We start from the raw sequence: 57,671 nt of genomic DNA, 5'->3' as shown, positions 1-57,671 counted from the left end.
CGATTCAAAGCTCTGTCGCACGGGAAGAAAGTGTGCGAGAAGTTAAAATTGCTTTCCATGATATCGAAGAAGATTTAAAACTGCTCTCTCGACGTTCAGAATAGTAACCCTAATTTCCAATAAAGCTGTAGGTCGTGCTTCAGCGCGACTTTTTAGCTCGAATTTTTATCGAGATTCTCTCGACCTATTTTGCCGTAGTTCGTGCTTTAGCGCGACTTTTTTAGCACGAAAACCCTTTAAAACACCTCACGACAAGCCCGCTAAGCATCTCGTGGCAAGCCCTTTTCAATAATGCGGATCAGCCTTGCTTTTTTGCGCTCATGCTGGTCGGACTTTTGTTTTTGTCGCTCCAACGCCCAGTCGATATGCTCGATAACAAGTGGGGTTGCACTTTGACGCTTGTCTTCCAGTGCTGTAACGATAGCTTCGTCGTAGTGGGCATTGCCAAGGCCAACGGCTAAGTTTCGTAGCCAACGTTCATGTCCAATCCGGCGAATTGGGCTACCTTCGGTATTTTTCAAAAATGTGGCTTCATCCCAAGCGAATAAGGTTAATAATTGCTGATCTTTAAGTTGAGTTCGCGGCAAAAAGTCGGCTTCTTCCGTTATTTGACCATAGCGATTCCATGGACAAACCAACTGGCAATCATCACAACCATATATTCGATTGCCCATTTTTGCCCTAAACTCCTCTGGAATGGCGCCTTGAAGCTCTATGGTGAGATAAGAAATACAACGTCTTGCATCGACGACATAAGGTTCCACGATGGCGCCGGTGGGGCATAAAGTTAGGCAGGCGGTACAACGGCCGCAACCTTCTTCTTGGTTTGGTTTATCAACGGGAAGTGGAATATCAACAAACAGCTCACCCAAGAAAAACCAAGAACCCGCCTGCTTATTAATCACTAGACTGTTTTTTCCACGCCAGCCAAGTCCGGCTTTTTCAGCAATTTGTCGCTCCAGTACAGGGGCTGAGTCGACAAAAGGGCGAAACCCTAACGTGCCGACTTCTTGCTCAATCTTTTGTCCGAGCTGCTTTAGCTTATTGCGCATCACCTTATGATAGTCTCGACCTAATGCATAACGAGAGAGATAAGCTGTGGTTTTGTTACCAAGCGCTCTGGCAAAGCTGGCATCTGGTGGCAGGTAATTCATTTTGACCGAAATAATACGCTGAGTGCCTGGAACCAGTTCGGCGGGGCGGGCACGCTTCATTCCATGCGCCGCCATATAAGCCATTTCACCATGGTAACCTGCGTCTAACCAGCGCTGAAGTTGTGCTTCATGCTCACTTAAATCAATGTCGGTTATACCGACTTCTGCAAAGCCAAGTTCTTGGCCCCATTGCTTAATTTGTGCTGCAAGTTCACTATAATTGATATTATCGGTCGTCACGGGAAGAAATAATGGCTAATGAATACACGGACAATTTACCACAATTTGCTTATTCAGCCCAGCAAGTGCAGCAATATGAAGCAAAAGCGGCAAAGTTATCAGGCACTGATCTGAGTACTTTAATGCAGCGAGCTGGGGCCGCTGCATTTCGCTTTATTGAAAACAGCCAGCCCAAATCCAGTCATATCTTAATTATCACAGGTAAAGGCAATAACGCGGGAGACGGTTTTGTCGTCGCTCAATTATGTCAGCAGGCCGGATTTTCCGTAACAGTATTCGCGCTATTTGAACCCGAAAATTTGACGGGCGATGCGCAGCAGGCATTTTCTCAATATCAAGGCGCATTGGTTTTTTCATTAGGCGATGTAGAGTTAAGTCAGTTTACGGTTGTAGTTGATGGCGTGTTTGGTACAGGCTTTAGAGGTGAACTACCTGAGCACATTTGTCATTGTTTTGACAAAATAAATAAGCTGCCGATCACTAGGTTGGCCCTTGACGTACCAAGCGGGATAAATGCCACAACTGGAGAAATTGCACCTAGCGCATTTTTAGCCACCGAAACCATGACCTTTATCGCGTTAAAACAGGGTTTACTTAGCGGCTCTGCAAGACGCTTTGTGGGGACATTATGGTTAGCCGACTTGGATGTTGGTGACGCATTTAAAACTCTAGTAACGCCAACATCTAATTACTTAAATCATGACACGTTAATGGCAGCAAGGCCCGAGCGAGCGCTAGATAGCTACAAAAATGCACATGGGCATGTGTTACTTATTGGCGGTAATCGTGGCATGGCGGGGGCAATTCGATTGGCGGCAGAAGCAGCCCTGCGTGCTGGTGCGGGCCTAGTGTCGGTAGCCACTCATCCAGATAATATTGCGAGCGTCTTACAAGGGCGTTTTGAATTAATGGTGCACGGTGTTGAAAGTGCAGATGAGTTATCGCCACTGATGAAAAAAGCCAGTGTGATAGTGCTTGGTCCCGGGCTTGGTCAAGACGCTTGGGCCAAAGCACTCTTTAAGTGTGCGATGGCAACTGAATTGCCGATGGTTGTGGATGCTGATGGACTCAATTGTTTAGCGGATTCACCGAGGCAAAAATCAAACTGGGTGTTAACGCCTCACTTAGGTGAAGCAAAGCGGTTATTGAGTCACTCAAAGACACCGCTAAATGAACACGACCGCTTCGCGGTGGCTAAAAAAATTAGCCATGAATATGGCGCTGTTACGGTATTGAAAGGGCCGGGAAGTTTGATATCTGAAGATGAGCGGATAAATATTAATCGTTCAGGCTGTGCTGGAATGGCGAGTGCTGGGATGGGCGATGTTTTATCTGGTATCATAGGCGGTTTAATTGCCCAAGGGATGGAAGCATTTGCTGCAACAAACCTAGCCGTGTATATTCATGGTTTAGCTGCCGAGCAGGCCGCCCATGATGGCGAAAAAGGTATGTTGGCTGGGGATTTATTCGAACATATTCGAGGTATTTTAGGGTGACGACAGGTCATATGAAATTCGATTTGGCTGATGAGCCAGCAACAGTTGCCATGGGTAATAAAATTGCCAATGTTATTCGTCAAGGTGCGGTACTATTTTTACACGGTGATTTAGGCGCAGGTAAAACCACGCTCACTCGCGGTATTGTGCAAAGCCTTGGTCATTCAGGTAAGGTAAAAAGTCCAACTTATACCTTAGTTGAACCTTATGAACTGGATGATGTCTCAATATATCATTTTGATTTATATCGATTAGGTTCGCCTGAAGAGCTCGAATACATGGGGATCCGGGATTACTTTGCAAGTAATGCTATCTGTGTTGTTGAGTGGCCTGAAAAAGGTGAAGGCTTTATTCCAAACCCAGATATAGACGTCACAATGCAGTATGCTGGTGATGGCCGTCAAATTACACTTGAGGCCAAGTCTAGCCGCGGCGAGGCACTATTAAAACAATTACAAGATTATGCGTAATCAGCCGACTATTAGTTATATTTTCATTTTTATCTGCATGCTCTTAACGAGCATGCACACCATTGCCCAAAACGCCATCGAAAGTGTGCGTGTTTGGCCCTCTCCAGAAAGCACTCGTATTGTTTTTGATATGAGCGATAAGCCGGATTACAGCTATTTTGTGCTGAAAAATCCGCTGCGCTTAGTGATCGACCTTGAAAACACTAAGCAACAAAAAGACTTTCCGAGTATTCCTGACGAACATCGCGTTGTAAACAAAGTGCGTCACAGCAAACCGAAGAATAGCAATTCTGCACGGATTGTTGTGGAGTTAAGTCGTAGCGCTACGCCAAAAATCTTTGCGTTAGCACCAACTGGTCCTTATAAAAACCGACTAGTCGTTGATTTGTATGGTAAGCAGATGAGCGCTTATGACGATACAAAAGCTACCGCACCACGAAAAACACTCGCGCAAGACAGAGATATTGTCATCGCCATCGATGCCGGTCATGGCGGTGAAGATCCAGGTTCTATTGGGCCTTCAGGCACCTATGAAAAGCTCGTAACCATTCAGATTGCGAAGCGTTTAGCACGCTTAGTAGATAGCCAGCCGGGGATGAGCGCAAAACTTATCCGTACCGGCGATTATTACCTCAAGTTGAATACGAGAACCGCAAGAGCGCGAGAGAGAAAAGCGGATTTCTTTGTGTCCATTCACGCGGATGCTTTCACCAGCCCTCAACCACGCGGTGCGTCGGTCTGGGTTTTGTCACTGCGCAGAGCAAATTCTGAAATAGGTAAGTGGCTGGAAGACAAAGAAAAGCACTCACAACTGTTAGGTGGAGCAGCCGATTTAATTAAAGACACGGCCAACGAAAAATATTTAGCCAAAGCGCTACTTGATATGTCGATGGAACATTCGATGAAAACTGGGTTTCAGGTCGCAGAAGAAGTCGTCAAAGAGCTGAAAAAAGTGGCAAAAATGCACAAAAGCCGACCGCAAGCTGCAAACTTTGGGGTACTAAAATCACCAGACATACCTTCGATTCTGGTGGAAACTGGCTTTATTTCAAACCCCAAAGAAGAAAAGCTATTAATGTCTCCACATTATCAAGAGCGTTTAGCTCGGGCTATTTTTAGTTCGATAAAAGGCTATTATGAGAAAAATCCACCGGATAATTCGCTCTTTGCGCGTATGCAATCCAACAAGCCGGTTACACATAAAGTAAAAAGTGGCGAATCACTGAGTGTGCTGGCTAGCCGTTATGGCATTACGGTCAGTGAATTGAAAAAAGCAAATGACCTGAAAAACAATACCTTGTTTATTGGGCAAGTCTTAACTATTCCGAAAGCGTAAATGATGACGATAGAAATTCTTCCAGCTCGGTTAGCCAACCAAATTGCTGCCGGTGAGGTGGTGGAGCGTCCAGCCTCTGTGGTGAAAGAGCTGGTGGAAAACAGTATAGATGCTGGTGCAACGCGCATTCAAATAGATATTGAGCGCGGAGGACATAAGCTTATTCGTATCCGTGATAACGGCATCGGTATTGTTAAAGACGAACTGACGTTGGCGTTGTCTCGCCATGCGACAAGTAAACTTAAAAGTTTGGATGACCTAGAATGTATTGCTTCGCTTGGCTTTCGAGGTGAGGCGCTTGCATCTATCAGCTCAGTATCGCGACTGACTCTGAGCTCTAAGCCTCAAGCGCAAGAAACTGCTTGGCAGGCTTTCGCCGAAGGGCGAGAGATGGCTGTACAGGTTCAACCTACCGCACACCCAGACGGTACCACTATCGAAGTCAAAGATCTGTTTTTCAACACGCCTGCACGCAGAAAGTTTTTACGCACGGAAAAAACCGAGTTTAGCCATATAGATGAACTGGTTAAGCGCATTGCATTGAGTCGCTTTGATATTGCCATTACGCTCACTCATAACCAAAAGGTGGTTCGCCAATATCGCCCGCGCACTATTGAAAAAGGTGTTGAGCGAGTTGCGCAAGTTGGTGGTAAAGCATTCTTACAGCAAGCAAGCTTTATTGACTCAGGTCATGAGGGACTGAGGCTATTCGGTTGGGTGTTACCTGCGGGGGTTAACAACGGCACGCAATATACTTACGTAAATGGTCGTATGATGCGAGATAAGCTCATCTTGCATGCGATTCGCCAAGCATTTGATGAGTCACTCGGGCATGAAGAGCTTCCCGGTTTTGTCATATATCTTGAGTTAGATCCGAGGCAAGTTGACGTTAATGTTCATCCCGCGAAACACGAAGTTCGCTTTCATCAAGCGCGCTTGGTTCACGACTTTATTGTACAAGCAATAAAGCAGGTCGCGACGGAACAAATTGATTTATCTTGTGCAAGTGAGACCAAAACTCAAGCACCTGATACCACATCGCCATTATTTACGCCCCAAGAACAGGTAGATGAAACCTATCATCAAAGTTATCGCTCAACCTTACAACCTGAAGCGCAAGCGCACGCCAGTTCGGTCCCGAGTGCCTTTAGCGAACGCTCCGAAGCGCCAAGTGCAGCTTCAAGTCGTGGTCAAAGTAATTATGGCGGTGCAACGGGCAGTGGCAAAAAGCAGGTAAATGTGAATCAACTCTATCAAGGGCTTTCACATCAACAAATGCAACACTTCGACAAAGTTGAAGAAGGTACATTACCGTTAAGCGAAACAAGTAGCGTCCCGGTATCCGCCCGTAAATCCAGCTGGATGTTGCTACCACAAGGTAAAGTCATGCTTGAGCAAGATAAACAGCTGTTGTTTGGTGATTGTCGGCAGGGGCTGTTGCCATATTGGCAAATGCAAATTGAGCAAGATGGCACACTGCAAGGCAAAGCTTTGCTGTTACCTGTTCGAATCAAACTAGAGAAACCCGCACTGGAAGCATTGCAGCAGCGTGAAACATGGTTAGCAATTTTAGGGTTTGCGATAGAAATTTTTGATGGCCATATTTTAGTTAAAAAGTTACCTGTGTCGCTCTATAGTATAGATGTTGGTGAAATTTCCAAGAAGATGATGGAACCAAGCTCAGATGCCGAACTCCAAGATTGGTTACAGTGGCTAGAAGTATCAACACCCAGTAGCTATTTTGATAGCCAGCATTTTGATTTAGTTAAAGAAAAATTACTTTCAAAAGCCCCATGTTTGGCTCGTATTCATAAAAGCGCGGTTACAATTGATACCCAGAAGTTGGTCAGTTTTTTAAGTTTGCTGTAATTCGTGCCTAAGTAGGTATTAATTACCATGTACTATCAGCTATAATACGAGATTAGTGCAGTTTATTAGTAGGTTAGATGTGAACAAGTTACCTGTCATTACCCTTATGGGACCGACAGCTGCGGGCAAAACCGCATTGGCCATAGAGTTATGCCAAGCGTTAAATACCGAAATCATCAGTGTAGACTCGGCGTTAGTGTACAAAGGGATGGATATTGGTACGGCAAAGCCGAGCGCACAAGAGCAAGCAATGGCACCACATCACCTTATTGATATTATTGACCCTGCACAAAGTTATTCGGTTGCAGAGTTTCGTGCTGATGCTATTAAACTAATTGATGATTTCCATCAGCGGGGAAAAGTGCCAATTTTAGTTGGTGGCACGATGATGTATTTTAAAGGCTTAATTGAAGGCCTGTCGCCATTACCTGAGGCTGATACCGAAGTTAGGGCGATATTAGAGCGTGAGGCTGATCAAATGGGTTGGCCTGCGCTGCATCAGCAATTAAAAAATATCGACCCAGAAGCAGCGGCAAAAATCAGCGAAAACGATTCGCAACGTATAAACCGTGCTCTGGAAGTTTATCGCATTAGTGGCAAAACGATGACTCAATTGCAGCAAAGCAAACAAGATGCTTTGCCGTATCAATTTCATCAATTTGCGATTGCACCAAGTGACCGAAAAGCCTTACATGAACGTATAGAGAAAAGATTTAAAATAATGTTGGATGAAGGCTTTAAAAATGAAGTTTTGGCCTTATATCAACGGAAAGATTTACACCCTGATTTGCCTTCTATTCGCTGTGTCGGATATCGGCAAATGTGGGAGTATTTAGCTGGCGAGTGCGATTATAACGAAATGGTTTTCAAAGGCGTCGCAGCGACCAGACAACTGGCGAAGCGGCAATTAACTTGGCTGAGGGGGTGGCAAGATGTGACTTGGCTTGACACCGATGGTCAAGAAAACTTGCAACGTGTTCTAACTTCGCTAAGCTAATAGTAGTTGTTAAATCAGCGTGTTCTGATTAAATCAACGACCTGACATAATAACACCTAAAACGAAGGATAAGAAAATGGCAAAAGGCCAATCTTTACAAGACCCATTTTTGAATGTCTTGCGTCGTGAGCGCATTCCCGTCTCAATTTTTTTAGTGAACGGTATTAAATTACAGGGCAAGATCCAGTCATTTGACCAGTTTGTGATTTTGCTTGAAAACACAGTAAACCAAATGGTTTACAAACACGCCATCTCCACAGTGGTTCCAGCTCGTGCGGTTAACTTCCAAAATGCAACCGGAAGCGAAGCGGGTGACCAAGGTGATGAAGGTAATTATTAATTCTTATTAGTAGGAGCTTAATGCTTGTTTGACCGTTATGAAGCCGGCGAACAGGCAGTCTTGGTTCATATAGAATTTCCTCACGAAGGAGATCGCGAAGATCTACGTGAATTGGAAATGCTAGTTTCTTCTGCTGGTGTTAGTAGTGTGGCGGTTGTGCAAGGCAGCCGTCAAGCACCACATGCAAAGTTGTTTGTCGGAACGGGTAAAGCTGAAGAAATTGCCGAGATTGTCAACATCCACAACGCAGATGTCATCATATTTAACCACCAACTCAGTCCCTCACAAGAGCGCAATTTAGAACGCGTTTGTAAGTGTCGAGTGTTAGATAGGACAACGCTGATCTTAGATATTTTCGCGCAAAGAGCCCGTACCCACGAAGGTAAATTGCAGGTTGAGCTTGCTCAGCTAAGGCATATCTCTACGCGCTTAATTCGAGGATGGACGCACTTAGAAAGGCAAAAAGGGGGGATCGGTTTACGTGGTCCTGGTGAAACCCAATTAGAAACCGATAGACGGTTGCTTCGAGAGCGAATTAAGAGTATTCGCAAACGATTGGACAAGGTTGCCATTGTGCGTGAGCAAGGGCGTCGAGCACGAAGTCGTAACGAGATCCCAACCGTTTCTCTGGTAGGTTACACCAATGCGGGTAAATCGACACTGTTTAACAAAATTACAGATGCGGATGTTTATGCTGCTGACCAATTGTTCGCAACGCTTGACCCTACGCTAAGAAAGATAGAAATCGATGATGTTGGCCCCGTTATCTTAGCAGATACAGTAGGTTTTATTCGTCATTTACCTCATGACTTGGTAGCAGCATTTAAAGCGACTTTAACAGAAACCCGTGAAGCGGATTTACAGCTTCATGTCATCGATGTTGCAGATCCGAGAAGAAAAGAAAATATAGAACAGGTACAATTGGTTCTAGAGGAAATTGAAGCCAATGACATTCCTCAACTTTTGGTCTACAACAAAATTGATCTAATGGACGAAGTTGCGCCTAGAATAGATAGGGACGATGAAGGAAAACCGATCCGAGTTTGGTTAAGTGCCCACTCGGGAGAAGGGATTTCGCTGTTATTCGATGCAGTTAAAGAGTTGTTGGCAAAAACCGTTTTCACAGCTGAGCTTGCGGTACCTCCAGCCCTTGGGCGCTTACGAGGTGCACTATTTGAGCTTAATGCCGTGGATGAAAAAGGCTACGACGAGCAAGGCAATTGGCTTGTTTCGGTAAGAATGCCAAAAATCGAATGGGAAAAGCTCAATAAGGAATTCGGGCGAAATCTCAATGATTTAGTCGTTGGTAGTTAAAAATCGTCAAATTCGAGCGTATTTTTATATGAGAGTCGCTCGAATTTTGTTAGATTTAACCTAATTCATTTAAATAACAATGGAGTATAGCTATGGCCTGGAACGAACCGGGTAATAATGGCAATGATAACGATCCGTGGAAAAACCGCGGGGGCGGGATCAAGGCCCACCTGATCTAGATGAAGTATTCCGTAAATTTGGTAATAAATTCGGCGGTATTTTCGGTGGTAAGCCGGGGAAAGGTGGTAATGGCGGATTAGGCGGTGCTGGTTTCGTCTTTATACTTATTATCGCAGCCATTGTATGGGCACTAAGCGGTATCTACACAGTAAAAGAGGCTGAACGCGGCATCGTGTTGCAATTTGGTAAGTTTGACCGTATTGCTGAGCCAGGTCTGCGTTGGAAAGCCACGTTCATCGAACGTGTTATTCCTGTTGATATTGAAGCGGTACGTTCATTGTCGGCTTCTGGCTTTATGCTGACGGAAGACGAAAACGTAGTAAGCGTTGAGTTTGAAGTGCAATATCGTGTTGTAGATCCAACGCTTTATCGTTTCAGTGTGACCGATGCTGACCACAGCTTACAACAAGCGCTGGACAGTGCTCTACGTTACGTCGTGGGTCACTCTCGTATGGATCAAGTGCTAACGACTGGTCGTGAAGTGGTTCGTCAGCGCACTTGGGAAGAGCTAAACAGTATTATTGAACCTTACAATCTCGGTTTGATTGTAACTGACGTCAACTTTAAAGACTCGCGTCCCCCTTCAGAAGTAAAAGATGCATTTGATGATGCGATTGCTGCACAGGAAGATGAAGAGCGTTTCATTCGTGAAGCAGAAGCTTATGCGAAAGAAATTGAACCACGTGCCCGTGGTCAAGTGACTCGTATGACGCAAGAAGCAGAAGCGTATCGTGAACGTATTATTCTTGAATCTCGAGGTGAAGTGGAGCGCTTTGAAAAGTTACTGCCAGAGTACCAAGCTGCGAAAGAAGTAACGCGTAAACGTTTATATATTGATGCGATGGAGCAAGTTTTAGGTCGAAGCTCAAAAGTATTAGTAGATGTTGAAGGTGGTAATAACATGCTGTATCTACCGCTTGATAAGATTATGCAATCACATAACAATGCTTCGTCACCAGTACGTTTACCAAATCAGAGTGAAATAGAGCAACTTCGTAAAAGGATTGAAGGTAATCAGCAGCAAAATAGTTCTGTCAATTCAGGCGGTGATAGATTTAATCGCGACAGATTTGGTAACGGGAGATAATCAATATGAAGAATTTTAGTCTACTTCTATTAGTCACTGCCGTGATCATGTCGTTCTCTGGTATCTTTGTAGTAAACGAAGGTCAAAGAGCGATTGTACTGCTATTTAGTAAGGTACAAAAAGACGCGAATGGCGATGCTTTGGTGTATGAACCTGGCCTTCACTTGAAAGTGCCTTTCTTTAGCCAAGTACGAAAATTAGACGCACGGATCCAAACACTTGATGGTCAACCTGATCGCTTTGTAACGAGCGAGAAAAAAGACTTAATTGTGGATTCGTATGTAAAGTGGCGCGTAAACGATTTTAGCTCTTATTACCTACGTGCGCGTGGCGATAAGCAATATGCTGAAACGCTACTAAAACAAAAGGTCAATAACGGTCTAAGAACAAACTTCGGTTCGCGTACTATTAAAGAAATAGTATCTGGTGAACGTAGCGAGCTAATGGAAGAAGCGTTAGTTCAAGCGTCAGAAAGTGCAACTGAGCTTGGGATTGAAGTACTTGATGTCCGTGTTAAGCAAATTAACCTACCTAACGAAGTAAGTAACTCAATCTACCAGCGTATGCGTGCGGAGCGTCAAGCAGTGGCTAAAGAGCACCGTTCTGAGGGCCAAGAGAAGGCGGAGACCATCCGTGCTAATGTTGACCGTCGTGTTACCGTTATGCTTGCAGATGCTGAGCGAAATGCTCGCGCGGTTCGTGGTCAAGGTGACGCAACAGCTGCAAACATTTACGCTGAAGCATATAACAAAGACCCTGAGTTTTTTAGTTTCGTTCGTTCGCTTGAAGCATATAAAAATACCTTCAAAGATAAGAATGACGTCATGGTGCTATCACCAAACAGCGAGTTCTTTAACTATATGAAGGATGCAAAAGCACAATAAGATCATGCTTTTGAGACGATAATAAAACCCCGCCAGCCAGCGGGGTTTTTTATTGGCGCGATATGGTCATGACGTTAGATGATGACCCCCACCAGTAGCAGCCGACTTTAGTCGCGAAAAGTACATCGTAGCAGCGACCTCATGTCGCCACCAATAATAAAAAAGCGGCCATTAAGCCGCAGTTAGGAAGTGAATTGGTACTAGCCTATTAAAATAACAAACCCTTAAAACACGTACTTCACTGAAAGTTGTAGTCTGTCCAAATCACCTTCAAGGCCACTTTCAGTTTCACGAGTGCCCATCTTATATTCAGCACCAAAGGTGAGCTTTTTCACGGGGGAATAAAGTAGGTTTGCGCTGTAACTCATACTTGATTTTGTCGGGTCACCAGTTATCGCCAGTAAATCGTTTTCGTTATTAGCATTAAAGAAAGAGTATAAGAATGTTGATCGGAACTGATCGTTCCAGCTATGTTGATAAGCGATAAAGCCCGACGTCGAGTCAATTGCATGTAACGAGTTACCGTCGTATACCGCGCCATTAGCAACATTTAGGCCTATGTAACGACCAAGCCCTTGACCTTGGGTAAGCATAAATTTCAAGTTATTGTTGCCAAAATTAACACGACCAGATGCACTGATCCCAAATGAGCTTTCCGACTCATCAGCTCCACCGACTTTATAGGTAATTTGGCGCGCAAGTGCCGCTACCGCAATATGACCCCAATCTGCATTGTGTGTGTAACGTGCTGTGAAATCAGGCATGCTAGCGTCATCGGTGACTACACGGCCACTATCTGCAGTGGTCACTGTGCTTTCTGGGTTTTCAATAGAGAAAGACCAGTTTCCCGTGGTGTATTTAGCCATGGCTTGACGCACGAAAACGGTGCCTTCAGCTGGGCCGACGAAGTCTAAAGTCTCTGGTAATGCACTAACATTTTGAAAGTTTGACCAAGCTTGACCAAACAAGAAGCCCTTGTAGGCCACAAAGGCTTGGCGAATACGAGGTGAGTAGGAGTTACTAACGCGCTCATTACCACCGGTTGACGCAATAAAATCTAGCTCGATTTTAGTCTTGATGCTGCTGCCATCATCGAGTTTAGTATCGGTGGCAAAATTGAAGCGAGATTGACGAGCATGCATATCAAATACAGCATCGCTATCAGAGTTAACTCCGACAGGAGTCGTACCTGGAACGTAAAAATCTCGACCTATATTTTGCGCACCTAACGCGCCGTCGGAAAAGTCACTCCAAATGGCATCAAGCTTGATATAACCACCGTAATTGACCTTAGTATCGCCAATCTCAGCCGCAGTGGCAGGGAGAGCGCAGAGACTACTGATAGCAACTGCGAGCAGTTTTTTATTAATGTTATTCGTTGTCATAATCCAGTTCCTCAATAGCTGTGCTTTGCAGTTGGCAGCAGCTGACATTCATTTTTAATCATCACTAACTGTTGTTTAAGGTTGGTTTTTACTCAATTACCTATTGGTCTATTAGACTAAGGTGGTATGCGGCAAATAAATGGGGGGAGGCGAGTATATTGCTTGTATGAAACTTTTACGTTTGCAGGTGTTCTACAACTAAGGTCTAATACTTAAACACCCAAGGCTGGGTGATCCTTAGGAAAAGCGTGTCTAGCAGACCTAGACCTCTAAATATAATGGAGATGACTATGTCACAGAGCATTTATCCAGTTCCTGAAAAAATCAAGAACGCAGCATTAATCAACGACGAGCAATATCAAGAACTATATCAAAAGTCGGTTGATGACCCCGCAGAGTTTTGGAAAGAGCACGGTCAACGTTTAGATTGGTTCAAACCTTATAGTAAAGTTAAAAATACCTCATTCGACAAAGGCCATATCAATATTAAATGGTATGAAGACGGCGTACTAAATGCCTCTTATAACTGTATCGATAGACACCTCGAAAAGCGCGCCGATAAAATCGCATTGATTTGGGAAGGCGATAACCCAGAACAAACGGAAAATATAACCTACCAGCAACTCCACGATGAAGTCGCAAAGCTTGCCAATGGCCTTAAGAGCCTAGGAGTTGCAAAGGGTGACCGCGTCGCTATCTACATGCCGATGACTCCACAAGCGATTTACGCCATGCAGGCCTGTGCAAGAATTGGTGCTATCCATTCTGTAGTGTTTGGTGGTTTTTCACCTTCAGCGATTGCAGATCGTATTAAAGATTCTGGCGCCAAAGTTGTGATCACTTCAGATGAAGGTCGTCGCGGTGGTAATTGTGTGCCGCTGAAGGCAAATGTCGATGAAGCGGTGGCGCAAGCTGGCGTCACCACTATCGAGCATGTGGTTGTACATCAATTAACAGGTGGCGATGTTGAATGGAATGCTCACGATGTATGGTGGCATGAATTAGTTGCTGATAAGCCAGCCGAATGTGAACCTGAAATGATGAATGCGGAAGATCCGCTCTTTATTCTTTACACCTCGGGCTCTACTGGTCAGCCGAAAGGGGTTGTTCATACGACAGGTGGGTACTTGGTGTATGCATCGATGACGCATGAGTATGTATTCGATCTCCAAGAAGATGATATTTACTGGTGTAGTGCAGATGTGGGTTGGATCACAGGTCATAGTTATATTGCTTATGGCCCACTTGTGAATGGTTGTACTCAAGTTGTATTCGAAGGCGTACCAACTTATCCAACGTCTGGTCGCATGGGTGAAATCGTTGATAAACATGGCGTTACTATCCTTTATACTGCGCCTACCGCGATCCGTGCTTTGATGGCGAAAGGTGACGAGCCGACTGCAAGTTCTAAGCGTGATAGTTTACGTATTTTGGGTTCGGTCGGTGAGCCAATTAACCCAGAGGCTTGGTCTTGGTATTACGAACAAATTGGTAATAGCGATTGTCCTATCGTCGATACTTGGTGGCAAACCGAAACGGGCGGCATCATGATCACGCCACTACCTGGCGCTACCGCACTTAAGCCGGGTTCTGCGACCCGTCCATTCTTTGGTATTGCTCCTGCACTATTTGACGCTGAAGGCAATACGCTGACAGGCGCGACCGAGGGTAATCTGGTGATTTTGGATAGCTGGCCTTCACAAGCTCGCACAGTTTATGGTGACCATGAGCGCTTCGAGCAAACGTACTTCTCGGCTTATCCGGGCGTTTATTTTACGGGCGATGGTTGTCGCCGTGATGAAGACGGTTACTACTGGATCACAGGTCGCGTGGATGACGTACTTAACGTTTCAGGTCACCGCCTCGGTACTGCTGAAATCGAAAGTGCGTTAGTGGCCCACGAAGCGGTTGCTGAAGCGGCTGTGGTAGGCTATCCACACGATATTAAAGGCCAAGGGATCTATGTCTATATCACGCCAAATGAAGGAGTGACGGTATCAGATGAGTTAACTAAAGAGGTGAGAAATTGGGTGCGTAAAGAGCTAAGCCCAATTGCAACCCCTGACATGATCCAATGGTCTCCAGGTTTACCTAAAACCCGTTCTGGTAAAATCATGCGCCGTATTTTGCGTAAGATTGCAGCCAATGAGTATCAACAGTTAGGAGATACTTCTACACTTGCCGATCCAAGTGTGGTTGATGAATTAATCGAGAATAGATTGAATCGTTAACTGAATAACTTGAATTGCGACCTAATATAAACATACTATAACGGCTGTTATCTTTACGATAACAGCCGATTTTTTAGGAGCATAGCATGTATCAGTTTTTAATCGCGGATGATCACCCTCTATTTCGAGAGGCGCTTAAGGGGGCTCTAAAAGCGCAGTTTGAAGGACTAGAGGTATTCGAATCTGAAAACTTTGACACTACGCTCTCGGTCTTACAACAACAAGAAGAACTAGACCTACTCCTGCTCGATTTACATATGCCGGGCAATGGTGATTTATATGGACTAATTCGGATCCGTGAGGATCACCCAAGTCTTCCAGTTGTTGTGGTTTCGGGAAGCGAAGACCTTTCTATCATCTCTAAAGTGATGGGATACGGCGCGATGGGTTTTATCCCAAAAGCGGCGTCAGTAGAACAAATTACCGAAGCCATAGATCAAGTGCTCGAAGGTGACACGTGGTTGCCTGAAGGCATGAAAGACAAAGTGGCTGAACTTGAAGGAGAAGACAAAGAGCTTGCCCAACAAGTGGCCTCGCTTACGCCGCAGCAATATAAAGTGCTGCAATATTTACACGAAGGCTTGCTGAATAAGCAAATTGCCTATGAGCTAAATATTTCAGAGGCAACGGTGAAAGCACATATCACCGCTATCTTCAGAAAGTTGGGCGTCTATAACCGTACTCAAGCCGTATTGATTGCTTCAAAATTACAATTAGAACCCATCGAAGTGAGTGACTAATTTCGCATCATTGCTTGCAAGGTGTTTACCTTGCAAGCAGCACTGCTTTAGCTTAATTCTTTAAACGCCTGACTTAGACCTTCAATTGTTAGCGGATACATTCGATTTTGCATTAATTGATTTATTAGCTCGATCGAATGGTAATAAGACCAATAGCTTTGCGGCTGAGGATTAAGCCAAGCCACCTTACTAAAGTGATTGGTTAAACGATTCAACCAAGTAGCTCCTGCTTCTTGATTCCAATGCTCTACGCTACCGCCGGGATAGGTGATTTCATAGGGGCCCATTGTCGCGTCACCAACAAATATTAGTCGATAGTCTGAGCCGTAACGGTTAATTAGCTGATAAGTATCAAGCAATTCGCTGTCACGACGGTCATTATCGTGCCAAACATGTTCGTACACACAATTATGAAAGTAAAAAAACTCAAGGTGCTTAAATTCACTGTGTGCGGCGCTAAATAGTTGTTCACAAAGTTGGATATGGTCATCCATAGAGCCGCCAATATCAAACAGCATCAGTACTTTCACTGAGTTATGCCGCTCAGGCGCCATTTTCACATCCAGCATGCCGCCCTGTCTTGCGGTAGCGCGGATGGTTTCATTAAGGTCGAGCTGATCGCTGGCTCCGCTGCGTGCAAATTTACGCAATTGCTTGAGTGCGAGCTTAATATTGCGGCTGCTGATGTCAGTATTACTATCGAGATTACGGTATTGCCTTTTATCCCAGACCTTGACTGCCCTGCGATGACGGTTTCCGTCTTGGCCAATGCGGATCCCTTCAGGATTATAGCCATAAGCGCCAAAAGGTGAGGTGCCGCCTGTACCAACCCATTTATTACCGCCTGCGTGGCGTTTTCGTTGCTCTGCCAAGCGTGCTTTTAACGTTTCAAGGAGCTTGTCGAGTCCACCCATCGCGTTAAGTTTGGCTTTTTCTTCCTCCGACAGCAATTTCTCAAATTCTTTACGCAGCCAGTCCTCAGGCAATTGCTGTTGTTGAAGTTGTGAAAAGAGGTCTATTGACTCTATCCCCTCAAAATAATCAGCAAACGCGCGGTCGAATTTATCAAACAAGGTTTCATCTTTCACGAAGATAGTTTTTGCCAAAAAGTAAAAGCTGTCCAGATCGGCAAAGCAAACTTCTTTATCTAGCGCCTCTAAACAGTCTAGTAATTCGCGCAGGCTCGCTTTAATACCGTAACGCCTAAGGGTGAGTACAAAATCGATGAGCATGATCAGCGGCGGCTCATAAAGGCGAGCTTTTCAACCAAAGAAACATCTTGCTCGTTTTTAAGTAGCGCACCAAATAACGGCATTAGGCCACCTTGGTTGGATTTATCATGTAACGCGTCAGGGGAAATATCTTCCGCTAATAATAGTTTTAACCAGTCGAGTAGTTCACTCGTACTTGGCTTTTTCTTTAGGTTTGGTGTGTCGCGTAATTGGAAAAAGCTTTCGAGTGCTCGTTGCACTAAATTCGCTTTAATATGTGGAAAATGCACGTCTACAATTTGCTGCATCTCTTCTTTGCTCGGAAAGTCGATGTAGTGGAAAAAGCAGCGGCGTAAAAAGGCATCTGGTAGCTCTTTCTCATTGTTTGAGGTGATAATGACGATAGGGCGTACTTTGGCCTTTATTTGCTCGTTGGTTTCGTAGACATGAAACTCCATTTTATCGAGCTCTAACAGCAGGTCATTGGGGAACTCAATATCGGCTTTGTCGATTTCATCAATCAGCAGAACGGGGCGCTTTGTGGCGGTAAATGCCTGCCACAGCTTACCTTTGATAATGTAATTGCCAACATCATTAACGCGAGGATCGCCAAGTTGACTGTCGCGTAAACGCGAGACCGCATCGTATTCGTATAGGCCTTGCTGTGCTTTGGTTGTTGACTTTATATGCCATTGGATGAGTTCGGTATCTAAACTTTTTGCCAGTTCTTCGGCGAGTAAGGTTTTGCCTGTGCCAGGTTCACCTTTAATCAGGAGTGGTTTTTCTAAAACGATGGCCGCGTTCACGGCCTGTTGTAGAGCAGAGGTAGCAATATATTGATCAGTACCTTTAAACATAATTCAGCTTCTTGTGGTCAGATGAGATAGACTCATCTTGCCACAATCAGCTTTTCGCTGCCAACCCTGCTTCGGTTTCGATTAAAGTGAAGCGAGGCACCGCTTCGCCTTCGACCATAACGTCTTCTAAAAACATTTCAAGTGGTCGAACCCAAAAGCTCATATCTCCATATAGGGTTTGATAAACCACTTGCTTCTCTTGCGTTTCACTGTGCGTTGCCAAGGCGTGCACTCGATATAATTTTCCTTTGTAGTGGCGGTAAATTCCAGGTGTGATATCCACTAATTCAAGCTCCAAAAAATAAAAGCCGTACGTGACGGACTGAAATGTTATAATCCGTGCCATTAAGACTGAAGGTGTTTAAAGATGAATTATATTGCGCTGGACGATTATAAGAAAGCTTGGGTTTTCAAACATAAAGATCTTCCAATCGAAGAATCCGACCTGGCATTGATAAAACCAATGTCAGCGGCGCGCGCTGCGGTGCTTTGGAGCACTATGGTAAGCAACGAAAAAGATCACCCTGATTTCTTTGATAAAACAGACTGGGTTGGTAAAGCGGACTCATGGCAAGAAACCCTCAATTGGGAGCAGCCGTGGGAAGCAGGAGAAGCGTTTCCTGAGACTATCGAGCAATTTCTTGATTGGCAAGCTAATACCACCGTGTATTTTTGTCTCTCTCGAGATGATGTGATCGAGACCCGTTTTGACGTGTTTAAGCGATGTTGGCAGAACTTTATGTTTTTGACTGACGGCAGTTTCTTAATAGGAAAAAAACGCAGTTCGGTAGTACAATTTATGGCTGAGGGGCAAGCAAAACTAGGAACCAAGCCGTAAGCAAGTACAACAAAACTAGGAACCAAGCCGTAAGCAAGTACAACAGAGCAGTTTGCTTTGATTTGAAACATGGCTAGTGTATAAAGGATGTACACCAGTCTACTAAAGTAGATTGCATTGACGGGAGGCGTTTTGGAGCAGCAGCAAAATACAATCTGGTATGACGAAGCATCTCGCCTTGTATTTGCCGAGCTTGTAAATGTATTTTATGCCAGAGAGTTGCCAAAACTTGCTGAGCTCTCCGATCATACTCGCCTTCAGCGTTTGTTAAACAGCTTGCCGTATTATGTTGAGCGCGCGGCCACACATATTATTCATGGCGATGTTCCGCTTGAGCTAGATAGTTTCAATGGATGTTGGTTAGCAAAGCAAAAATCACAGCCTAAATGTGATGACGCTGCCAACGCTGCATTTTTTACCACTAAGGTGAAAGTGGGGCTGGTAGTTCCTGTGCTATACGCAGACTCGACGGGGACAAACGTTAGGCTCGACAGTGTCGACCAAGTGGGTGAGGCTGACAAATTGCACTGTAATCAATTTGGCTGGTTTAGTGTTAATGGCAATAGCTTACAAGCAAGTGATGAAGCGTGTGTACAACTGCTAAAACCAACGAAAGCGTTAATGACAGCGGCTTGTTGTGGCCATACTTGGCATTTTGGCAAAGCGGCAATACCACGAAGGCTGACGCTAAGAGAAATGTTACTTGCCAGCGCGATTAATTGGCCACAAGTACAAAAAACAAAAATGAGTCAGTGATCCTAATCGACTCAAAAAACAGAAGTTTGGATTAAGCAATGCGATTTTTTCAGTTAGCGCTGTTGGTTTTAGCGCTATTTATTCAGTACAGACTTTGGTTCGGCCACAACGGCGTGGAGGACTACACTCGGATAAAATCCGTGGTTAAATCGCACCAAGAAACCAATGCCAATCTCAGTAAACGAAATAAATTATTAAAAGCGGATATTGAAGACTTAAAACTCGGCCTTGAAGGGGTTGAGGAGCGTGCTCGTCATGAGCTTGGCATGATTAAGCCTGGCGAAACTTTTATCCGTGTATTACCGAAAGTACCTCATGAAAAGAAACGATAAACTTGCAGTCGTCATCCCCGCAGCTGGGGTTGGCAGTCGTATGCAGGCGCAGATGCCTAAACAATATATCCCACTATTAGGTAAACCGATTTTAGTACACACACTGGAAAAGCTAGCCGGACTTGAGTGCGTCGATCAATTTATGGTCGCCGTTTCCAAAGAAGATGGATATTTTTCATCGGCGTTACTACCTGATAGCCGTTTTAGCTATTGTGAAGGTGGACAAGAACGGGCCGACTCCGTTTTATTGGCGCTAAAAGCGTTAGCACCAAGTCGCCCTGACTGGGTGTTAGTTCATGATGCAGCTCGACCTTTAGTTGCGCTGGACGATATTCATCAGCTGATTTCACAATGTATAAACCAACAGCAAGGTGGCATACTGGCTGCCAAGGTTAAAGATACCATCAAACGTGGTGCGGAGTTGGTACAGGAGACCGTACCTAGAGCGTCGTTATGGCAGGCTTTTACGCCTCAAATGTTTAGGTATGAAGAGTTATTGGCTGCGCTGGAGCTTGGGCTTTCTCAAGGTGCAAATATCACAGATGAAGCATCAGCGATGGAATTACAAAATCAGCCAGTCCAACTCATTGCCGCGCGTACGGATAACATTAAGATCACGACGCCGGAGGATTTACCTCTGGCGGAGTTTATAATTCAACAACAAGGTAAACAGCATGATTAGAATTGGCCACGGATTTGATGTTCATAAATTTGGTGGAGCCGGTCCATTGACGATTTGTGGGGAAAAAATTCCTTACGAACAGGGTTTTATTGCTCACTCTGATGGTGATGTGGCAATTCATGCATTGTGTGATGCCTTGTTGGGAGCGCTTGCGTTGGGAGATATTGGTAAGCACTTTCCTGATACCGCGAGTGAATTTGAAAATATCGATAGTCGTATTTTATTGCGCCGCGTGATGGAACAAGTGAAAACGCTTGGCTATCAAATAGGCAATATCGACGTCACGATTGTCGCACAAGCACCAAAGATGCGACCACATATTGATGCGATGCGCGGTAATATCGCAAACGACTGTGAAGCGCAGCTGGACCAAGTTAATGTTAAAGCAACCACTACTGAAAAGTTGGGTTTTGAGGGACGTAAGGAAGGGATCTCAAGCCATGCTGTGGTGCTATTGGTAAAAGCATGAAGACACTAAATTATCTTTACGGCAAACCGTTATCTGATGGCGATTATAAGTCACAACCAGAAGACTTTAGAGTCGAAGAAATTTTAGATATTCCTTTTACTGGCGAAGGTGAGCATGTTTGCTTGCAGATAGTTAAAAAGGGAGAAAACACTGCCTTTGTCGCTAAAAAGCTTGCAGAGTTTGCCCAAATTTCACCGCGAGATGTCAGCTATGCAGGAATTAAAGACAGACACGGCGTATGTACGCAGTGGTTTAGCGTGCCGGTGCCAATTAAAAAGTCGGTAGATTTTAGTGCATTAAATAGTGACTCTATTTTTGTGGTGCAACAAATACGGCACAATCGAAAGTTAAAAACAGGTTGTCATAAGGGCAATCGCTTTGCCATTACCCTCAGAAACGTGACTGCTCCACTTGATATTCTGTCGCGTATTAATGCCGTACGCCAAGGGGTTCCTAATTATTTTGGAGAACAACGTTTTGGTCATGATGGCCACAACTTAGCCATGGCAGATAGGTTATTTGACGGTGAAAAGATCCGCGATAAAAAGCTCAGAGGGCTTGTGCTTTCAGCCGCTCGCTCCCATCTGTTCAACGAAGTAGTCAGTCGCCGGGTGGCAGAGCATGGCTTGGCAACGACTTGGCATCGTGAAATCTTTTTACTTAGTGGCAGTAACGCATTTTTTGATTCAGAGATTGATTGCGAGCTCATTGAGCGGTTACTGAATGGCGACATTTTACTTTCGGCGCCATTGGTTGGTAAGGGTGAAAAGGGCTTATTGCCGCAAGAGCGTGAATGGTTGGCACCTTTCGCTAAATGGCACGAAGGATTAGCAGAGTTTGGGATGAAAAATGAGCGCAGAGCGCTTAGATTAATACCCGAAGCGCTTCAGGTGAGTATGGCTGACGATAGCACGCTAACCCTAGAATTCAGTTTACCAAAAGGAACTTTTGCCACGGCGCTGCTCAGAGAGCTTGTTAATCACCGTGATGCCAGCAAAAAGTTTAATAAACATGAAGAATCGATACAGCAGTGAGGTACTCATTGTCTAACAAGAAAAAGAGGTGAAAAATGAAGATCCTATTGAGTAATGACGATGGTGTTCACGCCAAAGGCATTGCTATCTTGTATCAAGCACTATCGCAAATTGCGGACGTTACCGTCATTGGTCCAGATAGAAACTGTAGCGGTGCGAGTAATTCGCTAACTTTATTGAACCCATTAAGAGCGACTACGCTAGATAATGGTTTTATCTCAGTAAATGGCACCCCAACCGACTGCGTTCACCTTGGAGTGAATAAGCTTATTGATGAATTGCCGGATTTAGTCGTTGCAGGGATCAACAATGGCGCTAATCTTGGCGATGATACGCTGTACTCCGGCACCGTTGCAGCGGCCACAGAAGGTCGTCATTTAGGCTTACCGGCTATTGCTGTTTCGCTTTGCTCAAAAAATGAAGTCCACTACGAGACTGCAGCGCATGTCACCGTAGAGATCATTAAAAAGCTTGCAAATCACCCACTACCAAAAGATCAAATCATTAATATCAATGTGCCGGATATTCCATTAAGTGACTTAAAAGGGATAAAAGTAACCCGATTAGGCTCGCGTCATAAAGCGGATACTATGACCGAACAAATCGATCCTTGGGGCAGAAGTGTGTATTGGTATGGCACGTTAGGTCATGAAAGTGACGCTGGTGAAGGCACGGATTTTCATGCTGTAAACAACGGTTATGCCGCTATTACTCCACTAAAAGTGGATATGACGGCGTACGATAGTTTAGAAGCTGTGGCGAGTTGGTTATCTTAAGAGGCGCATGTGCTGAGTAATTATCAGGGCAGTGCCAAAACGCTGGTGGAACTGCTAAAACAGCAAGGCGTACAAGATGAAGTGGTACTCAACGCTATCGCTAACACGCCTAGGCATATGTTTGTCGATGAAGTGCTTAAACACAAGTCGTATGAAAATACTGCACTTCCTATCGGTCAAGGGCAAACGATATCACAACCTTTTATCGTCGCAAAAATGACTGAAGTGTTAAAACAGGTTGGTGTTAAAGGTCGCATTTTGGAAGTGGGTACAGGCTCTGGTTATCAGACCTCCATACTAGCTCAAGTGTTTGAACAGGTCTTTAGCATTGAACGGATCAAGTCGTTGCAGTGGCAAGCGCGCAGAAGGCTGCATTTGCTGGATTTATACAATGTTACGATGAAGCATGGAGACGGTTGGAAAGGCTGGGCTTCAAAAGCGCCTTTTGCAGGGATCATTGTCACTGCCGCTGCACAATCAGTTCCGGATGATTTGTTGGCACAACTAGAAGATGGCGGTGCTATGGTCATTCCTATTGGGGTTGAAGAGCAAACGCTCACGTTATTTGTTAAACAGGGTGAGCAGTTTATTCGTCACGCACTAGCACCTGTGCGATTTGTACCTTTAGTTGCTGGTGAAGTTGGTTGATTTGTAGGCTTTAAAAGCAACTCCATAAAATATAACTATTTTTTCTACTAAAATGTGAAAACCAAGCAAAATTAAGTTAGATTGATATGATAGTCGTTAATAGTAGCACTGGAAAATATAAGTAATGCATAAGGCTCAGGTTATCATATCGATTTGTTTGAGCGGCCTGCTTGTTGCTTGCTCGTCGAATCATACACCTGCACCTGTAACAACTTTATACTCTGGTAAGACCACTTCGACACATAAAATTAATATTAACGGAAGCAGTTACAAAGTAAAAAAAGGCGATACTTTATTTGCAATTGCATTTAGTGCTAATAAAGATGTGAGAGCACTCGCGAAAATCAATAAAATTAAGCCTCCGTACACGATCTACCCCAATCAGATCATTCGTCTAGAATATCCCAGAAATAAAAATAAAAAGAACATAAAATACACGAAAGTAAACCACAAGTCTCAGTCTTTAAAACAAAAAAGTAACAAAAGCCCTAAAAAAGAGCTTGATAAGCCAAATCAACGAGAGTATGTTCAAAGACAAGCCACACAAAAATCTAATAGTACCAAGGCTTTGTATAATAATAAGGTACTATGGAATTGGCCAGCTGAAGGTAAAGTGACTCGTCACTTCTCCGTTAAGGAGAATGGTTATAAGGGATTGGAGATCTCTAATAAACTGGGCACTTCAGTTAAGGCTGCTGCTGGCGGTGTAGTTGTATATGCAGGGAGTGCGTTGCGTGGGTATGGCAATTTAATCATTTTGAAGCATACAGATGATTATCTAAGTGCGTATGCTCATAACGCTAAGTTGCTCGTCAGAGAACAGCAAAAAGTTAAAGTTGGGGAAAAAATTGCCGAAATGGGTAGTACAGATGCTTCAAAGACGGCGCTTAGGTTTGAGATCCGTTTTAAAGGTCAAGCTGTAAACCCGGCAAAATACTTGCCATAAAGTAATGCGAGTACATCGATTGGTTCGAGTACCCTTACTTTTATTCGCTTGGGGAGAATACTTATGGCTCACACTGCAAAATTACCTACAAAATCTACTCCAGAGTCAGATAAGTTCGACGATGATAATATTGACGAACCAAAAGACGAATTACTTGAAGACCTCGAAGACGACGAAGAAGTTTTTGCCAAAGAAGAAGTGGTCAAAAACTTAGATGCCACTCAACTCTATTTAGGTGAAATTGGGTTTTCACCGCTGCTCAGTGCAGAAGAAGAAGTTTACTTTGCGCGTAAAGCGTTAAAAGGTTGTGAAGCCTCGCGTAAACGGATGATAGAGAGTAATTTGAGATTGGTGGTTAAAATCGCTCGTCGTTATAATAACCGTGGTTTGGCATTACTTGACCTCATTGAAGAAGGTAACTTAGGCTTGATCCGAGCGGTAGAAAAATTTGATCCAGAACGTGGATTTAGATTTTCTACTTACGCAACTTGGTGGATCCGCCAAACCATCGAACGCGCGATCATGAACCAAACTCGTACCATTCGCTTGCCTATTCATGTTGTCAAAGAGCTCAATGTATACCTACGTACGGCACGTGAGTTGACGCAAAAGTTGGATCATGAACCTACCGCCGAAGAAATCGCTGAATGTCTCGATAAACCCGTCGAAGAAGTCAGTAAGATGCTCCGTCTAAATGAAAAGATCACTTCGGTTGATACGCCTATCGGTGGTGAAAATGATAAGGCATTGCTCGATATTATCGCGGATGAAAAGGGCGGTGGTCCAGAAACGGAAGTGCAGAGCAACGATATTAATAAACACATTGTTGATTGGCTTGGAGAGTTAAATCCAAAACAGCGAGAGGTGCTCGCGAGACGCTTTGGTTTGCTTGGTTATGAGCCGTCTACGCTTGAGGATGTTGGTCGCGAAATCGGGTTGACGAGAGAGCGCGTAAGACAAATTCAAGTTGAGGCGTTGAGACGCTTAAAAGACATTTTACAACACGAAGGGTTAAGTACTGACAGCCTATTCGAACAACAGTAAATTAGTGTAATTTACTCATTAAAAAAGCCGCAATATGCGGCTTTTTTAATTCTTGCAGTGGTATAAAACCAGCCAAGATAGAAAGCGATTACAAGCTCTCTATCTTTGCTCTTTGTTCAAGTAGCTTAGTTTTTGCGTCGCTAAACTCAGCTAATTTTGCTTTTTCCTTAGCAAGTACCGCTTCAGGCGCATTACTTACAAACTTTTCGTTTGCGAGTTTCTTTTCAACCTGATCAAGACCTTTCTCTGCTTTTTCAAGCTGCTTAGCAATACGCGCAAGTTCCGCTTCTACATCAATCAGGCCTGCCATCGGGATCATGATTTCAAGATCACCGATAAATGCAGTCGCACAAGCTGGTGCTTCATCTTTGCTTGCAAGTAAGTCTACCGTTTCAAGTTTTGCCAGTGCGCTTAAGAAAGCTTGGTTTTCTTCTAAACGACGTTTGTCATCTTCGCTGGCACCAGTAAGCAGCACGTTTAGCGGCTTACTTGGGCTGATGTCCATTTCACCACGAATGTTACGGATAGCAATAATAAATTGCTTCACCCACTCAAGGTCGGCCATCGCTTGCGCATCAACTTTGCTTTCATCGAATACAGGGAAGGCTTCAAGCATAATCGTCTTCGCGTCGACACCTGCGATTGGTGCTACTCGTTGCCAGATTGTCTCTGTGATATAAGGCATCAGTGGGTGCATCAAGCGAAGTAAGCCTTCCAATACGGTGATAAGCGTATGGCGTGTACCACGTTGCTGCGCTTCATTGCCTTTAAATAGAATTGGCTTAGTTAGCTCTAGATACCAGTCACAGAATTGGTTCCATGTGAACTCATAAATGGTGTTTGCCGCAAGGTCAAAACGATAGTTATCCAAGTGCTCAGAGAACACCTTAACCGTATTTTGGAATTGACCTAAAATCCAACGATCCGCAAGAGAATACACTTTTTCATTATCGTTGAAGCCACAGTCTTGTTCTTCTGTGTTCATCAATACATAACGGCTGGCATTCCAAAGCTTGTTACAGAAGTTACGGTAACCTTCAAGACGGTTCATATCCCAGTTGATATCACGTCCCGTTGACGCCATTGCTGCAAGAGTGAAACGCAATGCATCAGTACCGTGTGCTTCAATACCATCAACAAATGTTTTGCGCGTATTCTTCTCGATTTTTGCCGCAAGCTGTGGCTGCATCATGTTGCCAGTACGTTTAGTCACTAGGCTCTCAAGATCGATACCATCAATCATATCTAGTGGATCTAACACGTTACCTTTTGACTTAGACATCTTATCGCCATTTTCATCGCGAATAAGGCCAGTTACATAAACGGTCTTAAATGGAACTTGAGGTTTACCATCTTCATCTTTGATGAAATGCATGGTCATCATGATCATGCGAGCTACCCAGAAGAAGATAATATCGAAACCAGTAACCAAGGTATCTGAAGGGTGAAATACTTTTAGATCTTCCGTGTTTTCAGGCCATCCTAACGTTGAGAAAGTCCACAGTGCGGAAGAGAACCAAGTGTCTAGCACGTCTTCATCTTGTGTCAACGTCACACTTGCATCAAGGTTATGGTTTTGACGTACTTCGGCTTCGTCACGGCCAACATACACATTGCCTTCGCTGTCGTACCATGCCGGGATCCTGTGGCCCCACCAAAGCTGACGTGAAATACACCAGTCTTGAACATCACGCATCCAAGAGAAGTACATGTTCTCGTATTGCTTAGGAACGAACTGAATATCGCCATCTTCTACCGCTTTTACCGCAGGCTCTGCAAGCGGGGCAACGCGAACATACCACTGATCGGTAAGTAGTGGTTCGATAACTACGCCAGAGCGGTCGCCGTAAGGAACGGTTAGACTGTGGTCGTCAATTTTCTCAAGTAGACCAAGCTGTTCAAACTCGTCAACGATTTGCTTACGCGCGTCGAAACGGTCAAGGCCGTGGAAACGCTCAGGAATTGGTGCATCCACCGCTTCAAGTGGCTTACCATCAAAAGTAAAGCATTCACCCGTATTCAGAACTGCCGCGTCTTTGTTGAACACGTTGATCATTGGCAGCTCATGGCGCTTACCAACTTCGTTATCGTTAAAGTCATGTGCAGGCGTGATTTTTACGCAGCCCGTGCCTTTTTCCATATCCGCATGTTCATCGGCAACGATAGGAATGCGACGGTTGACGATAGGAAGTAGAATTTCTTTACCAATTAAGTCTTGGTAACGTTCATCATCAGGGTTGACCGCAACACCAGTGTCACCAAGCATGGTTTCTGGACGAGTGGTTGCTACGATAATGTAGTCTTTACCATCTTTGGTGGTTACGCCATCCGCAAGTGGATAGCGCAAATTCCACATATGGCCCTGCTTGTCTTTATTCTCAACTTCTAAATCAGAAATCGCAGTGTGTAATTTAGGATCCCAGTTAACTAGACGCTTACCACGATAAATTAAGTCGTCTTGATATAGGCGAACGAATACTTCCTTTACAGCTTCAGACAGGCCATCATCCATCGTAAAACGTTCTCTATCCCAATCTACAGACGCACCTAAACGGCGTAACTGTTTGGTAATAGTGCCACCTGATTGCGCTTTCCATTCCCAGATTTTATTGATGAATTCGTCACGGCCTAAATCATGGCGTGATTTACCTTCTTCGGCTGCAAGCTTACGCTCAACAACCATCTGAGTTGCGATACCTGCGTGATCAGTACCCACTTGCCATAGTGTGTTTTTGCCTTTCATACGCTGATAGCGGATCAAAGTGTCCATGATAGTGTCTTGGAACGCGTGGCCCATGTGTAGACTACCTGTGACATTCGGCGGTGGGATCATAATCGAATACGCGTCACCCTTGCCTGATGGCTTAAAGTAGCCATTTGACTCCCAGTCTTGATACAAAGACTGTTCAATATCTTGTGGATTGTAGGTTTTATCCATTACACAGAACCCTAAAAATGCTATTTCTCAATATCTTCAGTGGAAATTGTTGCGCCAAGTGCACGAAGTTGCTTAAAGCGTTCTCGTGCGGCTTGCTTAGCGCTGGCTTCAACAGGCACAAAATCGATTACCTGGTCAAAGCGACGAATAAAGTCAGGGACGACCCGAGCCAAATTAATGAGCACGGGGCGACGAGCAGCAGGGGCATAGTGCCAATTTCCACCGGAGCGCCGCCTTTGGGGCCTTCGCCTTGTAAGTTGTGGGGCACAAACCTGTCTGCGTCAAAACACCAAAGGTGCTCATCGAATAAATGAGCGTCGTCAGTATTATCGACGTTAACAAAGATACGGTGTCCAGCTTGGTATAAGCTCGCCGCAGTTTGTGCTGCCAGATCAAAATGAGCCGGAACGCTAATCCCCGGCTCATCATTTTGTTTTAACACGTAAAAGCGCGCTTTGATAGTCATGATAATAATACCAGTTGCATGGAGTTTTGTGGTTTGCCACAGGCTCCACAGCTGCTCTATCTCAGTAATCTAGTTACTGTGATAGAGTAGACTAATAAAATTAGTATGCGCGGCTTAGTTTAAAACTAAAACTAAATATGGCGCGACTTAAATGCACATAAATAAGCCTGTATTCTGCCATATAAAGGCAATACCATCAATCAAGAAGCAAGAGAAGCAGAATAAAATATGGCAAGTGGTGGGGAGCGCTTGCGGCGGTGGTTTAACCGCTTTGTGATCTTAAGTTGTCGCGGGATATAGTCGCGGGGTAAACCCGCTGCTACGGTTTGGATTAACCTTGTGAGCTGCGACTTTATGTCGCGGGGTAAACCCGCTGCTACGGTTTGGATTAACCTTGTGTTGCTGCGACTTTATGTCGCGGGGTAAACCCGCTGCTACGGTTTGGATTAACCTTGTGAGCTGCGACTTTATGTCGCGGGGTAAACCCGCTGCTACGGTTTGGATTAACCTTGTGTTGCTGCGACTTTATGTCGCGGGATAAACCCGCTGCTACGGTTTGGATTAACCTTGTGTTGCTGCGACTTTATGTCGCGGGGTAAACCCGCTGCTACGGTTTGGATTAACCTTGTGTTGCTGCGACTTTATGTCGCGGGATAAACCCGCTGCTACGGTTTGGATTAACCTTGTGTTGCTGCGACTTTATGTCGCAGGATAAACCCGCTGCTACGGTTTGGATTAACCTTGTGTTGCTGCGACTTTATGTCGCGGGGTAAACCCGCTGCTACGGTTTGGATTAACCTTGTGTTGCTGCGACTTTATGTCGCGGGATAAACCCGCTGCTACGGTTTGGAGCAACCTTTCGTAGCAGCGACTTTATGTCGCGACTTATGCATATTTAAGTGTCGCGACTAGACTATTAGTCTTGCTGTGTATCCGTGATATTGGCACGGTTAAGTAAGTATTGCATCAGCATAGGTACTGGACGACCCGTAGCGCCTTTGTTCTTGCCGCTACGCCATGCCGTGCCTGCGATATCTAAATGTGCCCAATTGTACTTTTTAGTAAACTTAGACAAGAAACACGCGGCTGTAATTGTGCCAGCTGCGCGACCACCTAAGTTAGTAAAGTCAGCAAATGGGCTCTCAAGTTGTTCTTGATAATCATCCCAAAGCGGCAGTTGCCACGCTCTGTCGCCACTTTGTTCTGACGCTTTTAGCAAATCATGGGCGAGCGGGTTGTGGTTAGATAGTAAACCTGTCGCATGACTACCAAGCGCAACAATGCATGCCCCTGTTAATGTCGCAACATCAACAACGGTTTCTGGGTCGAATGCTTCAACGTAAGTTAGTGCATCGCACAGTACTAATCGGCCTTCTGCGTCAGTATTGAGTACTTCAACGGTTTGGCCGGACATGGTCGTTAAAATATCACCCGGGCGATAAGCATCGCCCCCAGGCATATTCTCGCAGCCAGCTAAAACGCCAATTACATTTAGTGGCAGCTGCATTTGCACGACGGCTCGCATTAAACCAAGCACGCCCGCAGCTCCACCCATGTCGTATTTCATTTCATCCATGGCTTCGCCAGGTTTGATAGAAATACCACCTGAGTCAAATGTTAAACCTTTACCAACGAACACAATTGGTGCTTGGCCTTCGTCACCACCGTTATAGTGGATAACTGACATCACCGACTCGTTGCGGCTGCCACGGCCAACGGCTAGATATGAGTGCATGCCTAGCTCTTCCATTTCTTGTTCGCCAACAAGGTTAACGGTGACGTTATCAAAGTCTTCAGCCAACTGCTGTGCTTGCTCGCCTAAATAACGAGGATTGCAGATATTTGGTGGCATATTAGCAACGTCTTTGCATAGCTTACTACCAGCAGCGATAGCAAGACCGTGTTCAATCGCGCTCTCACCGATCGTTAATTCACGACGCGTTGGTACGTTAAAGACGATTTTACGTAGTGGGCGTCTAGCCTCACTCTTTTTGCTTTTTAGTTGATTAAAGGTATACAGGCAATCTTGCGTGGTCTCGACCGCTTGGCGAACTTTCCAGTAAGTATCACGACCTTTAACATGTTGCTCAGTAAGAAAACATACCGCTTCCATAGAGCCTGTTTCATTTAACGTGTTGATGGTCTTAGAGATAATTTGTTTGTATTGTTTATCGTCAAGCTCTCTTTCCTTACCGCAACCCACTAACAAAACGCGTTCGCTTAACACATTTGGTACATGATGAAGAAGTAAAACTTGTCCTGGTTTGCCTTCAAGATCACCACGTCTGAGTAAATTTGAGATATAGCCTTCGCTTATTTTATCCAGCTGTTCACCAATTGGTGAGAGACGGCGTGGCTCGTATACACCTACAACAATACATGCACTACGCTGTTTCTCTGGACTACCACTTTTAACGCTGAATTCCATTGCGACTCCTGAGTCTTTGTCATGTCATTTTGAACTTTTTATGCCAACACACTTTCCTACATTAAAGTCATGAATATGCTTTAACCTTAGGTAGGATATTCCGGCGCATTGACATATAATAAAGTGACTAAAATAATCAGTTTACTCAATTTTTCCCACTATTCCAGTGAAACAAGACGTTTTATAGGGACGAACATTGCTTATTTTCCGCTATTTAACGGGTGAAGTGCTAAAATCTCAGGTTGCGGTTTTTCTCACCTTAATGACAATATTTTTGTCACAAAAGTTTGTACTCATTCTGAGCTCAGCGTCTGAAGGGAGTATACCAGGTAAGTTAGTACTTGCTATGCTTGCGTTAAAACTGCCACAGTTGGCCGGTTATATTTTACCGCTTAGTCTCTTTCTTGGGATCATCTTAGCCTACAGTCGCATCTACGCCGACAGTGAAATGACGGTGCTGCGCGCTTGCGGAGTTAGTGAGTGGTATGTTGTTAGAGTGACTTTAGTCTCTAGTGTGTTTTTTGCACTGCTGGCCGCTTGTGTGAGCATGTATATTGCACCTTGGGCGAGTGAAAAAGAATATCAATTAAGAGAGCAAGCCGATGCGGAATCGGGGCTTTCTACCCTCAGAGCCGGTAGATTTCAGCAAACGGGCAATGAAAAGGCGGTGGTGTTTGTCCACGGCATCAGTGAACAAGGCCGGGAATTAGACAAAGTGTTTGTCGCGCAATTACCTGAGAAGGACTCAAATCAAGCCGCTCGTTTAGTGTATGCGCAAAAAGGTGAAGTGATTGAGCTTGATAGTGGTGAGCAGCAATTACTCCTTCATGAAGGTAAACGATACGAGACTGATGGCTTTAGCCAAGCACTTAATCGCACCGAATTCGGTACATATCAAGTGCAAATTAAAGAACAAGAAATTGAACACCAGCGCCGTAAATTAGAGGCCATTCCAAGCTTGCAGTTACTTGAAATGGATACGCCAGAAGCAAAAGCGCAATTTCAGTTGCGATTATCGGTGCCTATCTCCATTTTGTTACTCACTCTACTGGCTGTGCCACTGAGTGTGGTTAACCCAAGACAAGGCAAGTTCGCTAAGCTCGTGCCAGCAATTACGCTATATTTGGGCTATTTCATCTTACTCAATGCAGGCAAGTTTCTGTTAGCTGAAGAAAAAGTGCCAACCTCAGTCGGCCTCTGGTGGATCCACTTAAGCGTGCTCTTTATTGGTATTTACTTAATTGCAAAAGGAAGACCTTTTGGTGTGTGGGTTCGCTCGGTATTTATGAAACGGGAGACGACAGTATGATGAAGACGCTAGATTGGTATTTAGGGCGTAGCATCTTACAAACCACAGGTTTCGCGCTATTAGTTTTTGTTGGGATCAATACACTTATTAAGTTTATTGAGCAACTGCGCTCGGTTGGTCGTGGTAGCTATGATTTACTCGGTGCCATGCTCTATACCATTTACAGCATGCCAAGCGATATCGTCGTATTCTTTCCTATGGCTGCGTTGATAGGTGGCCTGATTGGCCTTGGTGCACTTGCCTCAAGCAGTGAGCTTATCGTTATGCAAGCGGCGGGGTGGTCACGTTTCCAGATCATTATGTCGGTGATGAAAACCGCTGTGGTGCTTGCGCTACTGATGATGGCGCTTGGAGAGTGGGGCGCACCAAAAGCGGAGCAAACCGCAAAACGGTTAAAGAACGAAGCCATTTATGGCGGTGAAGTCTACAGTGCACAGCGTGGTGTTTGGGCTAAAGATGGCGGCAATTTTATTAACATTGGTAATGTTGAAAAAAACGGTAAGCTTAAAGATATCGCGATTTATTATTTTGATGACTCACTAACACTCGCAAAAATTGTACGCGCTCAGTCGGCGCAAAGCATGTCTAATGGCTGGCAACTGCAAGATGTGGAAGAAGTGCATATCGATCAACAGCAAATTACAACACATTATTCAAAATCAATGCTCTACGAGTCTGAATTAAGTGAGGACAGATTAGGTGTTGTGTCGATAGAACCTGATGCTCTGTCTTTTACAGGGCTATGGTCATTTCTCGCTTATCTAAAGCAAAATGAGCAAGATTCCAGTAGCTATGAACTCGCGCTGTGGCGTAAGGTGATGCAGCCGCTGACGATTGGAGTAATGCTGCTGGTGGCTTTGTCATTTATCTTCGGGCCACTGAGGACGGTGAGTATGGGGGCTCGGATAATTATGGGTGTGGTAACCGGCTTAGCTTTCCATTTGAGTAATGAAATTTTTGGCCCCATTGTGATGGTATATCAAGTTCCACCGGTGGTTGGCGCGCTAATGCCAAGTTTGTTATTTATTGGATTGGCTATCCATCTGCTGAAGAAACAAAATTAACGTTTTGAATTAAGTAAAAATATAGGCCTCATGTTGAGGCCTATATTTTTTATGGATGAGGCAAGGAAAGAAGTCGTTATCCGAGGTTTAGACAAGTTAATCTAAGCTGTTATACACCTTTTTATTTTCCTCTTTGCTCAGTACCACTACCTCAGTGCCACACAGCATATCCTGGAGCGATCTTTTCTTTTTAAAGTCTAACAACACTATCAGATTACCCAGTCCAAGTAGCGCGCATAGGCTACGAGCGATTGCTTTTGGCCAAGTTAACAGTGCTCCGTCGGGGGTTTGCACTTTTAGGCGCCATGCGCGCATGCCGATAGTTTGACCGCTCTTAGTCCAAAAATAGGCAAAAAACAGCACCGCAACCAACACTAATAACGTGGCTCTAAGTGTATATAAGATAGGATCCGCTTGGATCAGCGCCGATACGTCTTCATGATTGCCAAGCGCGAGCACGTTAAATGAAATTAAGGTATTGATGGTGAGTAAAAATAACACGGTAGTCAGCATTGCGAACGCGACGACCACTAAGCTGTCGTATATAAGTGAAGCCAAGCGACGGCTGAAATTCGCTGGAGCAAAATGTGACATAACAACTCTCATAATTACAAGGTTGCGGAGTATTTTACACATAAACTGATAAAACGTTTACTGAATTACGTTAACTGATGAATTAGTAACGCCTTGTCTTTGCAGTTTTGGCAGGAATAAAGTTTACTTTAGGGCAATATTTATCTGCTTGTGCGCAAATAACAAGCAGTTAACGCCGTATTGCAAAAAAATTACTTGCCGTTCTTAATCGCCTTTGTATAATGCAAAGCATAGAGACGAAGGCAAATAAAAAAAGCCTGAGCTCAAAGTGGTTTTTCTTTATTTTCTCTTGTTTTAGAAGATGAAAGAAAAATTATGCCAGTGTGATGGAATTGGTAGACATGACGGATTCAAAATCCGTTGCCTTCGGGCGTGGCGGTTCAAGTCCGCCCACTGGTACCACTTTTTATAACCCTTGCTTTTTAGCAAGGGTTTTTTTATGCCTTAAATCTATGCTTTAAAGTTACGGTATTGGACTTGGACGCCACGCAGGTGGCGCTAATACAGGTTAAGAGTCCGCCCACTAGTACCACTTTTTATAACCCTTGCTTTTTAGCAAGGGTTTTTTTATGCCTCAAATCTATGCTTTAAAATTACGGTATCGGACTTGGACGCCACGCAGGTGGCGCTAATACAGGTTAAGAGTCCGCCCACTAGTACCACTTTTTATAACCCTTGCTTTTTAGCAAGGGTTTTTTTATGCCTCAAATCTATGCTTTAAAATTACGGTATCGGACTTGGACGCCACGCAGGTGGCGCTAATACAGGTTAAGAGTCCGCCCACTAGTACCACTTTTTATAACCCTTGCTTTTTAGCAAGGGTTTTTTTATGCCTCAAATCTATGCTTTAAAGTTACGGTATTGGACTTGGACGCCACGCAGGTGGCGCTAATACAGGTTAAGAGTCCGCCCACTAGTACCACTTTTTATAACCCTTGCTTTTTAGCAAGGGTTTTTTTATGCCTCAAATCTATGCTTTAAAATTACGGTATCGGACTTGGACGCCACGCAGGTTGCGCTAATACAGGTTAAGAGTCCGCCCACTAGTACCACTTTTTATAACCCTTGCTTTTTAGCAAGGGTTTTTTTATGCCTTGAATTATCTGTAGGTCGAGATTTATCTCGACGAATTGGCTTGCTAAATAACAGCGGCTTTTTTAGGTTTAAAACATAACTAGGTACTTTATGAGCGTAATGTGAATTTTTGCACTAATTGTGCAAGGGCCGTTGCTTGTTTACGCAACTCCTCACTTGAATGAGCAGCAACTTGGGTGTCTTGCAATGAGCTACGACTAGACTCTTCAATATGTGATACATCCCGGGCCATTTCACTTGCAACTACCGACTGCTCCTCCGTCGCTGTTGCAATGGACTGGATCATAGTCGCGATTTCTGAAGCACTTTTGACAATTTCTTCAAGCTGAGTGCCTGCTTCTTCCGCCATTAAAACACTCTGCTCAACTTGATTCACGCTGCTTTGCATTGAAGTGACCGCATGCTCTGTTTGTAATTGGATTGATTGTACTGTTGATACAACTTCTTCTGTGGCTTTTGAAGTGCGTTCGGCTAACGTTCTTACTTCGTCGGCCACAACGGCAAACCCTCGGCCTTGTTCGCCAGCTCTTGCTGCCTCAATCGCAGCGTTAAGCGCGAGTAAATTGGTTTGTTCAGCAATACTGCCTATTACGCTAATTACATTGCCTATTTGACTACTTAGCTCGCCCAAATTGGTTACGTTGCTAGCGGTACTTTGCACATCTTTTGAAGCAGCACGGATTTTTTCTATAGTTTCGCCTACTGACTTACCACCTTGACTTGCTAGAGCTCTTGCCTGATCAGCATGGCCTGCTGCGACTTGACTCTGTGCTGCAACTTCGGAAACGGTCGCGCTCATTTCTTCTATCGCCGTCGCAACTTGGGTTGATTGATCTGAAGAGGATTGGCTACGTACGGCAATTTGGTTATTTGTAGCGGCGATATTACTGCTTGATGTACGCACTTCTCCAACGACCTTACTGATCTCTTTGAGCAGATTATTCAATGAAACAGCCATTTTATTTGTTGACGAGGCAAGACTATCTATTTCATCTTTGCCTTGATGGACGATATCGGGCTGAGAAATATCGCCATTGCTCACGCGCTCTGCAATTTCAAGTACTTGACTCAGGCGATTTATAATGGACTTATTCATTGAGTAAGCCACAATCGCCCCTAATATTGCTGCAACGATACAAATGATAATTATCACTAAGAGCGTTGAGTTGAGGCCATTAACTAAATTATCGAGAGACTGGGTTGCGTCCGCTCTTTCTTCGTTGGCAGATACTGTTAATATTTTATTTAGTGCTTGAAGATAAGTGTCATCTGCAGATTTTAGAGCTCGGTTGCTATCTTCTAGACTTATATTTTGAACATTGAACAACTCAGTCTGGATGCGCTTTTGATATTGAGATATCAAGTTCAGTATTTCAGCCATCTTTTCACGGTCCGAAGCTTTACTTGATTCGTAGATATAAAGCGTTTTATGTGTTTCTTTGAATTCTTCAAATAGGTTCTCGAATAGCTGTTTTTTGCTTTTATCACCATTTGCATATTCGAGCGCAGAGGCCTCTAATTTATGACCAATATCTAATAGCTGGTTGTAGTAAATCATGCCTGGAAGATCATCATTTTTGATCTCGAAAGCTCGTGCGGTTTCTGATGAGATTTTGAACCATACTAGGATGCTCGAGAATGTCATCAGTAGTATTAGCGTACCAAAGGCAAGGTAGAGTTTTTTACTTAATTTCATTGTTACCACCTGAATATCAAATTTTATTAAATCATATCCTTGATACGTATTTTACGGGTTGACTACTAATGTTACATATTAGCAGGTCCTCCAAGCGACGGTGTGTCAGCCGCCATGCATATTTTTTATGAACGATACTGATTTTCAATGTAAACACCAATTTATTGGTGGGTCGTCATAAGACAAACACTCTAACTAGATTGAGTATGGTAATTATTGCATTTAATTAAATTTTATGTGAGCAATTTCTTGTCTGTCTTAAATGCCACCTGAGAATTCGCTAGGTATTGGTGAAACATACTCAACAAGAGAGAATAAGCGTTCATTATTAAATCTTCGAAGAGTTTTTATCTCCGCATAAAACTGGCGGTTTTCAGTAATTTGCCTATGCTTTTGTAATTAAATTAGTTTACTGTAAATTTAAGCGGCTAAATTTTATTAGGCAAGAGAGGCGATGAAGGTAACCGTAGAAAAACAAACCATAGTGCTGTTATCGCTGTTTACCATCGTATTCTGGAGTTTGACTTTCTACGCGGTAAATCTTATTTCTCATTCTATTGTGGTTCAAGAAATCAGTGAAAGGACCGAGATAGTAAGGTCTAACGTTTCGCTTGTTCGCGCAAAAATTGAAAATGCCATTTTCATGGACACTTACTTGGCTGAGAGCTTGGCTACTTTCGTTACAATCGACCCTGATTTTGCTATCGAGCACTGGTCGCATGTTGTATCAAAAGCTGTTGAAAAGTCGACGCTTATTCGCCACGTTGGTCTTGCACCTAACAATATTATCAGTCATGTCTACCCTGTCGAAGATAATCGAGCGGCTATCGGCTTTGATTTTCGAACTAACCCTGAGCAATTTCGCACCGTTGAAATAGCAAGAACCTCTCAAAAGGTATTTATTGCAGGGCCGTTACAACTAGTACAAGGTGGTGAAGCGTTAATTGCGAGGTTTCCAGTGTTTTCGGACTATCCTAGGAATGAAAACTACTGGGGAGCGATTAGTGCGGTTTTAGATTATCAAAAGCTGCTTGAATACAGCGGTATTAACGAGTTGGACAGCGCCATTATCGCTATTCGAGGCCGAGATGGGCTAGGTGAACGGGGAGATGTTTTTTATGGTACTGCCACCTTGTTTGATACACCAGATTTAGCCATACCAATCAATTTACCTTCTGGTGAATGGCAGCTTGTGGCTGACTATCAAATTGACGAGAGCACTTATGCAGAAGCAAGGCAGCAAGCACAGGTATTGGTTACTGCTGTTTCATCAATATTATTTCTCTCGTTATTAGTGCTCTACCGAGCGTATCACTTAGCACATACAGCCTCGCTGGAAGATGATTTAACTAAGTTGCCTAACCGTCGTTATGCGATTAGGCAACTCAATACTTTACTTGGTCGTTCAGAGCAACCGTCATTTGTGCTGCTTAACCTAGATCTGAATAATTTTAAGCAGGTAAACGATAAGTTTGGTCATGAAGTGGGAGATAAGCTATTACTCCATGTCTCGTTAATTTTGATGAACTCTGTGCGAGTGTACGATTTTATAGCACGTTTAGGGGGAGACGAGTTTGTTATTATTTTGCACAGAGTGTCAGAAGCCGCTTTGGTTAACTCAATCATAAAAAATATTAAGGAGCAGGTTGCCAGTCAACCCCTACAAGTTGATAGACACACCATTCAAACGACGGTGAGCGTTGGCTATGCTTTTCCAACGGTAAACCAAGATAGTGTCTCGGAGCTAATGGCGCGGGCCGATCACAATATGTATTACGATAAAAGCTTGTCGCGACGCCAGCAGCAAGAAAGCGAGGTTTTGGAGACAAATCAGGAAACTCATTAGAACTATACTAAGCTTACAGAGTATCAATTTAGATGAGAGTGTGCCGTGCAGCTAAAGCAATCAGTTTTATTTTTCAAAATCGCCGCGCTGACGTCTGCGATTGTGATTATTTTTGTCAGCTGGTTTTTGTATTACGAGGTGAGCCGAAGTGCGCGCCTTACGACACAGCTTACTCATGTACAAACAGCTCTACAGCGAACCATGGATCAAGAAGAGCATATTCTTATTAGAGCACAAAAAGACGATGTTTCTGCCATCCCCCAGTTAAAGTACAGCTACCAGGATAGCTTTAGCAACTTACTCAACTCCATGGCCAATGAAGAGGCCTTATTGCCGTTGCTATTACAGCTCGATGAACTGTCAAAAGCCTACTTTAGTAAACTGGATGAACTTATCCATTTGTATGAACAGCTCGGCTATGACGAAAATGCAGGTATTTACGGTGAGTTTAGGCGCAGTGCCCATGCTTTGCAGGATCGGATTTCTGGCAAGGCTATGCCCCAGTTGGAAATTGCCATATTGGAATTACGGCGTCGAGAAAAGGACTTTTTGTTAAGAGCTGACTTAAGTTATTTGCAGCAGCATGAACAACTAGTAATGCATATTGAGCAACTAATCAAAGACAACGTGCTTAGTGAAGAGATAAGCAACTTGCTTAAACGTTATGAAGCGGGTTTTGCAAGCTATGTCACTATTTTAAGGAAGCTAGGGTTAAACGATGGTGAAGGTGTACGTGCGGAGCTGTTCACTGAGAAGCAAAAATTAAGAAGCCAGTTTGAACTGGTATCAATCCGTACCCAAGCCGTTACGCAAGAACGTAAAGAAAGTATCATTTTATATGGTCTTATTTTAATTGTACTGATGAATATTGCTGTGCTTATCTTACTTAATTATCAAAATAGCAAAGTCACACGGCATATTCTGGCTATCAATAAAGTACTAGTCAAAGTTGCTAAGCTTGAGGATTTTAGCTTAAGGGCAAATATTGATGGCAACGATGAGATTGCACAAATCGCCCATCAACTTGATGACTTATTAGCATTTATTGAAACTTTGCTCGCGCGTTTAAGCGCAGCGCAGCAACGCTTAATCGAAGAAGCCAAAATGGCGAGCCTAGGAAATATGGTAAGTGGCTTTGCCCATGAGCTTAATACTCCGCTTGGTGTTGCGATTACCAGCCAATCGCATTTAAAAGAGCAAGTCGCCACGCTAAAATCGCAACTTGAACTTGGTAAGTTACAGCGACAAACCTTAACTACGTTAATTACGGAGGCGGAAGCTGCGCTCTATTTATTAGAAAATAACCTACATCGCACGGCTTCGCTTGTAGATGACTTCAAGCTAGTGGCTGTAAATCGAGAGTTTGAAGAAAAGAGCAGCTTCAACCTTAAGCATTTGGTTAAAAATGTCTTTGATTGCTATCAATCAGAATTAAATCAAAAAGACTATGCCATTGAGCTCGAAATCCCCGAAACCTTAGAAATGAACAGTTACCCATCCGTGTTTAGCCAAGTTGTAGGATACAGCATTAACAACTGTATCAAGCATGCCAAGATTGACGGGAAAAAGCTCAATATTGTGGTCTCTACTGTGTTAATTAATGACTATATCCATTTTTATTTTAAAGATGACGGTGCTGGTATAGATAAAGAGCTATTACCCGCTATCTTTGAGCCTTTCGTCACTTCAAAGCGTTTTTCGGGTGGTACAGGACTTGGCTTGAGTATTGTGTATAACTTAGTAACGCAGAAGCTGAAGGGCGAAATCAAAATGCAGAGCCCAGCGCATGGCGGTGCCTGCTTGCATATTATTTTAACCGGAACGGAATTTAATTTCACCGAAGAGTAAGCAACCTGAACTTCGGATAATTAATGCCTTTCTAGCAGCCAGTTTTAGCGCTAACTGCGTTGAATTCACTTCCAATAGCCAGCTATTGGAAGTGAATTCGCCTTGCCTACAGGATGTAGGTACTAGGGCGGTAGCATGACGCGGAAGCGGAGTTATCCCCAAAACTCTCTGGCTAGATAAGAGGATAGTTTAAGGTGATTAAAAAATAATGAGTTAGCTCATTTCTTATCCAAACCTCAGGTTAAGTAAGAAAAATAAGTTAAAAAGGCCAGCATGATTGATCATGCTGGCCTTCATTCGGTTCATTAATAGTAGGATTTAGCCTTTTTTGCTTGCTACCCACTCATCAACAAATGATTCAAGTACGTTTAGCGGTACCGGACCATTTTTAAGTACCACGTCGTGGAACTCACGAATATCAAACTTATCACCCAGCTCTTTCTTAGCGGCTTCGCGAAGCTCTAGGATCTTCAACATACCCACTTTGTATGCGGTTGCTTGTGAAGGCATTACAATATGTCGTTCTACCATCTTCACCGCGTCTGACTTAGCATTCGGTGTGTTATTTACGTAGTAATCAATACCTTCTTGACGTGTCCACTTCATCGCGTGGATCCCTGTATCTACCACTAAGCGGCATGCACGCCATAGCTCCATCGCTAAGCGACCAAAATCTGAATAGGGGTCTTCGTATAAACCCATTTCTTTTGGTACAAGTTCAGAATATAAGCCCCAACCTTCAATGTATGCAGTGTAGCCACCAAACTTACGGAATTTAGGCATATCTTCTAGCTCTTGAGCAATCGCGATCTGCATGTGGTGACCCGGGATACCTTCGTGATAAGCCAGCGCTTCCATTTGGTAAGTTGGCATTGCTTCCATGTCGTAAAGGTTTGCATAGTAAACGCCTGGACGTGAGCCGTCAGGAGCGGGTTGCTGGTAGAAAGCTTTACCTGCGGACTTTTCACGGAATGCTTCTACCCGTTTTACTATCATGTCTGCTTTAGGCTTAACGATAAATAGCTCGTCTAAGCGAGATTTCATATTATCGATCATCGCTTTGGCTTCTGCTAAATATTGTGCTTTACCTGCTTCCGTATTTGGTAGGTAGAACTGCTTGTCGGTTTTCATGAACTCCATAAAGGTTTTTAAATCACCTTTGAAGCCCACTTTCTCTTTGATTGCTCGCATCTCGTCATGAATGCGCGCCACTTCAGATAAACCGATTTCGTGAATTTCTTCAGCGCTTAGTGCTGTGGTTGTCGTACGTGCTAGGGCGTTATTATAAAACTTTTCGCCGTTAGGGAATTTCCATGCCCCGTCACGGTTGTCTGCTTTTTTCTCAAGTTTATGTAGGTAGCCTATCAACTTGTTATAAGCAGGCTTTACTGCCGTTGTTAGTGCGTCCGTAGCTTCTTTTACCAGCGCTGATTTCTCGTCTTCACTGATTTCAAGTGTTGCTATTTTGCGTTTGAAGTCAGCCAGTAACGTTGAATCGTCACCCGCTGCAAATGGTGCACCTTTGATGATATTTTCACTTGATTCAATGACATGAGGGAAAACAAATTTTGGTGCAATAATACCTTTATCCGCACGCGCTTTTAAGTCAACGATGAGCTGATCAAATACAGCGGGTACGCCGTTTAAACGTGAGATATACGCTTTGGCATCTTTTACGTCGGTAATTTGATGCTGGTTGATTAAAAATGCTGGCACCATTGAGTGTGTACCATACATCTGATTGACCGGATAAGAATGGTAGCGCCATTTAAAGTCAGCAATGGTGTTTTCAAGACCTTGCTTGAATAAGTCGTAGCTCACTTGCGTATTGGCATCTAGCTTACTTCGATCAATTGCATCAAGCGCGGCTAAGTCTTGTTTCGTCAATTCAAGATCTTCAAGTTGGCGCGCTTCACTGCCGTCATCCCACTTGTCGTAGTCTTGTTTGATACCCATATAAGTTTGGTAAACTGGGCTGCGCATTACGCCACGGGTAAACGACGCTTCAAAAAGAGCATTCGCCTTTTCTACTTCACTTTTTACAACTTGTTGTTCAGCTTTTGGAGCAGGTGCTGGAGAGTGTGTGGTTTGTTGACAGCCAGCAATAAGCGCGACGCTTACCGCTGCTGCTAAAATGGTTAATTTACGCATTTTATACCCTTTTATTATATGCTGCCGAATGGCGGTTTTAATGCGGGTTGCAGTGAATATCACCCGCATAATTTCTATATTAAACAAATAACTCTAGCAGATCGTTGAGATACCTGTGGCCTTTATTTGTAACTAGCCATGAATCGCTGGTTTCCTCAAGCAAGCCTTTATTTACGGCCTCGTCAATTTGCGTGGCAATAGTGCTAAGTTCAAGACCAGTGAAGTCAACAAACTGTTGTTTTGATGCAGCAGTCTTTAAACGGAACACATTCATAAAAAACTCAAATGGCCTGTCGTCACTTTCAACATGCCATTGCTCGTACAAATAGGGTTTACTCAGATCCATATAACCGCGAGGGTGTTTTACCTTTACGGTTCTTAAGATCTGTTGCTGCTCAGGCAAAGTGATTTTGCCATGTGCACCACAGCCAATCCCGAGATAATCGCCAAATTGCCAATAATTTAAGTTATGTCGACATTGAAATCCCGCTTTGGCATAGCCCGAGATCTCATATTGCTGGTAGCCGTGCTCTGCAAGTAGTGCCTGACCTTGTTCTTGGATGTCCCAGAGTGTTTCATCCTCTGGCAAAACCGGAGGTTTAGAGGCAAACTGCGTATTTGGTTCAATGGTTAATTGATACCAAGAAAGGTGTGGCGGTGCCATCGCAATGGCTTTTTCTAAATCACTTAAGGCATCGCTAACAGATTGATTGGGAAGGCCATGCATCAAATCAAGATTAAAGCTGTTTAATCCTGCTTGATGGGCTTCTTGAGCGGCGTTTAGCGCTTCTTGCTCGCCATGAATACGACCAAGTTGAGTGAGTTTTTCCTGTTGCAGGCTTTGCACACCTATCGAAATACGATTGATGCCAGCTGCGACATAATGCTTAAAACGATCTGTCTCAACTGTGCCAGGGTTTGCTTCTAAAGTGACCTCAATGTCATCCTCAAAACCAATTAGCGCTTCAATTTCACTGAGTAAATAGCGGTACGCTTCGCCTGAAAGCAGGCTAGGGGTGCCACCGCCAATAAAAATACTACTGAGTTTACGGCCCTGAACATAGTGTAGATCGGCTTTGATATCGTGGAGTAAATGTTGGATATATTCCGTTTCCGGAATATCGCCCTTTTTACCATGGCTGTTGAAATCACAGTAAGGACACTTTTGCACGCACCAAGGTACGTGCACATAAAGACTTAATGGAGGTAGTTTCACGCGAGGCCTTGAAAGTGACTGACGAGTTGTTTAAGTGCCTGTCCTCTATGGCTGATTGCGTTTTTTTCTTCCTTGGTTAGCTCTGCTGATGTGCAGTCTAAACCTTGTACCTTAAAGATTGGGTCGTAACCAAAACCTTCTCTGCCTTGTTGCGTTGTGGTGATTTCACCTTCCCAACTTGCCTGACAAATAATCGGTGTTGGGTCGTCAGCGTGGCGCATATAAACTAACACACACCAAAAACGGGCGTTACGCTCAGTTTGTTCACCAAGCGCTGCGAGTAAGTGATCAATATTTTTTTGATCGTCGGCGTTAGCGCCAGCATAACGCGCTGAATACACCCCAGGTGCGCCATTTAAAGCATCCACTTCAAGGCCGGAGTCATCGGCAATGGCAGGCAAACCAGAGATCTTAGCGGCGTGACGTGCCTTGATAATGGCATTTTCCACAAAGGTCGTGCCGGTTTCTGCAACCTCTGGCACGTTGAAATCACTTTGCGGTAATATCTCAATGTCATACTGGTCTAGCATCGCGCTAAGCTCTTTGACTTTACCTTGGTTGCCTGTGGCAAGTACCACCTTATTTGCCATATGTTTCTCTACTCTACATAAAACTTTTGTGAGAACGTGAGTTTGCGGCTTTGCTTACCTTCACTGATCTCAATGTCGAAACGAAAAATATCTTCATCGTCGTAATCTAATTGGGCAAGATAGTATATTGCCTCACCTTCTACGACTTCTTTAAATTCTAGTTGTACGGTTTTACCAAGTAAGTTTTTGGCGCTACCTACAACACGTGCCTTAACCGCGGGTTTTCCTGGCTTGTCGGCTAATACTGAGATATTCACAATCGCTTTATTACCACTACGAATTAAGCCATGCGCTTTTGCAATTGTGGGCTGAACAAAGGTGGACGGGAAGGCGATGTAATGCACTTCCCAAGGACCTAAGTCTTTAAATTGGCCGCCTTGTTCATCTTGAGCGAATGCGCCAGGTGCTAGTAACATCATTAACGCAATAATAAATGCTTTCATTGGGGGCTCCTATCTCAGTAAATCCATCATTAGGATCTGCAAAAATTGCATGCCGATAATTAGCACTAAAATAGATAAGTCCAGTCCGCCCAGAGGTGGGATCACTTTACGGATAGGTCTTAGCATCGGCTCTGTTAATTGCTCGAACACTGCGGCAACGGGATTATATCCTTGCGCTACCCAGCTTAAAATTGCGCGAATGATGAGGATCCAAAACACCAGACTAAATGCTTCTTTTACCACCGTAATAGCGCCACCAATCAGCGCACCTAACGCGTCAAAGTAACCACCGAATAACGTCATCAGCGTCGCCATTTTGGCAAAACCAATAATGAATGCCAGCACCAAAGAGGCAAGATCTAAACCGCCCACACCTGGAATGATTTTTCTCAGTGGAGTCACGGCAAAAGAGGTCGCTTTAACAACCGCTTGGCTTAGCGGGTTATAAAAATCCGCTTTGACAAGCTGCAACCAGAATCGTAGTAATACGACCATTAAAAATAGATCAAATACGATCCCGACTAAAAATTGCATGGCATTCATTGGTCACCTTTAGATTTCTTTTTCCATTGCTTCAGCGCGCGCGATACATGCATCCATCGCGTCCGCTACGGTTTTTGGTAATTGCTGTGCTTTTAAATGCTCAACGGCTGCGTGGGTTGTGCCACCTTTAGAAGTGACGTTAGCACGTAGCTGAGCAATGCTAATTTCTGGTTGCGATAATGCCATTTCAGCCGCGCCTAGCGCAGTTTGTTGCACAAGCTTTCTGGCTTCCTCAGTACTAAAGCCTAGGGCTTTAGCTTTTTCTTCAATGGCTTCCATAAATAAGAAGAAATACGCTGGAGACGAACCGGTTACCGCAATAACGTCGTTGATTTTCGACTCTTCATCAAGCCACAGGGCAATACCCGTGGATGAAAATACTTGCTCAACATAGCTTTTTTCTTCATCGCTGATATCGACGCCATACAGGCCGGACACACCGCGTCCGAGCAGCGATGGCGTGTTAGGCATACAGCGCACCATTTTTACCGGTTGGCCGAGCATTTCTCTCAGTCGTGCAACGGTAATACCTGCGGCGACAGAGATAAACAGTTTGTTGCTAATATCAATATCTGCATCTTGAAAGGTCTGACACAGCTCGGCCATCATCTGTGGTTTTACAGACAAGACGATGACGTCGGCAGCGGCGACTGCTTCTAGATTATCTTGTGTTGTTCTTACCGATAATTGCTCTGCGACTTTGGCAAGTTTCTCTGCATTGCGGTTGGTGGCAATAATTGACTGCGCGTCAAAGCCACTTTTGATCATGCCACCGATAATGGCATAGCTCATATTTCCCGTTCCAATAAATGCAATTGTCTTATTTGACATTGTGTTATTCACCTCACTGTCGTTTGCCAAAAATATCAGTACCAATGCGAACCATAGTGGAACCTGCTGCAATTGCAGTTTCTAAGTCGCCACTCATTCCCATCGATAAGGTATCTAGCTGTTGATATTGGTCCTTTAGTCTATCAAAGCAAGCGCGCATTTGCTGGAAATATTGTAATTGCTTTTGGTTATCATCGGTTTGCTCTGTGATAGTCATCAAGCCACGAAGCTCTAATTGACGGCAGTCATTAATAAACTGGGCGAGCGTATCAACTTCATCTGGGTGACAACCAGATTTGTTTTCATCCCCGCTAATATTTACCTGCAACAGCACCTTGAGCGGCTTTAAGTTCTTTGGTCTTTGCTCATTTAGCCTGCGTGCGATTTTCTCTCGATCCACGCTTTGTACCCAGTGGAAATTCTCTGCGACTAATCTTGATTTGTTGGACTGGATTGGACCAATAAAGTGCCATTCAAGCGCTTTGTTTTGTTTGAAATAAGCAACTTTATCAACTGCCTCTTGTACGTAAGATTCACCGAATTGGGTTTGACCTGCCGTAATCGCAGCCTCAATATCGGCGATAGGTTTGGTTTTAGAAACCGCAAGTAATTGTACTGTTTCTTTGAATTGACAGTTTTGCTTGGCTTTTTCTATCCTGCCGTAGGCGTTATCTAAGCGTTCTGCTATTGTAACCATATAGTACTTGTGCTCATTATGGAGTTATAAATGGATATTACAGAATTATTGGCTTTTAGTGTTCAACACAAAGCATCTGACTTACACCTTTCTTCAGGAGTTTCCCCCATGATCCGAGTTGACGGGGACGTACGTCGGGTGAATATCCCGTCGTTAGAAGCAAAAGACGTCAGCAGCCTCATCTACGATATTATGAATGATAATCAACGTCGTGACTATGAGCAAAACCTTGAGGTGGATTTCTCGTTCGAAGTGCCAAATTTGGCGCGTTTCCGTGTTAACGCCTTTAATTCAAATCGTGGTCCTGCTGCGGTGTTCCGTACTATTCCAAATCAAGTACTGAGCTTAGACGATTTAGGTGCGCCTGATATTTTTACCAAAATTTCTGACAACCCACGCGGTTTAGTATTGGTAACTGGCCCAACGGGTTCTGGTAAATCAACTACACTAGCTGCGATGGTGGATTATATTAATAACAACAAACATCACCATATTCTGACCATCGAAGACCCGATTGAATTTGTTCACGACAACAAGCAAAGCCTTATTAACCAACGTGAAGTACATAGAGATACACACAGCTTTAACGCGGCACTGAGAAGTGCACTCCGTGAAGACCCAGACGTTATTTTAGTCGGTGAATTACGTGATCTTGAGACCATTCGCTTGGCGCTAACTGCCGCGGAAACAGGTCACTTAGTATTTGGTACTTTGCATACTACCTCAGCACCTAAAACCATCGACCGTATTGTGGACGTGTTCCCAGGTGAAGAAAAAGACATGGTGCGTTCTATGCTGTCAGAGTCGCTACAAGCGGTTATTTCACAAACGTTGGTGAAAAAAGTAGGCGGCGGGCGAATAGCAGCGCATGAAATCATGCTCGGGATCCCTGCTATTCGTAACCTTATTCGTGAAGACAAGATTGCACAGATGTATTCGGCAATTCAAACCGGTGCAATGCACGGTATGCAAACCATGGATCAATGCCTCACAAACCTATTAAACCGTGGTTTGATCACACAGCAAGATGCGCGTGCGAAAGCCCATGACAAAAACCAGTTCAATAGCGGCTATTAAGTGGTGATGTAGTGATGAATATAGAACCGTTTTTGCAATCGATGGCCAATCAGCAAGCATCCGACTTATTCGTTTCGGCTGGGCTTGCGGTGAGCGCTAAAATTGATGGTGAGCTTAGAGCGCTAAGTGAAGAAAGCTTAGATGCCGAGCAATCACTTAATCTTGTCACGTCGATTATGAGCGACAAGCAAAAGCAAGAATTCTTTGATACTAAAGAGTGTAACTTTGCGATTGCTAACGATATTGGTCGTTTTCGTGTTTCAGCATTTTGGCAACGGGATTGTGCGGGCATGGTTATCCGCCGTATCGTTACCGCTATTCCTGACGTCAATGAGTTGGGGTTACCGTCGGTACTCACCGATGTGATCATGTTTAAACGTGGCTTGGTGTTATTTGTGGGTGGCACAGGCACGGGGAAATCAACCTCACTTGCGGCACTGCTTGGCTATCGCAATCGTAACCAACGTGGCCACATTTTGACGATTGAAGACCCTATTGAGTTTGTGCATCAACACCAAAAAAGCATCATTACCCAGCGTGAAGTAGGCATTGATACTGAGAGTTTCGAATCTGCTTTAAAAAGCTCATTACGCCAAGCGCCAGATGTCATTCTGATAGGTGAGATCCGTTCACAAGAAACTATGGAGTATGCATTGAGTTTTGCCGAAACAGGGCATTTATGTGTAGCTACCTTACACGCTAATAATGCCAATCAGGCTATCGACCGTATCATGCACTTAGTCCCGAAAGAAAAACACGATAAACTGAAGTACGATTTGGCGCTGAACCTACGGGCTATTGTCGCGCAACAGCTCGTGCCTTCCTCAAAAGGCGAAGGGCGAGAAGCGGCCATTGAAGTACTACTCAACTCCCCACTTGTTGCCGAGCTGATTAAAAAAGGCGATATTGGTTCAATTAAAGAGGCAATGGCAAAATCGAAAGACATGGGCATGCAAACCTTTGATCAAGCGTTGTTTGAGCTTTATAAACAGCAGCGGATCAATTATGCCGATGCATTACATCATGCTGACTCGCCAAACGATCTGCGCCTGATGATCAAGTTACAAAACAATGAACAAAAAGGTGCAGGTTTCTTACAAGGGGTGACGGTAGATGGGTTGGATTCGAAAAACTAAACGCAGCCATCTATTCTTCGCTTTTGTGCTGAGCTTTGCTGGTGTACTGAATGCCAGCGAAGCACTTAATGTTTTTATTAGAGATGATGTCCTCGCTGACTATCAACGTTTTGTTGGTGAACGCGACGTCACAAAAATCACCGACTTTAGTGGTCAGTATTTGCGTCGCGATGTTGTCGATATGGTGATAGCACAGCAAGCCTTGCAAAAAGGTGGCTTCGATAAAACGTTTATCTTTACTCCTGGTTTTGTCAGTTTTCGTGAATCCAATTTGCTTGAAAAAGGAGAACAACTACTTCACTTTGATAGTTATTGGAAAGCAGACCTTGAAAATAAAGGTCGGCTGCTTTTTATCAGTGAGCCTGTTATTCAAAAAGGTCAGTATTTTGCTGGTATTTATCACGGGATAGATAATCAAAAAGTAATACAGCTAAAAGGGGAGCAAGGGCTCACCCAGCTAACTTCGGTATCCAACCCTAAGTGGCAGACCGATTGGCAAACCTTGGAGTCACTTCCGCTTAAACAGCTTCATGCTGAACCCGATTGGATGTCACAAGCGCGTATGGTGAGCAAAGGTTGGGTCGACTTTATGTTGATGCCGCTTATGCCGAAGCTAGATAATCGTTTTGTTTTGGAAGATGTTGAGCTCATTGCTAATGAACATCTAGTCGTACTGTTAAACGACAGCAGGCACTTTGCGGTGTCTCGGCTTCATCCAGAAGGTGAACGAGCGTTTGCTGCATTACAAAAAGGCCTTGCAATACTTCGTGAACAAGGCCGGATCACTAGCGCATATCAGCAAGCAGGGTTAATACCTGATTTGGATAAGTACCAAGTTGTGAACCCATTACACGAGCTTCATTAGCCATTTATACAGCTTACTCGCGGCTAGAGCCGCTTTGCTCCTTGACCCAATCGACGATAGTTTCGATTGCACTGGGAGCAAAGTGGTTTTTTTTAATCGAGAAAATTGCATCAAGTGGCAGTTCTGGTTTCATTAAACTGTGTGCAGCATCGGCGATAGTGATTTGTTCTAGCTCGGCGTTTATTTGGCTTGAGTTTGCAAAAGCGCGTGCAAACTCTGATTGACTATGTTCTATGTCGACATGAAAATCGCTGTCGCCATAAATTGCTAGCATTGGTAAGTTTAGTCGAGTAAAACCTTCAAATACATCTGCCTCAATATTTTTTCTGACGAAATTATAGCGTGCTTCATCTTCAATAGGCTTTGGCATAAAAGGGTCTTGGTGCAATGCTGCGGAAATGTATTGGTCGTATCCTGCTTTGATAAGTTGCATCTCTTTAATGCTCAGCTGCTCGATGCGTGCTATCGCCGCTTCATCATTTGCACTGATCTTTTCTTCCTCTATCAATCGTACCCACATACTGTATTGGCTCTGAGCCAGCCAGTTTGCAGCGCCTCCAACCAGTACCATAAATTCGATATTTTCCTCGTCGTACAAGTTCGAAAATACCCAACTTGCTTGACTAAAGCCAAGCACGGCTATTTTATTTTGCTGATAGCCTGTGTTACGCAGATATCGAATTGCATCTTTTACTTCGGTAGCTCTATCATCCATAGATTGTGATAACCAGTTACCTTGTGAGTTACCTACTCCTGGTTTGTCCCACGAGAAAGTAGCAATATTTGCACTTACCAAAGATTGTATTATGGGCAAATAGTAGCCTTTTGCCGTAGTGTCCATTGCTCCATCACCATGAACAAGAATAACGATAGTATCTGTTTCTGCGAGGCTTTTAGGAGTATAGAGTCGCCCTTCAAGCTGGTGCTCGAAGGAATCGAAGGTATGCGTTGTATATTGAAGCTTGCCTTGTTCTGACTGATTGTTACAGGCAGATAATATACAAGCTAAAAAACAAGAGAATATTGTTACTAAGAGTTTGTGCTGTACTACCATGAGTTTTTCCTTAACCGGATGAGTCAGCAAACTATATGAGAATTTCATGTTAGAAACTGTGAGTAGTCGTCAAATTATTAGATTGATATTGTTTGAGGTGGTTAAAGTATGAACAGTTTTATTAAATTTCAATTTGGCGAATTTTTCTGTTAGCTGCACCTTTAATATCAATTATATGATTGATATTAAAGGTCAATAGAATGAAAGGTTAGGCTAGCTATTCCCACATCGCTTCAAAGTAGCTTTCGAGAATGATACAAGCAGACATGCCATCTACCTTACCTTTTGCAAGGTTTTTATAGCCACCTTGTTCAAATAAGCGTGCTTTGGCATCTGCTGTCGTCAAGCGCTCATCTTGTGTTTCTACCGGCAAACGAAAGTGGTTATGCAGGCGATTGGCAAATTTCTTTGCTCTGAATGTTAAATCTTGATTGGTACCATCCATATTAAGTGGTAAACCAACCACCAATAAGTCAGGCTGCCACTCGTTAATAAACACGGCAATGTCATCCCAATTTGGAATGCCATCGTTTGCCTTAACAGCACCTAAGCTTGATGCGGTAGCGGTGATTTCTTGGCCGATAGCCAAGCCGATACTTTTAGTGCCAAAGTCAAACCCAATAACGCTGCGTTTGCCTTTGGCTACTTTTTCTTTTTTGTTTTCCATGAATACTTCGTTTGTTAGCGTAAGCTTGTGAATAGGGATAGTTACGCATGACCCGCTTGCGAGCTTAATTGTGCGACGTCGATACCAAGCATTTGCACTGCTTTTTCCCAACGTTTTTCGGGTGGCGTATTAAATATGATTTCGGGATCTGCCTCAACGACTAACCAAGTGTTTTCTTTCAGTTCTTTCTCTAGTTGACCACTGACCCATCCGGCGTAGCCCAAAGTGATGATAAACCCCTCAGGAGAGTGTGATGACGTTAAAGATGCCAAGACATCTTTTGATGTGGTAATCATAATTTCAGAGCTAAGCTCTTGGCTTGAGGCGTAACCAAACTTTGGCGTATGTAATACAAAGCCTCTATCGGTGTGAACAGGCCCACCGGCGTAGATATTCACCTTAGCCGCTTGGCTAGATTTGTCGTTATGGATATCAATTTGATCAAGCAATTCGCCCACGGTGATATCGATAGGCTGATTTACCACCAGTCCCATCGCGCCATCTTCGCTGTGTTCACAAAGATAGGTTACCGTATGATTGAAAAAAGGGTCATCCATGCTGGGCATTGCCACTAAAAAGTGATTAGCGAGTGATTTCATAACCAGACCCCCTTAATGATTAGCTTTTAGTATGGTCGAGTTTTCGCTCGATCGCATCATAAAACTTATCCATAATTGAAATGTCATACGCTGCTTCAATTTCTTTCACGCAGGTTGGTGCGGTGACATTGATTTCGGTGAGCTTATCGCCAATGATATCTAGGCCAACGAATATCAGGCCCTTTGCTTTTAACGTTGGGGCAATAGCTTCGGCGACTTTACGGTCCGACTCGCTAATTGGTCTTGCTTCACCACGGCCGCCCGCCGCGAGATTACCACGAGTTTCACCGCCTTGTGGAATGCGAGCTAAGCAGTACGGCATCACTTCACCGTCTACCACTAATACGCGCTTATCACCGTCTTTAATTGCTGGGATATAGTTTTGCGCCATAGCATAGCGAGAACCATGCTCAGTAAGCGTTTCGCAGATCACCCCAATATTTGCATCATTTTGTTTCACTCTAAAGATAGACGCGCCACCCATTCCATCTAGAGGCTTGAGAATGATATCGCCATGTTTAGCTAAAAACTCGCGAATTTGTGATTGATTACGTGTAACCAAAGTATCTGGAGTATGTTCGCTAAACCACGCAGTAAAGAGCTTTTCATTGGCGTCACGCAGGCTTTGTGGTTTATTTACCACAAGCGACCCTGCAAGCTCAGCGCGCTCGAGAATATAAGTGGCGTAAATATATTCAGTGTCAAAAGGCGGGTCTTTACGCATTAAAATAACGTCAAGGTCGCCTAAGTTGATTTCTTGTTTCTCAGCCAGTTCATACCAATGGGAGGTATCGTCAAACACTTGCGTTTTTGCCGCGGTCGCTTTGGCAACGCCTTGGTACAAGAACAGGTCATTCATTTCCATGTAATACAATTCATAGCCGCGCTGCTGTGCCGCCAGCATCATGGCAAACCCGGTGTCTTTTTTAATGTTAAAGCCACTGATTGGATCGGAAATGATCCCTAATTTAATCGTCATAAACGCTCCCATTGCGCTTGCTGAGTTTACCCATGATATGGGGGTTGCTCTGTGTATTTAAAGTGCTAAATCGCCGAATTGCAGCTGTAGTGCGCTCAGTACCGTTAGAGCTGCGGTTTCTGTACGAAGTACACGCGGGCCTAAACGGACATCAATAAATTGCTGTTGAGCGGTGGCGTCGAGTTCCTCGTCGGTAAAACCGCCTTCAGGTCCCACTAAAAAGCGGATCCCAGACTGGGTATACGGCAGTGTTTTTATTGAATGTTCGGCGCGAGGATGGAGCGTAATTTTTAACTCGTCGCTTTGCTGTGCAAGCCATTCAGACAACTCCATCGGCGGGTGAATAACAGTGATGGTATTGCGTCCGGATTGCTCGGCCGCAGCAATTGCTATCTTTTGCCATTGCTGGTGTTTTTTTGCTAGACGCTCACCACTTAATTTAACACCGCAGCGTGCCGTAAACAAAGGGGTAATTTCGCTCACCCCCAGCTCTACCGACTTTTGAATAGTGAAGTCCATTTTATCGCCGCGAGAAATCCCTTGCCCAAGGTGTATGGCGAGTGGAGATTCTACATTTTTATCTTCGAATGATTCAGGTACAGCAACGACTTTCTTTTTCCCAACTTCACTTAATTGACACAGGTACTCGCCGCCCTGTCCATTGAACAGGCTGACTTTATCTTTTGTCGTCATTCTAAGCACTCGGCCTATGTGTCCTGCGGCGTCATCATCCAAAGTAACTGGCACACCAATGGCCAAAGGCGAGTTTTGATAAATATGTGGAATACGCATAATTAGATTATTCAGTTGCTGTTTTGTGGCAATGGTAAGCGCTCGCGCACGGTTAGTCTATATTATCCCACCACTTTAGTTTTACCACATAGTAACCCGGTGAACTGAGCGAGCATTAGGTCAGGGTCGGGCAAGCTGGCGATATCCGGATGACAAGACAAATGATTGATTAATGCTTGTGAGTGCAGTTTAGTAATCTGAAACCCTTGCGGGGTTTGTTCGATTAAAAACCGGTGTGGGTGAAGAGAATCAAAAATGAAGCGCTGCTCCTCTGTGGCTAAATGATAGTCCAGAGAATAAAGCAGCACTGCATGAATGTTATGATGACGATGCAAATAATTGGCAAGTTCAGAAACGCTGATTTCATTGTCAAAGTCGCAATAACAATAGTCCTTTATTTGCTCTTTAAACATCATTTTGAGCATGTGCTTGGTGTTGTCACCCGCGATAATAATATCACTAGCTTGGCTAGAGCGCACGTTTTGCATATGCTCGACAAGTTCTTGGCTAAAATCCCAATTGCTATCTACCAGTAAAAATCCATCAACTAAAGCATTCATGCAATATTGCGTTACACCGAAAACAAGTTAATAAGTAAATAGCCTATGGAACAGAAAACCGCAAACTCCAAACATGCGATGCCAACATTATCTTGGTGGTCTACCTCTAGACCAATATTGACCTTAGGTAAGGATAAATGCAGTAATACGTAGCTACCAATGTAAAGAAAAAGCCACATTACACCGCAATGCATGACAACCGAAAACAAGTTTTCTACCACTTTTGCTCCATGGTAGGGAGCACTGTGCAGCCCCGCATACATGGCTAAAGAGAGGCCGATGGATTTACCCGCATAACGAATACCAATCGAAGTGTTTCTGAGATTAAAATTTTGCTGTAAAGAAGCCCCTTGGTTGAACTTGGCAAAGCGACTTTCTCTGATTTTACTATCTAGCGTGTAAAGCAGCTGCAATAGCATAAAACCAAGGGCTACAACTAATAGATCGCTCCAGCCTTTCGGGTGCACCCAATGATATAAACCAAGCACCAAAATGGTGTTACCGAGTAACATGCCCGAGTCCACCATCGCGGCGCAGATATTTTGTTTTAAAATCGCTTCTTCTTCGTCAAACTGATACAAAATCCATTTGCGATGGATCCATTGCCCAAAGTAGACAAAGGCAATGATCAACCCAATATGTAAGGCCACTTGCAGAGGATGTGACTGCGCTCTAACCACGCCTAAGTCATTGAATAAGTATGCAACACAAATACATAGCATCGTCACTTGACTGGCATAGCTTATCCCAAGTGCAAAGTTGTCACGTTGCGCGAGCTCGTCATCAAGTAGATTGTTGGCGCTACGTTGGATCATTAAGCGCAGCAAAATAGTTAAACTACAGACAATGACAAAGCAAATCAAAATCGCTAAAAAGTTGATATTGTTTAAAGACAAATAACTCATACTCGGTGTAAGGTTGTGTTTTAGATAGAGTTACTATAACACTGCTCACAAAGAGAGCCAGTCTACCGTGGAGTTTTTTATGTCGGAATTGTTTGTTCAAGCAGCGCTGAATACGCTTGCTCAAGAGCGTTACCAAATGATTTATGGTGATGCGCCGATGGAGCCCAAACTGGCACGGTTACTGGCCCTGAGTGATTTTGCCGAGCGTACACTTGCACGATTTCCTGAGTGGGGCGTTTGGTTACTCGATGAAACGCAGATGCAAATGCGCGACTGCCCTGCGGTGTTTGATTTCACTGCTCCATTGGTTGAAGAAAAACAAGCTTGGCAGCAACTGCGTCACTATCGGTTAAAGTATTGGCTTAAAGTGATGTGGCTGGATTTGGTTGCAGACAATGAGATTGATGACAGTATCCGCTACGTTTCACAGCTTTCCGATACGTTGATCTCCAACGCTTATCAATGGGCGTACTTAAGCGTAGAAGCGCAATCTGGTTCTCCAAAAGATAAGACAGGTAACTCGATACCCATGACGGTATTAGGCATGGGGAAACTTGGCGGTAAGGAACTGAATTTTTCCTCTGACATCGATTTGATCTTTGCCTATCCAAGAAGTGTCGATACATCCGGTGGCCGGCGCAGTATTGAGGCGCAAGTTTTTTACACTCGCGTGGCACAAAAACTTATCTCAGCGCTTAATCAAGTCACCATTGATGGCCAAGTATTCAGAGTAGATATGCGTTTAAGACCATTTGGGGATAGTGGTCCTTTGGTGATGAGCTATGCCGCGATGGAAGACTATTACCAAGATCAAGGTCGCGAATGGGAGCGCTATGCGATGTTAAAGGCGCGGCCAATTGGTGAGCCGTCGCCTTATTGGCAAGAGTTTTACGACCTAATTCGACCATTCGTCTATCGCCGTTACATCGACTTTTCTGTGATAGATTCTTTGCGAAAGATGAAAAACATGATTGCCCAAGAGGTGAGACGCAAAGGCTTAACGAATAACATTAAGCTCGGCGCGGGTGGCATTCGAGAAGTTGAGTTTATTGTGCAGGCTTTGCAACTGATACGCGGCGGTCGCGAAACGCCATTACAAACGCCTTCATTATTACAGGCACTAGAAGAGCTTGAAGCGCTTGAGATTGTCCCTAGCGAGGTCAAAAACCGTCTGCATGAGAATTATTTAGTGCTGCGTAAAGTTGAGCAATATCTACAAGCGTTTGATGACAAACAAACGCAAACTTTACCCGATAACAACTTGGACTGCCTGCGCCTGAGCCATTTATTGCAATGTAGTGATTACGCCGAAGTCGAGCAAATGTTAAAGGTTGTGACGCATCATATCCGAGCTGAGTTTAGCCAAGTCATTGGTGAACCGCCTGAAGAAGAGTTAGATGAAGACGATAGCGCGGTTTATGCGTGGCAAACGGGAGAAATTGCGCAGCTGGGCCAGTGCCGAGCTGCGCCGTGTTTTGAGACTTGGCAAACTGACTTGATGGCGTTTAAACAAGGGCTAAGTAAAAAGCAGGCGGGCACTCGTGGTCGCGATATTCTCGATAAGTTAATGCCTGCCTTGCTACGAGAGCTCAGTAAACAAAACATGGAGCCGGCGCTCGCTCGCGTGCTCAGTGTGATCAATAAAGTGGCATCTCGTACTGCATATTTGGAGCTACTGTATGAAAATCACGGTGCGTTGACTCAACTTATCAAGCTTTGTTGTCATAGCGCGTGGATTGCTGAGCATATTGCGAAATACCCGATCCTCCTTGATGAACTCATCGACCCGCAAACTCTCTATAAACCTTTGCCATTAACGGCCTATAAAAATGAGATCCAGCAAGCATTTTTGCGTATAGATGAGCAAGATGTTGAGCTACAGATGGAAGCGCTGCGACAATTTAAACAAACGCATCAGCTAAAAGTCGCGGCTGCAGACGCCACTGGCGTGTTGGACATTATGAAG

Annotated in this window: 52 protein-coding genes, 1 tRNA gene and 2 pseudogenes (2 of these 55 cut by a window edge); 31 read left to right on the top strand and 24 right to left on the bottom strand. The window is 44.1% G+C overall.

Features of this window, described 5'->3' with window-relative positions; translation table 11 throughout:
- Window positions 1-104, top strand: partial view of a response regulator gene (locus B1L02_RS14090; RefSeq protein WP_088531526.1) — the end only. Its footprint begins 1,030 nt before the window's first position; only the last 104 of its 1,134 coding nucleotides appear in the window; its start codon lies beyond the left edge, outside the window; its stop codon occupies window positions 102-104.
- Window positions 105-260: 156 nt separating this feature from the next.
- Here B1L02_RS14090 and queG read toward each other — a convergent pair whose 3' ends face one another.
- Window positions 261-1,394, bottom strand: a complete 1,134-nt coding sequence (gene queG, locus B1L02_RS14085) for a tRNA epoxyqueuosine(34) reductase QueG (protein WP_088531525.1) — start codon at window positions 1,392-1,394, stop codon at window positions 261-263.
- A gap of 11 nt (window positions 1,395-1,405) precedes the next feature.
- Between queG and B1L02_RS14080 the strand changes: the two genes are divergently transcribed.
- From B1L02_RS14080 to hflC, 9 genes and pseudogenes are all read left to right on the top strand, one after another.
- On the top strand, window positions 1,406-2,890 hold the full coding sequence (locus B1L02_RS14080) for an NAD(P)H-hydrate dehydratase (protein ID WP_088531524.1): 1,485 nt from the start codon (window positions 1,406-1,408) through the stop codon (window positions 2,888-2,890).
- The gene (tsaE, locus tag B1L02_RS14075) at window positions 2,887-3,360 is read left to right on the top strand and encodes a tRNA (adenosine(37)-N6)-threonylcarbamoyltransferase complex ATPase subunit type 1 TsaE (RefSeq protein WP_010605655.1); all 474 of its coding nucleotides are present in this window, start codon (window positions 2,887-2,889) and stop codon (window positions 3,358-3,360) included. Before B1L02_RS14080 ends, tsaE begins: the two co-directional genes overlap by 4 nt.
- Entirely contained in the window at window positions 3,353-4,696 is a 1,344-nt protein-coding gene (locus B1L02_RS14070) for an N-acetylmuramoyl-L-alanine amidase (protein WP_088531523.1), read from the top strand. Before tsaE ends, B1L02_RS14070 begins: the two co-directional genes overlap by 8 nt.
- 3 nt (window positions 4,697-4,699) lie before the next feature.
- Window positions 4,700-6,565: a DNA mismatch repair endonuclease MutL gene (gene mutL, locus B1L02_RS14065; protein WP_223192070.1), complete on the top strand. Its 1,866-nt coding sequence runs from the start codon at window positions 4,700-4,702 to the stop codon at window positions 6,563-6,565.
- 106 nt (window positions 6,566-6,671) lie between these two features.
- The gene (gene miaA / locus B1L02_RS14060) at window positions 6,672-7,562 is read left to right on the top strand and encodes a tRNA (adenosine(37)-N6)-dimethylallyltransferase MiaA (RefSeq protein ID WP_223192071.1); all 891 of its coding nucleotides are present in this window, start codon (window positions 6,672-6,674) and stop codon (window positions 7,560-7,562) included.
- A 76-nt stretch (window positions 7,563-7,638) separates the two neighbouring features.
- Entirely contained in the window at window positions 7,639-7,902 is a 264-nt protein-coding gene (gene hfq, locus B1L02_RS14055; protein WP_088531520.1) for an RNA chaperone Hfq, read from the top strand.
- Window positions 7,903-7,926: 24 nt separating this feature from the next.
- Window positions 7,927-9,216 carry a ribosome rescue GTPase HflX gene (gene hflX / locus B1L02_RS14050; RefSeq protein ID WP_088531519.1) on the top strand — a complete coding sequence of 430 codons (1,290 nt, stop codon included), beginning with the start codon at window positions 7,927-7,929 and terminating at the stop codon, window positions 9,214-9,216.
- 92 nt (window positions 9,217-9,308) lie between these two features.
- A pseudogene (gene hflK, locus B1L02_RS14045) lies at window positions 9,309-10,483 on the top strand (FtsH protease activity modulator HflK).
- A 5-nt stretch (window positions 10,484-10,488) separates the two neighbouring features.
- Window positions 10,489-11,367, top strand: a complete 879-nt coding sequence (gene hflC / locus B1L02_RS14040; protein WP_088531518.1) for a protease modulator HflC — start codon at window positions 10,489-10,491, stop codon at window positions 11,365-11,367.
- Window positions 11,368-11,591: 224 nt separating this feature from the next.
- Here hflC and B1L02_RS14035 read toward each other — a convergent pair whose 3' ends face one another.
- The gene (locus tag B1L02_RS14035; protein WP_088531517.1) at window positions 11,592-12,752 is read right to left on the bottom strand and encodes a DcaP family trimeric outer membrane transporter; all 1,161 of its coding nucleotides are present in this window, start codon (window positions 12,750-12,752) and stop codon (window positions 11,592-11,594) included.
- A gap of 290 nt (window positions 12,753-13,042) precedes the next feature.
- Here B1L02_RS14035 and acs point away from each other — a divergent pair, with 290 nt between their 5' ends.
- Both acs and B1L02_RS14025 read left to right on the top strand, forming a co-directional pair.
- The gene (gene acs, locus B1L02_RS14030; RefSeq protein ID WP_088531516.1) at window positions 13,043-14,983 is read left to right on the top strand and encodes an acetate--CoA ligase; all 1,941 of its coding nucleotides are present in this window, start codon (window positions 13,043-13,045) and stop codon (window positions 14,981-14,983) included.
- An 86-nt stretch (window positions 14,984-15,069) separates the two neighbouring features.
- Window positions 15,070-15,723, top strand: a complete 654-nt coding sequence (locus tag B1L02_RS14025; protein ID WP_088531515.1) for a response regulator transcription factor — start codon at window positions 15,070-15,072, stop codon at window positions 15,721-15,723.
- Window positions 15,724-15,770: 47 nt separating this feature from the next.
- Here the strand turns inward: B1L02_RS14025 and B1L02_RS14020 are convergent, their stop codons facing one another.
- The 3 genes from B1L02_RS14020 to B1L02_RS14010 are packed head-to-tail and all read right to left on the bottom strand — an operon-like array spanning window position 15,771 to window position 18,074.
- Window positions 15,771-16,955: a vWA domain-containing protein gene (locus B1L02_RS14020; protein WP_088531514.1), complete on the bottom strand. Its 1,185-nt coding sequence runs from the start codon at window positions 16,953-16,955 to the stop codon at window positions 15,771-15,773.
- A gap of 2 nt (window positions 16,956-16,957) precedes the next feature.
- Window positions 16,958-17,794 (bottom strand): AAA family ATPase, encoded by an 837-nt coding sequence (locus tag B1L02_RS14015; RefSeq protein ID WP_088531513.1) that lies wholly within the window; start codon window positions 17,792-17,794, stop codon window positions 16,958-16,960.
- Between the two features lie 43 nt (window positions 17,795-17,837).
- Window positions 17,838-18,074, bottom strand: coding sequence for a DUF1653 domain-containing protein (locus B1L02_RS14010; protein WP_010377401.1), 237 nt, complete (start codon window positions 18,072-18,074; stop codon window positions 17,838-17,840).
- Window positions 18,075-18,158: 84 nt separating this feature from the next.
- On the opposite strand from B1L02_RS14010, the gene B1L02_RS14005 reads away from it, so the two are divergent.
- From B1L02_RS14005 to rpoS, 10 genes are all read left to right on the top strand, one after another.
- On the top strand, window positions 18,159-18,629 hold the full coding sequence (locus tag B1L02_RS14005; protein ID WP_045962078.1) for a DUF2947 domain-containing protein: 471 nt from the start codon (window positions 18,159-18,161) through the stop codon (window positions 18,627-18,629).
- Between the two features lie 117 nt (window positions 18,630-18,746).
- Window positions 18,747-19,385, top strand: coding sequence for a hypothetical protein (locus tag B1L02_RS14000; RefSeq protein ID WP_174694557.1), 639 nt, complete (start codon window positions 18,747-18,749; stop codon window positions 19,383-19,385).
- Window positions 19,386-19,423: 38 nt separating this feature from the next.
- Entirely contained in the window at window positions 19,424-19,717 is a 294-nt protein-coding gene (gene ftsB, locus B1L02_RS13995; protein ID WP_010605642.1) for a cell division protein FtsB, read from the top strand.
- Window positions 19,701-20,399 (top strand): 2-C-methyl-D-erythritol 4-phosphate cytidylyltransferase, encoded by a 699-nt coding sequence (ispD, locus tag B1L02_RS13990; RefSeq protein WP_088531512.1) that lies wholly within the window; start codon window positions 19,701-19,703, stop codon window positions 20,397-20,399. The genes ftsB and ispD overlap by 17 nt, the downstream gene beginning before the upstream one ends.
- On the top strand, window positions 20,392-20,868 hold the full coding sequence (gene ispF / locus B1L02_RS13985; RefSeq protein WP_088531511.1) for a 2-C-methyl-D-erythritol 2,4-cyclodiphosphate synthase: 477 nt from the start codon (window positions 20,392-20,394) through the stop codon (window positions 20,866-20,868). The genes ispD and ispF overlap by 8 nt, the downstream gene beginning before the upstream one ends.
- Window positions 20,865-21,902 carry a tRNA pseudouridine(13) synthase TruD gene (gene truD, locus B1L02_RS13980; protein ID WP_088531510.1) on the top strand — a complete coding sequence of 346 codons (1,038 nt, stop codon included), beginning with the start codon at window positions 20,865-20,867 and terminating at the stop codon, window positions 21,900-21,902. Before ispF ends, truD begins: the two co-directional genes overlap by 4 nt.
- 35 nt (window positions 21,903-21,937) lie before the next feature.
- Window positions 21,938-22,678: a 5'/3'-nucleotidase SurE gene (gene surE, locus B1L02_RS13975; RefSeq protein WP_088531509.1), complete on the top strand. Its 741-nt coding sequence runs from the start codon at window positions 21,938-21,940 to the stop codon at window positions 22,676-22,678.
- A gap of 9 nt (window positions 22,679-22,687) precedes the next feature.
- Entirely contained in the window at window positions 22,688-23,326 is a 639-nt protein-coding gene (locus B1L02_RS13970) for a protein-L-isoaspartate(D-aspartate) O-methyltransferase (protein ID WP_088531508.1), read from the top strand.
- A 124-nt stretch (window positions 23,327-23,450) separates the two neighbouring features.
- Complete coding sequence (locus B1L02_RS13965; protein ID WP_088531507.1) at window positions 23,451-24,272, top strand: peptidoglycan DD-metalloendopeptidase family protein; 822 nt, start codon at window positions 23,451-23,453, stop codon at window positions 24,270-24,272.
- Between the two features lie 63 nt (window positions 24,273-24,335).
- Window positions 24,336-25,316, top strand: coding sequence for an RNA polymerase sigma factor RpoS (gene rpoS / locus B1L02_RS13960; protein WP_088531506.1), 981 nt, complete (start codon window positions 24,336-24,338; stop codon window positions 25,314-25,316).
- An 88-nt stretch (window positions 25,317-25,404) separates the two neighbouring features.
- Here the strand turns inward: rpoS and B1L02_RS13955 are convergent, their stop codons facing one another.
- From B1L02_RS13955 to pepA, 3 genes and pseudogenes are all read right to left on the bottom strand, one after another.
- Window positions 25,405-28,254, bottom strand: a complete 2,850-nt coding sequence (locus B1L02_RS13955; RefSeq protein ID WP_088531505.1) for a valine--tRNA ligase — start codon at window positions 28,252-28,254, stop codon at window positions 25,405-25,407.
- Window positions 28,255-28,274: 20 nt separating this feature from the next.
- Window positions 28,275-28,720, bottom strand: a pseudogene (locus B1L02_RS13950) (DNA polymerase III subunit chi).
- Window positions 28,721-29,636: 916 nt separating this feature from the next.
- Window positions 29,637-31,148 (bottom strand): leucyl aminopeptidase, encoded by a 1,512-nt coding sequence (pepA, locus tag B1L02_RS13945; protein WP_088531504.1) that lies wholly within the window; start codon window positions 31,146-31,148, stop codon window positions 29,637-29,639.
- Between the two features lie 196 nt (window positions 31,149-31,344).
- Here pepA and lptF point away from each other — a divergent pair, with 196 nt between their 5' ends.
- The gene (gene lptF / locus B1L02_RS13940; RefSeq protein WP_088531503.1) at window positions 31,345-32,457 is read left to right on the top strand and encodes an LPS export ABC transporter permease LptF; all 1,113 of its coding nucleotides are present in this window, start codon (window positions 31,345-31,347) and stop codon (window positions 32,455-32,457) included.
- The gene (lptG, locus tag B1L02_RS13935) at window positions 32,454-33,521 is read left to right on the top strand and encodes an LPS export ABC transporter permease LptG (RefSeq protein ID WP_088531502.1); all 1,068 of its coding nucleotides are present in this window, start codon (window positions 32,454-32,456) and stop codon (window positions 33,519-33,521) included. The genes lptF and lptG overlap by 4 nt, the downstream gene beginning before the upstream one ends.
- A 96-nt stretch (window positions 33,522-33,617) precedes the next feature.
- Here the strand turns inward: lptG and B1L02_RS13930 are convergent, their stop codons facing one another.
- Window positions 33,618-34,115, bottom strand: a complete 498-nt coding sequence (locus tag B1L02_RS13930; RefSeq protein ID WP_088531501.1) for an RDD family protein — start codon at window positions 34,113-34,115, stop codon at window positions 33,618-33,620.
- A 317-nt stretch (window positions 34,116-34,432) separates the two neighbouring features.
- Here B1L02_RS13930 and B1L02_RS13925 point away from each other — a divergent pair.
- Window positions 34,433-34,517: transfer RNA gene (locus B1L02_RS13925), tRNA-Leu, on the top strand.
- A 781-nt stretch (window positions 34,518-35,298) separates the two neighbouring features.
- Here the strand turns inward: B1L02_RS13925 and B1L02_RS13920 are convergent.
- The gene (locus B1L02_RS13920) at window positions 35,299-36,906 is read right to left on the bottom strand and encodes a methyl-accepting chemotaxis protein (protein ID WP_088531500.1); all 1,608 of its coding nucleotides are present in this window, start codon (window positions 36,904-36,906) and stop codon (window positions 35,299-35,301) included.
- A gap of 454 nt (window positions 36,907-37,360) precedes the next feature.
- Between B1L02_RS13920 and B1L02_RS13915 the strand changes: the two genes are divergently transcribed.
- Complete coding sequence (locus tag B1L02_RS13915) at window positions 37,361-38,752, top strand: diguanylate cyclase domain-containing protein (RefSeq protein WP_088531499.1); 1,392 nt, start codon at window positions 37,361-37,363, stop codon at window positions 38,750-38,752.
- A 45-nt stretch (window positions 38,753-38,797) separates the two neighbouring features.
- Complete coding sequence (locus B1L02_RS13910; RefSeq protein WP_088531498.1) at window positions 38,798-40,600, top strand: sensor histidine kinase; 1,803 nt, start codon at window positions 38,798-38,800, stop codon at window positions 40,598-40,600.
- A gap of 318 nt (window positions 40,601-40,918) precedes the next feature.
- Here the strand turns inward: B1L02_RS13910 and B1L02_RS13905 are convergent, their stop codons facing one another.
- The 7 genes from B1L02_RS13905 to B1L02_RS13875 all read right to left on the bottom strand — a co-directional run bounded on the left by B1L02_RS13905 (window position 40,919) and on the right by B1L02_RS13875 (window position 47,071).
- Entirely contained in the window at window positions 40,919-42,751 is a 1,833-nt protein-coding gene (locus B1L02_RS13905) for a DUF885 domain-containing protein (RefSeq protein WP_088531497.1), read from the bottom strand.
- A 79-nt stretch (window positions 42,752-42,830) separates the two neighbouring features.
- On the bottom strand, window positions 42,831-43,967 hold the full coding sequence (gene hemW, locus B1L02_RS13900; protein WP_088531496.1) for a radical SAM family heme chaperone HemW: 1,137 nt from the start codon (window positions 43,965-43,967) through the stop codon (window positions 42,831-42,833).
- Entirely contained in the window at window positions 43,964-44,557 is a 594-nt protein-coding gene (locus B1L02_RS13895) for an XTP/dITP diphosphatase (RefSeq protein WP_088531495.1), read from the bottom strand. The genes hemW and B1L02_RS13895 overlap by 4 nt, the downstream gene beginning before the upstream one ends.
- Before the next feature lie 8 nt (window positions 44,558-44,565).
- Window positions 44,566-45,000, bottom strand: a complete 435-nt coding sequence (locus B1L02_RS13890) for a DUF4426 domain-containing protein (RefSeq protein ID WP_088531494.1) — start codon at window positions 44,998-45,000, stop codon at window positions 44,566-44,568.
- 9 nt (window positions 45,001-45,009) lie between these two features.
- Window positions 45,010-45,543: a YggT family protein gene (locus B1L02_RS13885; protein ID WP_088531493.1), complete on the bottom strand. Its 534-nt coding sequence runs from the start codon at window positions 45,541-45,543 to the stop codon at window positions 45,010-45,012.
- A 9-nt stretch (window positions 45,544-45,552) separates the two neighbouring features.
- Window positions 45,553-46,374 (bottom strand): pyrroline-5-carboxylate reductase, encoded by an 822-nt coding sequence (gene proC, locus B1L02_RS13880; RefSeq protein WP_088531492.1) that lies wholly within the window; start codon window positions 46,372-46,374, stop codon window positions 45,553-45,555.
- 13 nt (window positions 46,375-46,387) lie between these two features.
- Window positions 46,388-47,071: a YggS family pyridoxal phosphate-dependent enzyme gene (locus B1L02_RS13875; RefSeq protein WP_088531491.1), complete on the bottom strand. Its 684-nt coding sequence runs from the start codon at window positions 47,069-47,071 to the stop codon at window positions 46,388-46,390.
- 30 nt (window positions 47,072-47,101) lie between these two features.
- Here B1L02_RS13875 and B1L02_RS13870 point away from each other — a divergent pair, with 30 nt between their 5' ends.
- From B1L02_RS13870 to B1L02_RS13860, 3 genes are read left to right on the top strand one after another with little or no spacing between them, the layout of a single operon-like run.
- Window positions 47,102-48,148: a type IV pilus twitching motility protein PilT gene (locus B1L02_RS13870; RefSeq protein WP_088531490.1), complete on the top strand. Its 1,047-nt coding sequence runs from the start codon at window positions 47,102-47,104 to the stop codon at window positions 48,146-48,148.
- A 14-nt stretch (window positions 48,149-48,162) separates the two neighbouring features.
- Window positions 48,163-49,284 (top strand): PilT/PilU family type 4a pilus ATPase, encoded by a 1,122-nt coding sequence (locus tag B1L02_RS13865; RefSeq protein WP_088531489.1) that lies wholly within the window; start codon window positions 48,163-48,165, stop codon window positions 49,282-49,284.
- Window positions 49,262-50,149 carry a hypothetical protein gene (locus B1L02_RS13860; RefSeq protein WP_088531488.1) on the top strand — a complete coding sequence of 296 codons (888 nt, stop codon included), beginning with the start codon at window positions 49,262-49,264 and terminating at the stop codon, window positions 50,147-50,149. Before B1L02_RS13865 ends, B1L02_RS13860 begins: the two co-directional genes overlap by 23 nt.
- A 13-nt stretch (window positions 50,150-50,162) precedes the next feature.
- Here B1L02_RS13860 and B1L02_RS13855 read toward each other — a convergent pair whose 3' ends face one another.
- The 7 genes from B1L02_RS13855 to B1L02_RS13825 form a co-directional block, all read right to left on the bottom strand.
- Window positions 50,163-51,203 (bottom strand): alpha/beta hydrolase, encoded by a 1,041-nt coding sequence (locus B1L02_RS13855; RefSeq protein ID WP_088531487.1) that lies wholly within the window; start codon window positions 51,201-51,203, stop codon window positions 50,163-50,165.
- 217 nt (window positions 51,204-51,420) lie between these two features.
- A complete protein-coding gene (ruvX, locus tag B1L02_RS13850) occupies window positions 51,421-51,870 on the bottom strand; it encodes a Holliday junction resolvase RuvX (protein WP_088531486.1) in 450 nt (149 codons plus the stop codon).
- Between the two features lie 41 nt (window positions 51,871-51,911).
- A complete protein-coding gene (locus B1L02_RS13845; RefSeq protein ID WP_088531485.1) occupies window positions 51,912-52,469 on the bottom strand; it encodes a YqgE/AlgH family protein in 558 nt (185 codons plus the stop codon).
- Window positions 52,470-52,488: 19 nt separating this feature from the next.
- The gene (gene gshB / locus B1L02_RS13840) at window positions 52,489-53,448 is read right to left on the bottom strand and encodes a glutathione synthase (RefSeq protein WP_088531484.1); all 960 of its coding nucleotides are present in this window, start codon (window positions 53,446-53,448) and stop codon (window positions 52,489-52,491) included.
- 57 nt (window positions 53,449-53,505) lie between these two features.
- Window positions 53,506-54,240 carry a 16S rRNA (uracil(1498)-N(3))-methyltransferase gene (rsmE, locus tag B1L02_RS13835; protein ID WP_088531483.1) on the bottom strand — a complete coding sequence of 245 codons (735 nt, stop codon included), beginning with the start codon at window positions 54,238-54,240 and terminating at the stop codon, window positions 53,506-53,508.
- A gap of 62 nt (window positions 54,241-54,302) precedes the next feature.
- Window positions 54,303-54,800, bottom strand: coding sequence for a hypothetical protein (locus tag B1L02_RS13830; protein ID WP_088531482.1), 498 nt, complete (start codon window positions 54,798-54,800; stop codon window positions 54,303-54,305).
- A gap of 11 nt (window positions 54,801-54,811) precedes the next feature.
- Window positions 54,812-55,705: a hypothetical protein gene (locus tag B1L02_RS13825; protein WP_088531481.1), complete on the bottom strand. Its 894-nt coding sequence runs from the start codon at window positions 55,703-55,705 to the stop codon at window positions 54,812-54,814.
- Window positions 55,706-55,784: 79 nt separating this feature from the next.
- Between B1L02_RS13825 and glnE the strand changes: the two genes are divergently transcribed.
- Window positions 55,785-57,671, top strand: the 5' portion of a protein-coding gene (gene glnE, locus B1L02_RS13820) for a bifunctional [glutamate--ammonia ligase]-adenylyl-L-tyrosine phosphorylase/[glutamate--ammonia-ligase] adenylyltransferase (RefSeq protein WP_088531480.1). It continues 912 nt past the right edge of the window; only the first 1,887 of its 2,799 coding nucleotides appear in the window; it begins with the start codon at window positions 55,785-55,787; its stop codon lies off the right edge, out of view.

The organism is Pseudoalteromonas piscicida, from assembly GCF_002208135.1.
GTDB classification, from domain to species: Bacteria; Pseudomonadota; Gammaproteobacteria; order Enterobacterales; family Alteromonadaceae; genus Pseudoalteromonas; species Pseudoalteromonas piscicida_A.
The sequence above is the reverse complement of the archived record's forward strand: the minus strand, read 5'-3'. Positions and strand labels throughout refer to the sequence as shown.

Excerpts from the sequence above, each read along its gene's own strand:
- B1L02_RS14080 (WP_088531524.1), top strand. The coding sequence starts at position 1,406 with ATGGCTAATGAATACACGGACAATTTACCACAATTTGCTTATTCAGCC.
- B1L02_RS14070 (WP_088531523.1), top strand. The coding sequence starts at position 3,353 with ATGCGTAATCAGCCGACTATTAGTTATATTTTCATTTTTATCTGCATG.
- mutL (WP_223192070.1), top strand. The coding sequence starts at position 4,700 with ATGACGATAGAAATTCTTCCAGCTCGGTTAGCCAACCAAATTGCTGCC.
- miaA (WP_223192071.1), top strand. The coding sequence starts at position 6,672 with ATGGGACCGACAGCTGCGGGCAAAACCGCATTGGCCATAGAGTTATGC.
- hfq (WP_088531520.1), top strand. The coding sequence starts at position 7,639 with ATGGCAAAAGGCCAATCTTTACAAGACCCATTTTTGAATGTCTTGCGT.
- hflC (WP_088531518.1), top strand. The coding sequence starts at position 10,489 with ATGAAGAATTTTAGTCTACTTCTATTAGTCACTGCCGTGATCATGTCG.
- B1L02_RS14035 (WP_088531517.1), bottom strand. The coding sequence starts at position 12,752 with ATGACAACGAATAACATTAATAAAAAACTGCTCGCAGTTGCTATCAGT.
- acs (WP_088531516.1), top strand. The coding sequence starts at position 13,043 with ATGTCACAGAGCATTTATCCAGTTCCTGAAAAAATCAAGAACGCAGCA.
- B1L02_RS14025 (WP_088531515.1), top strand. The coding sequence starts at position 15,070 with ATGTATCAGTTTTTAATCGCGGATGATCACCCTCTATTTCGAGAGGCG.
- B1L02_RS14020 (WP_088531514.1), bottom strand. The coding sequence starts at position 16,955 with ATGCTCATCGATTTTGTACTCACCCTTAGGCGTTACGGTATTAAAGCG.
- B1L02_RS14005 (WP_045962078.1), top strand. The coding sequence starts at position 18,159 with ATGAATTATATTGCGCTGGACGATTATAAGAAAGCTTGGGTTTTCAAA.
- ftsB (WP_010605642.1), top strand. The coding sequence starts at position 19,424 with ATGCGATTTTTTCAGTTAGCGCTGTTGGTTTTAGCGCTATTTATTCAG.
- ispD (WP_088531512.1), top strand. The coding sequence starts at position 19,701 with ATGAAAAGAAACGATAAACTTGCAGTCGTCATCCCCGCAGCTGGGGTT.
- ispF (WP_088531511.1), top strand. The coding sequence starts at position 20,392 with ATGATTAGAATTGGCCACGGATTTGATGTTCATAAATTTGGTGGAGCC.
- truD (WP_088531510.1), top strand. The coding sequence starts at position 20,865 with ATGAAGACACTAAATTATCTTTACGGCAAACCGTTATCTGATGGCGAT.
- surE (WP_088531509.1), top strand. The coding sequence starts at position 21,938 with ATGAAGATCCTATTGAGTAATGACGATGGTGTTCACGCCAAAGGCATT.
- B1L02_RS13965 (WP_088531507.1), top strand. The coding sequence starts at position 23,451 with ATGCATAAGGCTCAGGTTATCATATCGATTTGTTTGAGCGGCCTGCTT.
- rpoS (WP_088531506.1), top strand. The coding sequence starts at position 24,336 with ATGGCTCACACTGCAAAATTACCTACAAAATCTACTCCAGAGTCAGAT.
- B1L02_RS13955 (WP_088531505.1), bottom strand. The coding sequence starts at position 28,254 with ATGGATAAAACCTACAATCCACAAGATATTGAACAGTCTTTGTATCAA.
- pepA (WP_088531504.1), bottom strand. The coding sequence starts at position 31,148 with ATGGAATTCAGCGTTAAAAGTGGTAGTCCAGAGAAACAGCGTAGTGCA.
- lptG (WP_088531502.1), top strand. The coding sequence starts at position 32,454 with ATGATGAAGACGCTAGATTGGTATTTAGGGCGTAGCATCTTACAAACC.
- B1L02_RS13930 (WP_088531501.1), bottom strand. The coding sequence starts at position 34,115 with ATGTCACATTTTGCTCCAGCGAATTTCAGCCGTCGCTTGGCTTCACTT.
- B1L02_RS13920 (WP_088531500.1), bottom strand. The coding sequence starts at position 36,906 with ATGAAATTAAGTAAAAAACTCTACCTTGCCTTTGGTACGCTAATACTA.
- B1L02_RS13915 (WP_088531499.1), top strand. The coding sequence starts at position 37,361 with ATGAAGGTAACCGTAGAAAAACAAACCATAGTGCTGTTATCGCTGTTT.
- B1L02_RS13905 (WP_088531497.1), bottom strand. The coding sequence starts at position 42,751 with ATGCGTAAATTAACCATTTTAGCAGCAGCGGTAAGCGTCGCGCTTATT.
- B1L02_RS13895 (WP_088531495.1), bottom strand. The coding sequence starts at position 44,557 with ATGGCAAATAAGGTGGTACTTGCCACAGGCAACCAAGGTAAAGTCAAA.
- B1L02_RS13890 (WP_088531494.1), bottom strand. The coding sequence starts at position 45,000 with ATGAAAGCATTTATTATTGCGTTAATGATGTTACTAGCACCTGGCGCA.
- B1L02_RS13885 (WP_088531493.1), bottom strand. The coding sequence starts at position 45,543 with ATGAATGCCATGCAATTTTTAGTCGGGATCGTATTTGATCTATTTTTA.
- proC (WP_088531492.1), bottom strand. The coding sequence starts at position 46,374 with ATGTCAAATAAGACAATTGCATTTATTGGAACGGGAAATATGAGCTAT.
- B1L02_RS13875 (WP_088531491.1), bottom strand. The coding sequence starts at position 47,071 with ATGGTTACAATAGCAGAACGCTTAGATAACGCCTACGGCAGGATAGAA.
- B1L02_RS13870 (WP_088531490.1), top strand. The coding sequence starts at position 47,102 with ATGGATATTACAGAATTATTGGCTTTTAGTGTTCAACACAAAGCATCT.
- B1L02_RS13865 (WP_088531489.1), top strand. The coding sequence starts at position 48,163 with ATGAATATAGAACCGTTTTTGCAATCGATGGCCAATCAGCAAGCATCC.
- B1L02_RS13860 (WP_088531488.1), top strand. The coding sequence starts at position 49,262 with ATGGGTTGGATTCGAAAAACTAAACGCAGCCATCTATTCTTCGCTTTT.
- B1L02_RS13855 (WP_088531487.1), bottom strand. The coding sequence starts at position 51,203 with ATGGTAGTACAGCACAAACTCTTAGTAACAATATTCTCTTGTTTTTTA.
- ruvX (WP_088531486.1), bottom strand. The coding sequence starts at position 51,870 with ATGGAAAACAAAAAAGAAAAAGTAGCCAAAGGCAAACGCAGCGTTATT.
- B1L02_RS13845 (WP_088531485.1), bottom strand. The coding sequence starts at position 52,469 with ATGAAATCACTCGCTAATCACTTTTTAGTGGCAATGCCCAGCATGGAT.
- gshB (WP_088531484.1), bottom strand. The coding sequence starts at position 53,448 with ATGACGATTAAATTAGGGATCATTTCCGATCCAATCAGTGGCTTTAAC.
- rsmE (WP_088531483.1), bottom strand. The coding sequence starts at position 54,240 with ATGCGTATTCCACATATTTATCAAAACTCGCCTTTGGCCATTGGTGTG.
- B1L02_RS13830 (WP_088531482.1), bottom strand. The coding sequence starts at position 54,800 with ATGAATGCTTTAGTTGATGGATTTTTACTGGTAGATAGCAATTGGGAT.
- B1L02_RS13825 (WP_088531481.1), bottom strand. The coding sequence starts at position 55,705 with ATGAGTTATTTGTCTTTAAACAATATCAACTTTTTAGCGATTTTGATT.